Genomic DNA, 57,671 nt, shown 5'->3' on the forward strand with positions numbered 1-57,671 from the left:
GAGCGGATAAATACGAAATCAATGCGGATGTCGTGTATGGTCTGCTTGCGAGAACCTATTTGCAGGTAGGCGAATGGAAGCTAGCCGCGGAATATGCTGAAAAAGCAGCTCAGAAGTATAATTTAATGACTCCGTCAGATTATCAGGCCGGTTTTAATGATCTTGGAAATAGTGAGTGGATTTGGGGACATCAGCAGACTAACGAGCAAAATGTGGCAAGTTATACATTTCATTATTTGGACGTGTCGTCAGCTGGATCTTATTACTATAGTTTTATGGCCGATCCTTATTTTAAAGATTTATTCGATACCAGTGATGTGCGTTACGCTTTATTTGAATGGGATAATTTACCTGGTCGGGAAGGTTTCCTACGGTATAAGAAGTTTAAGTTTAAGTCCAATTTAATTGGAGATATTGTATACATGCGTGCTTCTGAAATGGTTTTGATAGCGGCTGAAGGTTATGCAAGAGCTGGTGAAAACGATAAAGCGGTAGCAGCGCTGAATAAATTACGGACGGCTAGAAACGCTAAGCTGTTTTCAGGAAATGATAATGGACAATTAATTGCTGCCATTCTTGTTGAAAGACGCAAGGAACTTTGGGGTGAAGGATTTGCTTTGTCGGATATTCTTCGGACTCAGGGAAAGGTTGTGCGTAAATCCTATCTTGATGCTGAGGGAAAACCTATTCAAGTAGAAATTGTGGGTGCAGACGGTAAGCCTAAGCTGGTTAATGGTCAAGGGCACCGGGTTATTAAATTTCCTGATGGTTCTAATTTTGTAGAAAACAGTCCTTATTATTTATTTGCTATACCATACGAAGAGACGGTTCGAAATCCGAATCTTTAGTATGTTAGTTGTTGGTTTGTTATTGAAGAAATCCGGTGCACTTCTGTGTATCGGATTTTCTTTTTTTCTTGCGCGACTTTCTTTTTTGGCTGTGTGCTTTGCTTCCTTCTGTTGAAGAATGCTTCCTTTTTTTAGTGTAGCGCTGTTTGCGCTGCTTAGCGTTGGGATCTTCTCGTTTTAAAGATTGTCGTCTTTTTGTCTTGTATGTTGTTTTTTTAGATGGTGTATCGCATTCCTATAAATTGCACAAGAGATGGTGTCGGTAAATAGGGGAAAGGCTAGTTTTCCACATTATGTTAATAACGCTGTTGAAAACCTGTTTAAAAGAAAAATGTAGTTATTAACAGTACTTATTAACATTATGTTGATAACCTTTCTTTTTCTTCTTTTTGCTTTTGTTCATCCAGATGATATATCCTGTGATGGGCAAGGAAGCACAAAAGAGACTAGCTAGGCAAGCGATAATTTTTGTTGTGAGTCCACCGATGCCACCGGTATGAATATCATAGTTAAGTGCACCGAGCTTATCCCCATACTGCAATTCGTTGCTGGATTTGACTGCTGTAAGACTGCTCTCTTCTTTGTTATAATAAAGCCAATCAAATACACCGCTTCGTTTTTCATGATGTCTCACCTGTATATCCATTGCTGTTTCGGTTTCTTTTTTTAGTCGGATCGACATCATTTCAGCATCTGAATAATTTGTCAAGGCATACCGCAGCGCATTGTCCTGAAATTTCTTTTCCACAGCGGGCAAGGGTATAGGGGAGCTGCGTGTGGAAGAAGCTGTTGGCGACTGCAATAAATTGAATGTTGCTATATAGGTCTTTTTGAAATTCGGAAAAGCAAAAGCGAGCCCCGTAATGGCAAAAATCAATCCGATAAATAAACTGTAAAATCCGATGACATTGTGGAGGTCGTGGTTCAGTCGTTTCCATTTTACTTTGGTATCTAACCAAAAACTGCGCTTAAGATTCTTGCCTTTCCATTTTTTTGGCCACCAAAGGACGATGCCACTGAGTAAGATAAGGACAAAAATGGCCGTTGACCAGGCGACGATAGGATGGCCATATTGCTTGCCCAAGAGGAGGTTTAGGTGAAGCTGAAGCACCAGTTGAAAGAATTCTGTTTTTGAATTTTCTACTTGCTGTACTTGACCAGTATATGGATTGATGAAAACGCGTTTGTAATAGCGGTAATAATTCCAATGGCCAAATGCTTTTTCGTCCGTTTTTATGGCACGAAATACCCAGGTACGATTTTTCGAAGGATAGAGATCAACCCGCGTGATTTTTTGATTTTTTTCGAGGCTTTTCTGTGCGCTGTAAAGAAGTGTGCTTAAAGGTAGCGGAGTTTTTGAGTGGTTGGTTGTGTCGGAGATAAAATATTTTTCAGGATAAGCCCAGAGCTTGAGCTCATCCTGAAAGGTGTATATGCTGCCCGTCAAGCTTAGGATGAATACTACAACTCCGGTGATGATTCCGAGCCATTTATGCAACCAAAGAACGACAGTTTTAAACATATTAGAATTTGTAGTTGATGTTAAATGAGGCCAACATACCTTGTCCTTTGACGTATTCTTCATTTAAGGCACGATATTGACTGACAACAGGATAATAGTTTTTATTAAATAAGTTTTCTACCCCCATACCGATAGACCATTGTTTGTTTACTTGGTAATTTCCATTTAAGTTAAATAGATCAACGGTCTTAACGGGGCCTTCGCTGTTTTTGTATACGCCTTTATCGTTTGGAAGAAAGCGATCCCGGGATCCGGTATGCACCCAAAAAAGCTGAAAGGTTAAGGGTTTGATCGGAGTATAGTAGATGTATCCCGTTGCTTTATCTGGCGAGATACGTGAGCCATTGAGGTAGGATTTTGATCCATCGTCTTTTTTTGACTTTCCTTCCACATAGGCATAGGTTCCACCGATGGTCAATTGAGGTGAAATATTAGCGCTCAATGCAATTTCGTAACCATACACATCTTCAGGAAGGCGTTGTGGCATCAGGTAACCACCAATGTCCACCAGTTCAACGCCCATTTTGGAAGTACTGTAGTAATAAGATGCTGATAGCTGGAAAATGCTGTAATTGCTTGAGAATCCGATTTCGTAATTATTAGTGATAATAGGGTCGGTTTTTAGGCTATCTAAATCATTATCTGTTGCACGACGTACAATACGGCCGAGTTCATTGATTGCGAAACCTTGGGAGAAACTCACGAAGGGATTAAAGATCGCGAATTTGTTGTAACGCAAACCTGCATTGAAGGTCGCTCCTTTGTAGGGGATATTACCTCCTTTTACGGCAATACTTCCTTCGTTGTTGGGGCCTGTAGCAATGGTATTGAAATCCTTTATTTTGACTGTTGCATTTTCATAACGTACACCGCCTTTAAAGATTAAGTTTTCTAGGAAATCAATTTTTACCTGGGCGTATGGAGCAACGTTTAACATGTTCATATAGGGAATATAGACCCTGCCGTCGGTCAGATTTTGATCTGTTACATCATTTAGTAAATCTACACCGTAGGTGATATCTGCATTTGAACCCAATACCTGAAAAGGTGTGTTTAGGTTAACGCGTAAGCCTTTTTTCTCCGAATTGATCTGTGTTTGTCCCGGACCATACCATGCAGAAGCTTTCTCAACATAACGGTTCATGGATCGAAATGTATTGTAGTATGCAGAAGCAGTTAAAGATGTCGACGCGAATAGATTACTTTTAGTATAGGTCAACATGGCATTGTGGTTATATGGAGTTCCAGCAGGTTTACCTGGATCTTCGCCTTTCACGCCTATCGTTGGCGTTTGACCATATACACCTGTTTGGCTGATGTATCTGTTGTGTTGGTTACTTCTGTAGAAGTTGTATACTGCCGTAATATTGGAACTGCTATCGATACGGTACCCTGCTTTTAGAAATGCATTGTATTGATAGGTGTTCGAAAGACCGTCTGTCTGACCGAGGGGAACCCCGTCGCCATCGCGTTGCAGGCCAACGTAATCGGCGGATCCACTGACGGTATAATTCCATCTGTTTTTTTGTCCGTATAAGGTTTGTCCAATGCGATAGCCCATAGTACCGGCGCTATGAACTGGATTGAAAGTAGTTCTAACACTTGTGATCCCTTGTATCGGAGCAGCGTCTTTCGATGGATTGCGTGTAATGTAGTTGATAATACCGCCTGCGGAGCCATTTCCATAGATAGATGTAGCACCTTTGATAACCTCAACCCGTTCGATGACACTCGGGTCAATGGTCCGAAGATCACGTTGTCCATTCATCAAAGGCGTTGATTGTGGAATACCGTCGATCAAAACAAGCACAGATCTCCCACGAAGTGTTTGTCCGGAGTTTGTCGCTTTATTGGTCGATGTTCCAAGACCGGGAACAGTATTCCCTAAAATTGTTGAAAGATTGGTGCTGATTTGGCTTTGGGCCTCAATTTCTTTTGTGGTCAAGATCGTTACTGAAGAAGGGACAGTGGAGATGCTTTCGGGCTTACGTCCTGCTGTTACAATAATCTCATCTAACACTTGGGTAGAATTAAGCTGAATTGACAATGGGTGTTGAACGGTATCTAAATTGACCATTTTTTCAACCGTTGAAAAGCCTGTGTATGATACCCGCAATTGAATCGGATTATTCAAAGGTCTTTTGGCAAAAATGAATTGTCCAAGTTGATTAGAATAGCCGACGCTTTTTCCGTCAACTTTGATATTCGCTTGGCTTAATGGTTTATTGTCTCTGTCTTTTACGATAAGGGATAATTCTTGTGCATGTAGCTGAGTACTTAAAAGCAAAAGAATTCCACTGCTGAACATCATATATCGTGTTCTGTTTTTCATGGTAATTTATTTAGATCAAATATAAATTAATGTGCAAATATAGTTTATTTTATAGTTGTGCCAACAGCTATATTATATTTTTTTTTGATTTTTAGAGGTGGTATACCGTGATTTTCAGGAGGATTTGATATTGCAGTAAAAGTTTAATTCCTTAAGCTTATGTTTATACGTGGATTGGTGGTTGATATGGACTGAATGTTTTGTTAACGATTTATTGATCTTGGTTGATTAATTTAGGATGTTATTTTTTGTGGCTCAAGCTTATATATTTGAACGTAATTATAAATTAATGAGTAGAACATTTTTCGCTTTTTTTCTTTTTGTTTCGTCGTATTCAATAGTCGTCGGACAAAAAATCCATTCACTTGAGTTTGCTTCTCCAAAGGCGATGCGTGATTATTTTACCTATGCTAAAGATAAAAAAATTGTAAGTGGTCATCGGGGAACGATTGAGGCTGGACTTCCTGAAAATTCGATTGCGGCATTTGAAGCCGTATTACGAAAAACACCGGCTATTTTTGAAATCGATCCGCGTTACACCAAGGATAGTGTTGCTATTTTGATGCACGATGCGACATTGGATAGAACTACAAATGGAAAAGGAAAAGTATCTGACTATACCTGGGATGAATTGCGTAAGCTGAAATTAAAGGATCAGGCTGGAAATATTACCCGGTTTGGTATTAACACACTTGATGAAGTCATTCAATGGGCAAAGGGTAAAACCATCCTCAACTTAGATAAAAAAGACTTACCATTGGCGGCTACAGCAGCAATACTAAAAAAATACAATGCCTACAGTTGGGTGTGGGTTACGGTACATAATACTGAACAGGCAGCGTTTTATTTGGCGCAGAATCCGGAACAGTATATGTCCATGCATATTAAAGATCAGGCTGCATTGGAAAAATTTAAATCCTCTGGATTACCCTACGACCGTATGATTGTCTATATTGGGCCAGAACTAAAGGATTCCAATCAGGCGATGTATCAATTCTTCAACAACAAAGGTGTGATGTGCATGATTTCAGCGGCGTCTACCTACGATAAGTTGCAGACAAAGACAGAACGCGCCGAAAAGTATAGGGCCATATTTGCGGAAGGAGCCTCCGTTCTTGAGTCGGATCTCCCTATGGAAGTCGGTGAAGTAATCGATTCGTTTTAACGGATTATGATCAATCCAAATCGATATTGTCATCTAAAAATTTAAGATACTTAGGCGATTCATCTTCGAAAATGTCTCTTCCTTCCATCATATAGGCGCGAAGAAGATATTCCTGGGCAGACTCGCTATTGTTGTCTTCCAAATAGCACTGTCCTAAGCGCAGCATGATAAAGGGGTTTTCGTAGGCATTTTCGATAATGTTCTGTTTTGCCTTTTCAAAATGAGAAAGAGCATTGTCAAAATCGTCCAGTAAGAAAAAGGCGTCTCCTATGGAAGCTTCGAGCCAAAGACTTTCCGCATGAACATGTTGTGGACTAGGGACTAGATCAAGTGCTTCGGTCCACACCCGGATCGCCGCCTGATAGTTGCCTTCATCACATTGGATGTTTCCTTCCTCGCTAAGTTGGTCTATTCTGTCTAATGTTTGATCGTCCATGACATTTTATTCTTTAGAGTGCTATACGAAGATAAGAAATATAATAATAAAAAACACCTGAAGCCTAAGCCTCAGGTGTGAGCTGATTGAAATACCTAAGTTTATTTATTCCACCATAATTTGGTGCTTATCACATCATCTCCTTGTCGTGAAAGTGCACTTTGATAATTCGTCTTATTGGTACTTTGTTCTTTTAATGGGTACACCAAACGGCTTGGTATTGTGTTTCCTACTTCAGGAGTGAACGTATATGTAACAGGTTTGCCTTCTACTGTTCCGGTCCATGTAATATCACCTTTTTTGATTAGGAATAACGGATACCCTGTTCTTCTGATTTCGGACCAAGATTCGATACTTTGGTTGAAAAGTGCTAAGTACTTTTGAGAAAGCACATTTTCTTTATTCGCAGCAGGAAGTTTACTCAGATAGGTTGCTACCTCATCAGAAGGCACAGACCATTTTTCAAGAGAAGCCCGAACCCCCTTTTCGTAATTAGATTGATCCCAGTTGTTGTTTTCAGCTAAAATGAAAGCAACTTCCGCATATTCTACAAGTACTTCCCCGTAATCTGCAGCATTGATAATGTCACTCGGTAGTGATATTTTGTCTACAGGAAATAGATTACCCGCTGCTAGGGGGAGACCATAGGGTTGGCCGTAGTAAACATTTCCTGAGCTTGTCGGTTTAGCAAATTTTGATAGACGTGGATCTGCAATTTTAAAGGGGCCACGACTGCCCTGTAAAGTTTCAATAATCACATTAGAAATTGCAAAGTCTTTTCGATTGGCAGTTACCGTTGCTCTAAACAATGGTGCTTCATTTGGTGATGTTTTGGAGTATTTAAATACCGCATTATCATTGTTGGAGGTGAATACACCTTTTTTGATGGCATCGGCGATATGTGTCGTTGCCAAAGTAGCATCTTTGCCTTTGATCCGATTCGCAACACGTAGACGTAACGAATTGGCGAATTTTGCCCAGCTACTATTTGATCCTTTATAGATAATATCAGCTGTTCCGAAAGTCGTGGCTGTTGGATACTTTGCTAATGTATCAGCTGCCTGCTGTAATTCATTGAGAATGTCTTTGTAGATTTTCTCTTGACTTGCATATTTTGGCGTTAGGTTATCCGGATCCTGCTGTAGCGCTTCAAAATCTGCATCTTTATTGCCATAGGATTCATAGGGAATATCACCAAAAACATCTGTTAGCGATTGAAAAGCGTAGGCCTTGAGTATTCTTGCTATCGCAATCTGATTGGTATTTGTACCAGCTGTTCCCGCCGCGGCAATCGCTTTAGTGGATTCATTGGTATTAAGCTTAATAATTTCATTTAAATTATTAAGCGATTTATAGGTCGCAGTCCAATAGTTGTCTGAATAGCTTGTTGGTATTTGATAGCGAGATTGGTCCGTGTAAATGTTCTGACTGAAATACTGTGCAAATAATTGAGCACCTCGTAGGCTTACTTCTTCGCTTCGTAATGCATTGACTAGCTGTTTTTCGGCGGTCACTAGAATCGTTGGCGTTGTAACAGAAGCAGGTCGATTTGGGTCTGTATTGATATCGCTAAATGTGGATTTGGAGCACGAAGTAGCAATAAGCGATAGGCCGATGAATGAAGTATGTAGTATGTTTGATATTTTCATCTGTATATTTATTTATAAGTGCTTGTTCAGATTATCGATGAATCTGTTGCACTTGGGTTATCTTTTAAAGCTGATGAACGATCAGATTTATCCGGTCTAACATTATGGAGTAAATCATGATGAGTTTCATCTTCTAGAATTTAAGATTAACGTTAAAACCATAAGTAACCGGAAGAGGTATATTTCCACCTTCAATACCCTGAACATTTCCACCACTGGATGTGAACTCTGGATCAATATACTTACTCTTGGTATAAATGTTCCAAAGATTACGTCCGTATACATTCACGCCAATGTTTTTGATAATTTTGGGATTAGTCAATTTGAAATTGTAACCCAGAGTAACTTCCCTTAATTTAACATATGTTGCATCGAAGATTGAAAATGTTGTCGGACCATTATATTCATTGCGCGCCCATTGTTGTGCAGTAATATTAGTGGTATTCTGTTGGATGTTACTCACATCGTACGAACCATCACTATGGAATGCAACATCTCCCTTAACTCCATCCAGGACGACACCCGTTTCACGAATATTATTTGCAGCTGTCTTATCCAAAATACCAGAATACATACCAACTTTATAGGTTTGTGAGAAGAATTTTCCACCCACTCGACCCGAGACTAAAAAGCCTAGACTAAAGTTTTTGTAACGGAAGGTATTTTGGATACCGAAGGTAAAATCGGGCAGTACTGACCCTAAAGGAACCAACTGTGATGTTTTCATGTAGGTGCCATCTGCCTGGACAACGCGTTGTCCGTCCGGAGCATAGACAAAGTCGTAACCCAAAAATTGGCCATAGGATTCTCCTTCACGTGCAACGAGCTCGACCAAGGAATTGCTTAAGCTCAATGTGTTGACCTGATCATCCAATTTAATGACTTTGTTTTTATTCTTAGCCCAGTTGATTGCCGCATCCCAAGTGAAATTTTCGTGTTTGATAGGGGTACCATTTAACACGACTTCAATTCCTTTGTTATTGATTTTTCCAGCATTGAATACTTTTCCGGCATACCCGAATGATGAAGAAACAGGGACTGGCAGGATTTGATTCCTCGAATTGTTGTTGTAATAGGTTACATCAAATCCTAGTCGATTTTTGAATAATTGTAGATTTAGGCCTGTCTCCCAAGAGCTGGTAATTTCAGGTTTTAGATTAGCATTTGGTTTAGTGCTTGGAAGCCCATAGGACGCTTGTCCGTCAAAGGATTGCTCGGGTTCGTAGACTTTATACAATTGATAAGGATCTGTATCATTTCCGACTTGAGCCCATCCCAGGCGGATTTTACCGAAACTAAGCCAATCCAATTTTTTAAATGCTTCCAGTTGGCTAAAAACAAAACTACCTGTCAGGGACGGATATATAAATGAATTGTTGTTGGTCGGCAATGTAGATGACCAGTCATTACGTACCGTTCCATCTAAATACAGAAAATCGTTGTATCCCAAAGAGAAGCTACCATAGATTGATGCAATGCGTCTATGGTATCGGAAGTTGTCAATTTTAACTGCATTGGCATTTTTCAGATTATAGTAATTAGGAATAATCAAACCGCCCTGTGTAATCGCATAGTCTTGCTTCCGCTGTTGGTCACGAAGATTGGCGCCTATATTCCCGATAAGGGAGAATTTATCCCAGTTTTTCTTGGCGGTAGCTAAAAACTCATAGTTGTATTCATTTAGTTTATTGTTGGCTTCCTCGTATTGAGAAGTGCTTCGTGAATAAACCGCAATTCGATCTTGAGACTGGAATGAATAAATATCTCCATGTACTTTAGCCCCTAAAGTTAGCCAATTGTTTAAGTCATATTGTAAACCGATATTACCGTAGAAACGATCTCTATTGTCCTCCATGTACGACTCATAGGCGGACCAATAGGGATTATCAATAAAACGGGTCGCCTCGGCGGCAGGCGTATTTTGCCATCCCGTTCGGTTCCAGGCTAACGGAGTTCCGTCTTCACGTTTGTAGTTTTCCAATATTTTGTAATCGACTTGTACAGCTCCCCATTGGAATGCTTCAAGGATAATATTTCTATTGGAAGCACCAGTCCATGGACGGCCTACTGATGCATTACGGATATAGTTAAAATTCGAATTAATCTTCAGTTTACCTAATTGTGTGCCCCCGGAGAAGTTAAAGGTATTACGGCCCAAACTGGAGTTGGGTGTTGTTCCTGTTACATTTTTATTCGTGTAGGAAAAGCGATAATTTGTATTTCCGCTATTGCCAGCTATGGCAAAATTGTTGGTGTTGGATACACCTGTCCGAAAGAAATAACTAACATCATTTTTGGGATAAATCCACTGAGACGGATTTAAATAGTTGGCCTCATCTTCAGGGTTCAGATTGTACCATTGAAGTACTGGTGTGCCGTCGAGTTTTGGTCCCCAGCTTTCATCTGCGGCATAATCGACTATTTTGTAGTCTGTTCCATTGATGTTTTGGGTTTGAAAGCTTGTGGAATACCCTTGACCATAGAGATGTTGTCTTTTGGGTAATCGAACAATATTTTCAAAATCAACCCCGGTATTTAAGGAAATATCTACTTTTTCACCCTTTGATGCACGTTTGGTCGTAATCAGTATAACCCCATTGGCTGCCCTAGAACCATAAAGAGCAGCAGCAGATGGCCCTTTTAATACCGAAATGTTGTCAATATCATCGGGGTTGATATCTTGTATCATGTTACCAACATCTTTACCGGCACTTCCGTTGATAGTAGAAGAAGAGTTTAAATCGGTATTATCAATAGGCGTACCATCAATGACATATAGAGGTTGATTGTTTCCCGCGATTGAGTTAATACCTCTAAGCAAAACATGGGAAGATCCACCCATGTTTCCGCCTGAGGTCGTTACTTGAAGTCCTGCAACTTTTCCAGACAAGGCACTGAGGGCATTGGTAGGCCGCGTTTGAAGTTCAACAGATTTAACCTCCTGTACGGCATAACCCAGTGATTTTTTCTCACGTGAAATACCTAAGGCCGTCACAACAACTTCGTTTAGTTGTGAAGTCGTTGGCAGAAGTTGAACCGTGGTGAAACCTGTGGTATTGGTTTGAACAGTTCGAGTTTCAAAGCCAATATATTGAATGCTGATGTTAAGTGAGCTTCCGGTCGAAGGGAACTCAAATAGTCCATTTGCATCTGTTTGAACCTGTTTTTTACTGCTTGTTTCGGTAACTGTAGCCCCTTGAATAGGATTGTTATTGTTGTCGACTACCTTTCCTTTTATAGTGGTTTGTGCGTATAGTGCGTTAGTACTAAGACAAAGCGCGGCCATTACGACAAAATTTATGTTGTTTTTTGCCATACTAATTATAATAGTGAGTTTATTGTTTGAGTTGGGTTATAGGAGATATTTGAAATTTACCTGTAAAAACATCCCCTTAGGACATTCGTTTTTTAAGGATATTACCTGTATGCTGTTTCATGTGTTAAAAAATGTTAATGCAAATATATAAAATCTACCTGATAACTATACTTTGTTTTTTTGTTTTTTGTAATTTTTGAGTCAGAATGATAAGATGCGGTCTTTATAAGTGAGGAGCAGCTGGGGCATCAAGTTTTTTTTCTTTTCGGCACACCTTCTTGTTTTCTTTGCAATATGTTGCCTATCAGGATATTGATTGGTAGGTACGAATCGTAAACGACAACGCACGGATTGTAAATCCTCGTATTTTCGAATAAAAAAGGGCAATGTTATTGTGTCTCCATGATAGTGAATTAAAACGTTAACACGATGATTATTTTTGGCACAAGAACAAAAGTTTTAGCTAATAAATCGCAATCGGCAATCGGAAACTGCGATTATTGTGGCACAGTTCAATCCCTTTTTGCATACAGGCAAATTAAATATTTTCATATTTTTTGGATCCCCATATTTCCATATGCCTCGGAGGTCATTACCATTTGTACGCATTGCAAAAAGTTGAGTTACCAACGTGAAATCAACCCACAAACATTTCAGGCCATATCTTCGGGAGCTATCCGTAAAACACCTTTTGGATATTTTTCGGGCTTAGTTCTGATTGGACTTTTTGTATCTGCTATTGTTATAGCAGGAATTTATGGTGCAAAAAAGAAGGAAAAATACCTGAAAGATCCAAAGGTTGGTGATGTGTATGAGGTTTCCTATACAAAAGATGGAAAAACGATGCGTACGCTTTACCGTATCGCCAATTTAACGACCGACTCTGTTACCTTTGACCTAAACGATTATGAAGCGGATAGCCAAAAGGGGCTACGCAAATTGCGCGAGCAACATGCGGACAGCTATTCTGAAAAGCAACGTTTATCACGTGCTGAACTTGAAGAAATGAAAAGTAAGATATCGAATATTGAAAGATTGTAATAATCATTTTTATTGTTGTTATAAGCAAGGTTCAGCTCTTTACCCGATCTACTTCTTTGTTTTGATAATATTAAATTTATGGATATAGCCCAACATAAAATATTGTTTCAATGTAAGTGAATTCCCAAAATATGTTACGTTTCCTTGACTGCCCCAATAATTTTGGGTATTCTGATTCAATATATCAAAGCCGGTCAATTTTAGCTGTGAATTATTTTTAAAGTTATAATAGACTGACGCATTTAAGATATGGTAGTTTTTTCTGCCGCTCAATCCGCTGGCCCGGTTATCTAAGGAGTATATTGATTCTAGCGAAAATCCGTGGATTGGATTAATATTCAATCCTGCACCAATTTTACGGGTTGAATAAGTTGATTCAATAAAGTCGGTGTTATCTTTTACCGAATTTATGTTCTTGTTCCAAGAATAGGTATACTGTGGTGATATCGTCACTAGGTTTTTCCATGTCGCGGAAAATTGTTGGCTGGCATTGATCCCTATATTGGTCCCTTTATTATCAACATCATTGATGGAACTATAATTTTCATAGGTATAGAAATTGTTGTTTTGCGATAGATAGAATGACCAATTTTTACTGGCTTTTAGGTTGTATCTAAGGTAAGTATAGGCACTATAGTTATATTTTGAGCCAGCGAGAAACATCTGGGTGGTCATTTGTCCTGTATTGTTGTTTCGCCAGCTACGGGACCCGATGCTGTTATTGACATAATTGATATTTCCATTTACATTAAACTGCAATTTCGAGGTATACTTATAGTATGATATACTGACATTCTGTTTTTCGATATTGTTGAATATAAAGGATGTCTTTCGTGTATATAACGGATTTAAATCCAAGACGAGCTGCTGAATTCCATAGAGCTCGGGGGACTCGAGATCTTTATACCAGCCGAGGTTTAGATCTTTATAACGGATATTAATATTGGGCAACCAGTAGCCTAAAGATGATTTCTCGACAGAGTTGATTTTAAGTAAATCAAAATGATTTACCTTTACTTGATAGGCTGTTCCAAACTTTACGTTAAAATCTTTGGTGGGTCTCCAGTAAAATATAATACCGGTAATATAATCCTGGTATTTGTAACGATAGCTATTTTCATAAGGAGCTGCATGCATTTCTCCAGTGCTGTCGCGGTTGATATATACACTTTCCTGTGGCCCTTGGCGGTTAGTGACATAGGTGAAGTAGTAGTCAAAGTTTAGTTTTTTAATTATTTTATTATAATAGGCTGCACTGAAATATAGGTTGTTGGAATTATTTTGTGTTCGGTTTTTATACCATAAACTAGTCCGCGGCTTAGCTGTGTCATATATATAGGTGTTTTGGAAGGACGTATCGGTCTTTTCATTTGTATTGATGGAAATCGTATTTCTAAAAGATACGATGTGGTTTTTATTGAGTTGTTTTTCGATATAGAATCCATGTGAATAATTCAGGGTATTTTCCTTATTTCCGCCCGTACCTGTTGCGTCATTTAATTTTTTGAGATCCGTATAGGAGCGGTTCATTCCGAAGGTTGAATTATTTTTTGAATTGATACCCAAATTCGGTGTAAATTCAAAATAGGCTGTTGTATCCATGCGATGTCGGAGGAGGGTTTTGAGATTATGCCCTACAGATTTCTCCTGTTGTTGGTAATTGGATGCTGAATATTGTTTTTCCTGATCGTATAATGAGATTTGATTGCCGGTATTTTGATTTTCGGCTTTATTATATTTCAGCATGTACATGATGTTCAACTTGGTCTTCTTTCCCCAGTCATTGTTGAGATTAAAGCCCAAGCCAATATCGTTGGCCTTACCTGAATAGTTCCTACCTCCAAAATTATCAAATCCATAGTTTTCGGCACGTCCAAGTCCAGCTTCTTGGTTCAATTCATTGTAATCAAAACTTTGGCGGTTAATGTTATTTCCAAAACCGAGGAAACTCAGCTGTAGTGTGTCCTTAAATGTATTGAATAAACCACCGGCCTCATACCTGCTCCTTGTACCTGCACTACCATAAAGTTTACCAAAACTGGCCTTGAGAAAATCTTTCTTAAATTTTAGGTTAATCGTAATCGGCAGTTTATCTTCGTCTTCGTTATCTTTTTTTGTTTCGCCCTTATCACGGTACACCTGTACTGTTTTGATAAGAGAAGCATCCAAATTTCGTGTGGCAATACGTACATCACTCGAAAAGAAATCCTTGTCGTTTACTTTTACTTTTGAAACCTCTTTCCCTTGATAGTAAATAGAGCCATCCATATTTACTTGCAGACCAGGTAGTTCTTTGAGTAATTCCTCGACGTTGGCGTTTGGACGAGTTTTGAAGAAGTTGGTGTTATATTCTAACGTATCTTTATTCATCCGTACGGGGGGAACAATATTGACGACTACTTCATCGAGGCTTTTCGAGTCGAGCTTTAAGTGAGCGAAATCATAATTTTCTCCGTTAGGAATAGTAAATTCCTTACGAAAAGGATTTGCATTGACATGTGAAATAAAAAGCGTTAATGTGGTCCCTGTGGGAATTTTAACAAATTCAAATTTACCTTTTGTGTCAGTAAGGAGGTAGGAAACTACGGAAGAGTCTTTTGAATTGAGAATCGTTACAGTTGCTTTTTCTAATGGTTCCGCATTTTGAGAAAATACAGTCCCAAGAACTTTGCCCTTCGATTGACCTAGAACTATATTTGTGGTGAGTAATAAAATTAAAAATAAGTAAATTTTCATAAAATTAAGTACGTATGTCTTGGCTATATTGGTGATTAAAATGATTTTATGTAAATCATTTTAATACTATATTAAAGAAATGAAAATTATACTATAAATGAAAATTTATTTATAAGACAATCGATTGCGGATTCTATTTATTGCAATTTTTTTAAGAGTAATTGTCTGCGAAACAATCTATTTACAATGAGCTATTGGACTTAACTATATAAGCAGCATTTCAATAAACATTTCGAAGAAACGTATAGCAATAAAAAAGGGTATCCAATAGATGGGATACCCTGATGGTATAATTAGTCGATGTTGATTTTGTAAATAGCTTCTGCTTCTTTGTCATCAAATTGGCGCATTTGTGTGATCAGTTTCTTTTTCATCAGTTTGACGACACTTTGATAGGCAGGATCCTTGTAGACATTATGGAGTTCACTGGGGTCCTTTTGAAGGTCAAAGAGCTCCCAATTTTCGATTCGTTTATAATAGCGTATCAATTTATAACGGTCATCACGAACACCAAAATGGGGGCTAACGGCATGTTCTCCATTTTCAAAATAATGATAGAACAGATCTTTTCGATGTTCCTCTTTGTTATTTTTCAGGACATGTACAAAAGATTCTCCTTGCATGTCTTTCGGTTTTTTGATAGCAGCTAACTCCAATAACGTGGGAGCGATATCAGCGTTGACAATTTTGGCGTTTATGGTTGATTTTGCGCGTAATAGGGCTGGGTACCGCATGACCATTGGTGTACGAAAAGATTCCTCATACATCCAACGTTTGTCGAACCAACCATGCTCACCCATATAAAAACCTTGGTCTGAAAGATAGATTACAATTGTATTTTCACTGAGTGATTTTTGATCCAGATAATCTAGTACTTTCCCTATATTGCGGTCCATAGATTGGGCAGTATTGAGATAATCAATCATATAACGTCTGAACTTCCATTCTGCAAGTTGCTTGCCCGTCAAATTACCCTGCTTTAGTTGTTCATAAATGGGCCGGTAATAGGCGATATAGCTATCCTTTTGAGCTTGGTTCATCCGCTTGAAGTTACCGTCAGCCATCATGTCTTCCAATGAATTGAACATTTTGAGATCGTAGCCCATTTTCATGTCCTTGTCAATGGACATTTCCTGCAATGCGGCTGCAGGTCTACTTTGGTAATTGTCGTAGAAAGTAGTGGGTAAGGTGAAATTTACAGTATCGTAGCTGCCGAAGTCCTTTGGATCTGGCATCCATGTACGGTGTGTGGCTTTATGACCGATGACTAGACAAAATGGCTTATCAGCGTCTACCGTATCGAGCCAATCAATAGCTTTTTCGGTTACGATATCGGATACATACCCTTCAGTGCGTTTGCGCCCCTCCTTGCTGATAAAATCTGGATTAAAATAGGTGCCCTGCCCAACAAGAATGTCATAATAGTTGAAACCTTGCAGTTTGTCTCCTAAGTGAATTTTACCCACCCAAGCGGTATTGTAACCTACGTTTTGGAGCTGTTTCACAAAAAGATCCTGACTAAAGTCGAATTCAGAAGTTTCATTGTCTTTGAATCCATTTTTATGGCTGTACTTGCCCGTCAATAATGTCGCTCGGGATGGCCCGCAGATCGAATTGTTGACGAAGGCATTTTTAAATAGGGCACCCTGAGCAGCGATGCGGTCGATCTGTGGTGTTTTCCCGTATTTCGAACCATAGGCACCAATTGCTTGATAGGCATGATCATCGGAAATAATGATGATGATATTAGGCTTTTTTTGTGCAGAAGCATTTTTATAGAGAAGTGTTGCGAGTACGGCAAATAAAAAGATCCTGAGTTTCATTGTGTTTTTGGTTTAAATTGAATGTATCAAGCTTTTTTAAGCTATGCTATTTGAAAATAGTGTAAATTTCACGATGGTGATAACGCTGACTAAGATAATGATTATTATGTATTACATAAAATAATTGAGTGATTGAATTTACTTTTTCATATCATTGTCTCTATGTATTTTTGATGCAGATTAAAATGAAAATAAAGGATAGATCAGATCTTTTTTATACTACAATTATGGGATTTAAGTTATTATTTAAGTATATACTTTTGGGGGCTTTAGTAGGTGCTTGGAATCTAAAAGGGTTGTGTCAAGAGGCAAAACCGCCAATAATGGGTTGGAGCAGCTGGAATAGCTTTCGGATCCATATTGATGAAAAGTTGATTCGAGAACAGGCTGATGCCATGGTTGCGACTGGCTTGCACGATGCGGGATACAGTTATATCAATGTGGATGACGGGTATTTCGGGGGGCGTGACCAAGTGGGAAAACTTTACGAAGACCGTTCAAAATTTCCCAATGGCATGCGGGCGCTAGCTGATTATATTCATTCCAAGGGTTTAAAAGCTGGATTGTATTCGGAAGGTGGAAAAAATACTTGTGGTTCTATCTGGGACAAAGATCCAAAAGGTATTGGGGTAGGAATGTATGGCCATGAAGACCAAGATGCGCAGTTATTTTTTAGAGAGTGGAATTTTGATTTCATCAAAGTGGATTGGTGTGGTGGATTGGAAATGAAGCTCGATGATCGCGAGCAATATACAAAGATTATAACAGCAGTGAGGAAGGTTCGTCCAGATGTAGGCTTTAATCTTTGCCGCTGGCAGTTTCCAGGGGAATGGGCAATTAAACAAGTGGATTCCTGGCGTATTTCACAAGATATACAACCAAATTTTGCTTCAGTGTTGCATATTATTGATCTCAATCGTAATCTTTATCCTTATAGCTCTCCAGGTCATTATAACGATATGGATATGCTTCAAGTGGGCAATGGAATGACTCATGAAGAAGATAAAACACATTTTTCAATGTGGTGTATGTTAAATTCACCTTTGATGGCCGGAAATGATCTGCGTAAAATTTCAAAAGAGACACTCGCTATATTGACGAACAAAGAAATGATCGCGCTTAATCAGGATAAGGCTTTTAAGCAAGCGCAAGCTGTGTTTAAAGCGGGTGAGGTAGAAGTATGGAAAAAAGACCTGGCAGATCCAAAGCGTAAGGCACTTGCAATACTTAATAGATCAGACAACGAAACGATGTTTAAACTGGATACTAAAGCGCTGAATTTGTCTCCAAAAAATCGCGTCAGAGATTTATGGCTTCATCGAGATGAAGGAAACCTTGGTCAGAATACAAAATTCATTCTTCCTCCACACGGAATCATTGTACTGTTGCTGTCTGAATAACAAAGTGTCAAATTGTACGATAACCAAGTAAAAGGATCAAGTGGAGACACTATAAAAAAGCCCAATCATAGATTGGGCTTTTTTATAGTGTTGTTAATCAATTTTTTTAAACAGATTATCCAATAGATTTCTTATATAAAAAGAGTCGCTGATAATGATTGTCAAGATGCTTGCGCATGGCATTTCGAAAAACCTCGGCATTGCCGACCTTCAATATATCAACTAGGCCTCGGTGTGAAATAAAGCTTTTCGATTGACTGGGACTAGTCAGTAAGCCGCTGCTATGAACATATTGAAAAACAGGTAACAGCATATTTTGGAAATCTTTGAGAATCGTATTTCCAGTGATTTCATAAAGCTTACCGTGAAAGGCAATTTCAGTTTCAATGTCGAAAATTGTATTATCTGCATTTATAGGTTCCTTGGCAACGATCGCTTCCAGCTCCTCAATGTCTTTTTCCTGTATATGTTCAAAAAGAATATCCGCCATACCCACTTCCAGCACCATGCGCATTTCAAAAAGATCCTGTAAGGTCTTATTTTCCATAATGGTTGGAAAAAGTGATTTGCGTAGTGGTTTTATAAGATCTGGACTTGTTAGAACGGCCCCACGATGTTTTTTTGATTCGATCAATCCGACCATACGTAACCGCAACATAGCTTCGCGAACTACTGTGCGACTTACACCAAGGGTTTCGGCCAATTCAATTTCCTTAGGTAAAGCATCTCCAACCTTTAAGCCTTGATTGACAAAAAGATTGATGATTTCTTTTTCAGCACGGTCTACTAATGAAGAGGTATCAATTGTATTCAGATGTTCTATCAGCGAAGAATTCGGTTCCATATATATTACATATCGCGCATTAGGCGCATTAAGACAAAGATAATTAATAAAAGTGATTAATATGTTATACATAATTTGATTAAAATTTGTTTTTTACATTTAGTAATTTATATATTTGTATATATGTAATACTTAATACAAACCAATATGTATTCAAACCTAAAATTACGAACCCTTCTCACGCTGTCTGTTTTGATGGGCAATTTGCTTTTAGCACAGGCACAAGACCATGCGGTGCGGGGAAAAATTACCGATGCAAAGACAGGGGAGTTGCTAGGCAACGTGACTGTAAAAGTCAAAGGATCCAACCAATCTTTGCAGACAAATGCTGATGGGACTTTCTCAATCAGTAGCAATCCCAATACTATTTTAATCATCACGTCTACGGGGTATAGACCATATGAAGTAAAAGTTGGACAATTAAATCAATTGGATATCAAACTCGAGTCCAAGGTTGAGCAAATGGATGAAGTTGTGGTGGTTGGATATGGAACACAAAACAGGAGAAGTGTGACTGGTTCCATCGCTAAAGTGGATAAAACTGTTTTGCAAAATACGCCACGTTCTAATGTTGCTACAGCATTACAGGGAACTGTACCTGGATTACAGGTGGTGAATAAATCGGGTACACCCGGGGCGGCGCCTATGTTAAAATTGCGCGGTGGAGCATCAATTAAAAGTTCTAGTCCCCCATTAGTGGTAATAGATGGCGTCATTCGTGAGATGAATGATGTGAGTTCGGATAATATTGAATCCATTGAACTTCTAAAAGATGCTTCTGCAACGGCAATATATGGTGCTCGTGCAAATAATGGCGTAGTTTTGATTACAACGAAAACAGGTAAATCGGGACAGTCAAATATATCTTATAAATTTACAGGAGGGTTCAACCAACGTCGTGAGGGGTATCGTTATTTGAATGCTGGGGATTACATTTATTATACGCGTTTGGGTTATTTAAATGCCGGTAAAACGATTGAGACAGCTAATGGCTCCAGAGGACTGGGATTATTGAGCGATAATGCAAATTTATCTTCGTTCGATATTCGTCGTTACACATCTGACTTGGATCCATTACTAGCTAAAGGGTGGCAACTTGTTGATGATCCGTATGGTGGTCAGATAATTTATAAGGATCATTCGGGCGAAGTTGAGGATATCTTATTTCGAAATACCTATACAAAGGATCATTATGTAAATGTATCGGGCGGTAACGATCGAGGAAAATATTTCGCTGCATTTGATGCATATGATGAGAATGGAATCATTGTAGGCTCCAACTATAAAAGATATACTGCAGATCTAAATGGTTCATATAAGCTGAAACCGAACCTGGAGGTAGCAACCTCGGTCAATTTGTCAACTGCTTCTCAATATGGAGTTGGCGGATCTGAAGTAAGTGCATTATATCGGAATTTGGCTATTTGGCCAACATTTAATCCTTGGGTTGATGAGGCGAAGACGAGACCCAATCCAGGCAACGGCATCAATGATGGGAATCCATTGTATTGGTTGAGCCGTATGGAGAGAAATAATGAAACGAATCGCATTGTAGTAAATGGTTCTCTAAAATGGGATATTATTCCTGGTTTATACCTCAAAGTCTCGGGAAATGCCTATATGAAAGAGTTATTGAATGAGTTCTTCCAAAAATCCACCCAGACCTATGCCAATGTGTTTTCTAACCCCGAAACAATAGGCAGTACTTCAAGAGATGCTTATCGCAATATAAATCGCGATTTCCAAACACAGTTCAATGGTATTTTAAATTATACCAAGACATTTGGTGAAAAGCATAATCTGAATGCTATGCTTGGTGCTGAATATTTTAACACAAAAACAGATTATATGCAGGTGTATGGGAAGAATGCGCCTACTGATGATATACCGACCGTCAATGCTTCGACTGTTTTTGTGGCTGGAAATAACACATCTTCGAAATCTGAATATAGAATTATTTCGTCCATGGGACGTTTGGCTTATGATTATGATGGGAAATATCTGTTGAATGCCGTATATCGTTTGGATGGTGTATCGAGCTTAGCAGATGGTCATCGTTGGGGCTTTTTTCCAGGTCTTTCTGCAGGGTGGAATGTTCATCAAGAAGCATTTTTTAAGAATTCCAAGTTAGCGGAATATATTTCAACTTTAAAGCCTAGACTGAGTTACGGAGAAAATGGAAATATAAACGGATTAGGCAGATATGAAGTTCAGGGAACCTATTCCTTGCAAACCAATTATAATGGAACAGCTGGATACCTTAATACACAGCCTGTAAATGGAAATCTGGTTTGGGAAACGAGTAAAACGACAGGTGTAGGTTTAGATTTAGGTTTATGGAAAGACCGCGTAACTTTACTATTCGATTATTACAATAGAAAAACTAAAAACCTTTTAACAGATCTGACTCTGCCTAGTTATATCGGCTTCTCGTCTATAAATACCAACTTAGGGACTTTACAAAATAAAGGCCTGGAGTTTGGGTTACAAGCTCGCGTGCTTAGAAATCCCGATGGTATTAATTTGAATATTGGCGCAAATGCCGCATTTGTTAAAAATAAAATACTGGAGCTGCCGAATAATGGAAACGAAAATAATCGTCAAGGTGGTCTACAGGTCTATGATCCAACATCGGGTCAAGTTAAATGGGTAGGTGGATATCAGGAGGGGCAATCGCTGGGCGATATCTACGCATATAAACAAGTATCAATATTTAAAGATGATGCTGAGGTAAGTTCAATTGCCGGAAACCGCACGGATAATATTGCAGGAATTACTGGGCCTAATCTCCCTGTTGGAAAAAATGGAAGAATTACTCCTGGAGATGTCAACTGGCTGGATGTCGATGGAAATGATATTATCGATTCACGTGATCAAGTGTATATCGGCAATATTAATCCAAAATGGACGGGAGGATTTACAACGAATTTAAGTTATAAGAATCTGAGCCTTTTTTCAAACTGGGAGTTTGCGCTGGGACATAAGATTTACAATGATCTTGTTGCAAGAACATTGGGTAATTATCAGGGTACATTCAATTATATTGAGTTGCAAAAACAAGCTTGGTCACCCACCAACACTATAACAGACATTCCAAAGGTTTATTTTGCGGATCAGGTTGGTGGTTCCAAACAGAATTATACACGTGGAAACAATGCCAATGCGGTATTGAATAGCAACAATTCGAGGTTTTATGAAAAAGGAGATTATTTGGCACTCCGTGAGTTGACTCTCTCGTACGATATGCCCAAATCATTGCTTGAAAAATCGCGGGTATTTTCGCATGCGCGGATTTATTTTACCGGATCTAATCTTTTTTATATTACAAAATTCTCGGGTCCATCGCCTGAACCGCCCGTAGATGTGAACAATTTGGTTACAGGTATATACTTAGGCACTTATCCCACACCAAGATCTTATGTCTTAGGTGTTCAACTATCCTTTTAATCTTAAAAATTGAAAACGATGAAAATCAATATAAAAACCTTGAGCTTGGCAATGGTATTGGGACTAGGCCTCTTAAGTTCTTGCAATAAAAATCTAGAGTTAAGTCCAGTGAGTACAATTAGCGATGGGAATTACTGGAAGACAGCCGATCAGTTTGATTCATTTGTGAGTGGTCTACACGCAAGATTTCGGAATCATGAGCGCGCATTTGTACTTCTGGGTGAATATCAGGGGGAGGTCTTTGGCAATGATCCCGGAACGACATCGTCTTTTACAGGGGAAGCTCCGCAAGGGTTGGAAAGAATGTGGAATCATAATTTGGATCTTGATAATCCGGGGGTGAGCAATTTCGGGGCTTTTTACGAAAACATCAATCAGATAAATTTGTTGATCAGCAAACTTAATACGACTGATATTGTGACCGCTCAAAATAAAGGTTACTATTTAGGGATTGCTTATGGAATGCGTGCATTCTACTATTTTCAGTTGTATCGTTCCTGGGGAGATGTTGTCCTGCAAACCGAGCCTGTTGGAAATATTGATATCACTAACCTTGCTAAAGCCGCTTCTCCAGCTTCGGATGTTTTAGGACTTGTAACTTCGGATTTAGAAAACTCTTTGACTTCTTTTGGAACAGATTACTCCGTGAAGAATACAAAATCGTATTGGTCAAAATCAGCAACATTAATGCTTAAAGCAGAAGTGAATCTTTGGAATGCACATCGAGGCGGAGGTAAGGATGCTGCTTTAACAGCCAAAAATGCTTTATCGGAAATAAAATCAAATCTTACCTTGTCTCTGCAATCAGATTTTTCTGGTCTATTTTCTTCAACCAATCGCGGTAATAGTGAAATGATTTTTGTAGCGCGTCATCAATTAAATGAAGCGACTTTAGGTTTTATATCCGATTTTGTTCCACAATCTGGCCTTATCGCAAATTATTATGACTCACTTTCCAACAGAAAATTCACTGTAACTGCTGAAAATTATGGTGGAATATTACGTGCACCGACTCGTATCCGTTCGTATCGGGACTACAACGATTTGGATCAACGTAAAAACACATCTATTCAAGCGGCCTATTCAAAAGATGCAACAGGAAAATTCAATATGGCCGGTTGTTTCCTGAAAAAGTATCAAGGTGAACAAAATGCGGGATCTCGGGCATTTACGAATGATTTTCCAATCTATCGTTATGCAGATTTACTCTTGCTGTTAGCTGAAGCTAAAGTGCTACTGGGTGAAAGCCCCAAAGAGGAAATCAATTTGGTTCGAGCAAGAGCTTTTGGAAGTAATTACAACGAAGGTACTTTTGGTTTTCCAAATCAGAAGATAGACAGCGATCCGATGGAAGCAATTTTAAAAGAACGCAAATTAGAATTTATTGGCGAGGGGAAATATTGGTATGATTTGAGAAGAATGGGAGATAGCTTTGTTTATAAGTATACATCATTACCGGTAGCAGAATCATTTCGCCTTTTATGGCCAATAAATAGGGATGCGTTGACAAATAACCGGCTATTGGTTCAAACGAAAGGTTATACATCGTTTTAGTTACATTTAAAAAAAATAATATAATATTAAATACACAGATCATGCTAGACCAAAAAATCTCAGGATTAATTGCAGCGCCATTTACTCCTTTCGATGAAAACGGAGAATTGAATCTTGAGCTGATTCCGCAATACTATGCGATGTTAAAGCGCAATCGGGTAACGGGTGCCTTTATTTGTGGCTCTACCGGAGAAGGGGTTTCGTTAACTTTTGAGGAAAAAGTTGCGGTCATGACAGCTTGGGCCAGATTAACGAAAGAGGATAATGCATTTACACTCATGATGCTTCTGGGCGGAACGAATATCAAAGAATGCCAACAATTGGCTAGGCTGGCTGAGCAAGCAGGGGTAGATGTTGTTTCATTTACTTCACCATCTTATTTCAAACCTGCTAATGTGGATCAATTGGCAAAGTGTTGTGTCGAAATTGCTAGTACAGCCCCGAATACGGCTTTCTATTATTATCATATCCCGGTATTGACCGGTGGAAACTTCCAGATGATCGACCTGTTGAAGAAAATTGATGGCGTAATACCCAATTTTAAGGGAATCAAATATACGCACGAAGATTTTATGGATTTTCTAAGCTGCCTGAATTATGCAGATCGCAAGTACGATATGTTATGGGGAAGAGATGAGAATATGCTGTCCGCCTTGGTATTGGGTAACAAAGGTGCTGTCGGTAGTACCTATAACTACGCTGCACCTTTATATCTTGAGCTTATCGAGGCTTATGATCGGGGAGATCTTGAAAAAGCTAATGCTTTGCAGCAGCAATCTATCGATATGATCACATTGTTAGGAAAGTACGGTGGTATTTCAGTAGGAAAATCGTATATGAAATTGATTGGCCTTGACTGCGGAGCATTTAGACTGCCCGTAAAGAATATTTCGGCGGAGCAATTTGAACTCTTTAAGAGTGATGTGAACAAACTTAATTTTCAGACGTTTTGTGCACAGTAAAATAGATATCCCTCTCGAGATGGGTATCATGAGTGCTTACATCGAGAGGGAAATTACAGGCTGAACTGTAGGTTCAAGAATAAATAGATATGACAAAACAACATTGGATGGGAGTTATTGTGGGAATACTGTTTACAGGTGCTGTTCATGCACAGGTTGGTCGATTGGAATGGCATAAATGCATTACATTGCCAGCTATGCAAGATGGAAAGGGGCATATTGGTATGGCAGGACCAATAGCTGGTGTCACAGGCGATTGTCTCCTGGTTGCTGGTGGGGCGAATTTCCCGCATTTACCCCCTTGGGAAGGTGGGGCGAAAGAGATCCAAAAAGATGTTTTTATTTACGGAAAAAAAGGGGGACGACTGAGCTTAATAGCCCAGGATAGTCTTCCTATAGCGGTTGCTTATGGTGCCAGCCTGAGTCTACCCGATGGATTGCTGGTTATCGGTGGAGAGACTCCGGAAGGAAAAACAGCCGCCTGTAGAATGATTAAATATGATGGCTCTACCAAGAAAATTACAGTGTCTGACTTTCCGAACCTCCCATTTCCATTGGCTAATATGGGAGCGGTAGTTCATGGAAATAAACTTTTTATTGCCGGTGGTGAAAGGCCTGATGCCGTATCGGATCAAGTGTTGCAATTGGATCTAGCACATCTTGAAAAAGGATGGGCCTGTGTGGGAAAATTACCCTATGCGGTCTCCCATTTGCAATTGTTGTCTGATAGTCAAAATGGCCTTTATCTGCTTGGTGGAAGAAAGGCTCATCCAGAGAGCCCTTCAACATTATACCATGAACTGTGGTGCTCAACAGATGGTGGTAGTACTTGGTCCAAACAGACGGATATTCCTTTTCCTGCTGCGGCGGGAACAGCTTGTGTATTGCCCGACCAAGGAATATGGTTGTTGAGTGCAGATCGGGGCAATACCTTTCATCAGGTGGAAGCGCTGATCTTTGATGCTAAAAAGGAAACCAATTCATCGCAGCGACAGAAATTGATTGATGCGAAGAATAAATTGCAGATCAATCATCCCGGTTTCGGCAAGGCGATATGGCGTTATGATCTGAAATCGGCGAAATGGAAGCGGATGGGGGATCTACCCTCGAATGGACCTGTAACCACGACAGCTGTTGTTTGGGGCGACATGATCATCTTGCCCAGTGGCGAAATTAAGGCCGGCGTTCGTACTCCGGAGATTTTAGTAGCCACATTTTCTAAGAAATAGGATTGAAAAAAATAAGATATAAAGAACTCAATATAAACCTGATAAACTTGAAATGATCTCTTCTTTACGACATAAATCTTTTTACCCATGGCTCGTTGTAGCCCTCCTTTGGGGGGTAGCTCTGCTGAATTATATGGATAGGCAGATGCTATCAACTATGCGTGAAGCCATGCAGGTCGATATTCCACAGCTGCAGCGTGCCGAGACTTTTGGTGTATTGATGGCCGTTTTTCTTTACATCTATGGTATCATGAGTCCTATAGCCGGTATCGTTGCCGATCGCAGCAATAGAAAATGGCTGATCGTAGGCAGTCTTTTTGTGTGGTCAGCCGTAACGTATGGCATGGGGATGGCGCACGATTATGCAACGCTATTGGTTTTACGGGCAATTATGGGATTTAGTGAAGCATTGTATATCCCGACAGCTCTTTCGCTGATCGCGGATTACCATACCGGAAAAAATCGATCGTTAGCCATTGGCTTACATATGACCGGACTCTATACAGGTCAGGCCTTGGGCGGTTTTGGTGCAACATTGGCCGCTTCAAAAGGATGGCATACCGCTTTTCATTGGTTTGGAATTATCGGAATATGTTATGCGGTCCTATTAGCGATCTTGCTTGTGGAGAAAAAACATGAGCCATCCCTCGAGGAGCCTGCTTCGGAAGGGCGATTGTCTCTTCCCAAAAGTTTATTGTTGCTATTTTCCAATGTGGCATTCTGGATTCTATTATTTTATTTTGCGGCTCCAAGCTTACCCGGCTGGGCCATCAAAAATTGGTTGCCAACCTTGTTTGCCGATAGCCTGAATATTCCAATGGCCAAAGCAGGCCCATTGTCGACCATCACAATCGCGATCTCATCCTTTATTGGAGTTATCGTCGGAGGAATACTAAGTGACCGATGGGTACAAAAGCATATCCGTGGCCGCATCTATACTAGTGCAATTGGGCTTGGACTAACCATACCAGCTTTATTGTTTTTGGGATTAGGCCAGACTTTACCTGCGGTGGTCGGAGCGGCGGTCTGTTTTGGAATTGGCTTTGGCATATTCGATGCCAACAATATGCCTATCCTTTGTCAGGTTGTTCCTAAAAATTTGCGCGCAACCGCTTACGGTTTTATGAATATGGTGGGCGTGTTTGCTGGAGCCGTTATCACGCAATGGTTAGGGAAATTTAAGGATGAAGGTCATTTTGGGCTAGGCTTTGCACTATTAGGGGCCGCGGTACTGCTAGCGCTACTCTTGCAACTCCTGTTTCTCAAACCCAAAACAACGGAGAAGTAATCGCTTTTATTTCCTGAATGAATAGATGATGAAAATGAAATCCTTAATCAGCACGCTGCATACCTATATTTTAAAAAAAGGAGGTCTACTTTTAGGTTTGATGGTCTCCATCTCCATTTCCGTGGGACAACCCCGGACAAAAGTAGCTTGTATCGGTAACTCTGTAACCTTTGGTTATGGGCTCGGAAATCCTGCAGAGGACTCTTATCCGAGCCAGCTTCAAGCTTTGCTGGGCCAGCGGTTTGAAGTGAGGAATTTTGGTCATTCAGGGGCCACACTTTTACGTAAGGGGCATAGACCTTATTATAAAACGGAAGAATACAGAAAAGCCTTGGATTATAAACCTGATGTTGCCATTATACACCTGGGACTCAATGATACTGATCCGAGAAATTGGCCAAATTATAAGAACTCCTTTGCATCGGATTACGCGATTCTGATTGACTCCATACGATCCGTTAATCCCAAAGTACAAATTTACATCTGTCGATTGACTCCTATTTTTAGTGGTCATCCGCGCTTCTTATCCGGGACACGCGATTGGTATGATCAAATTCAGGCGCTTATACCGCAGATAGCAAAAAATAACCAAGTGGGACTGATCGATCTGAACAGCCCACTGCGGTATCGGATTGATCTTTTTGACGATTACTTGCATCCGAATAAGCAAGGAGCTGCATTGATTGCTGAACAGGTCACGCATGTATTGATACCTGTTCTCCAAGATTTGCAAGTGGCCGAAACCATCGGTTCGGATATGGTACTCCAACGTAATTGGGAAAATAGCATCTATGGTAAAGGTGCTGCCGCCGATGAGATCACTGTTGCATTTAATAAGAAAAACTATAAGACTCAAGTCAATCCCGAAGGCTTCTGGGAAATAAAGTTGCCTAAAATGGAAGCCGGAGGACCATATGAAATAACGGTGAGTTCGGACAGGGAGAAAATAGTGTTGAAAAATATTCTTTTTGGCGATGTGTACCTTGCTTCGGGACAATCAAATATGGCTTTTCAACTTCGTGGAGCCACAAAGGGCGAAGAGCTGATCAACGATGCACCGCACTTAAAGAATGTGCGCCTTTTTAAATGCCGCAGCCTTGTGGAGACCAATGCTGTTGCATGGGATACCGCGACTTTAAGGAAAGTAAACGATTTGTCCTTTTTCAGCGGTGCCTGGCGGCAAGCTACCGGGGCGGAGGCCGCGCAATTCTCAGCTGTTGCTTATTCATTTGCCCAGCAGATCGCCAGCGAACAGCATATTCCCATTGGTATTATTGATCTATCGGTAGGTGGGGCTAATACCGAATCATGGATTGATCGAAAATCATTGGAAAACGACGATCTGCTTGCTTCTTATATTCACAACTGGCAAAAATCAGATTTCCTGCAGGATTTCTGTCGTGAGCGCGCCAGTCAAAATCTAGCAGTTTCAAAGGTGAAAAATCAACGCCATCCGTATCAACCAGCTTACAATTTTGAAGCGGGTGTCAGCAAATGGTTGAGCACAGGATTGAAAGGTATACTGTGGTATCAAGGTGAGAGCAATGCGCATAATATAGAACTTCACGAACGTCTTTTTAAAACATTGATTTCCTCCTGGCGGAAGAGTTTTCACCAAGATCTACCTTTTTTCTTTGTTCAGCTCACAAGTATAGATAGACCTTCATGGGGTGATTTTAGAAACTCACAACGCTTACTGGAGAAAGCCATTGCTGGTACATACATGGCCGTAACGATCGATGTAGGTGATTCTTTGGATGTACATCCCCGTGAAAAGATTGTGGTAGGCCGAAGGTTGGCAAATTTAGTGCGTAAACATGTATATGGTGTTGAATTGAATGCAGATCATCCTGATCTGGTCAGGTATGCGCTTCGCGATGATAAGCTGTTGTTGACATTTGATCATTGTATAAAATTAATAACCCCAGGGAATGCGCCTGTGAAAGGTTTTCAGGTAATGGACAATAAGGGGAAAATTTCTGATGTAAATGCAAATATCCTATCGGGCAATGTCGTCGAAATCGTTAAACCAAGTTTCGGAATCAGCAGAATCCTGTATGGATATGAACCTTTTAGCAGGGCAAATCTTCAAAATGAAATTGGAACGCCAGTGTCCACTTTTGATTTGACGATCAACTAAACATAAGACGATCAACTAAACATAAATAAATTGACTCAAAAACTAGAACAGATGAAACAGACAAGTATAAAAGATACCGCAAATATAATAGACACTGATTACTTGAAGGAGTTGGAAGTTTTTTATCGTGATCAGCTTTTAAAAGACACTGTACCATTTTGGTTTCCACGATCGATTGACCATGAATGTGGCGGCTACCTATTTATGCGTGATCATGATGGGGCTTTGATTGATACAGATAAAGCCGTGTGGATACAGGGAAGGGCATGCTGGTTGCTGGCCACACTTTACAATACGGTTGAGCAAAAAGAGGAATGGCTGGAAGGGGCCCGGATAGGCTATGAATTTTTGAAGAAACATTGTTTTGATGCAAACGGCAAAATGTATTTTCATGTAGACCGCATCGGTAACCCAATTCGTATGCGTCGTTATTTCTTTTCGGAGACTTTTGCGGCAATCGCCTTTGCAGCCTATGCAAAAGCGACGGGAGATACTGATATTGCTGCGGAAGCACGTGAGCTGTTTGGAATTTGTCTAGCTTATGCACAGGGAGAAAGATTGGTGGAACCAAAATACGAACAGACCAGGCCAATGAAAGGGATCGGTGTGCCGATGATTATGATCAATACCGCACAGCAAATTCGCGAAACAATTGGAGATCCACGCTGTGATTTTGTTATCAGTAATTTTATCGCGCAGATTGAACGTGATTTTGTAAAAGATGACATACGCTGTGTGATGGAACAAGTGGGACCTGAAGGTGAAATTGTTGATCATATTGACGGGCGGACACTCAACCCTGGACATGCCATCGAAGGAGCGTGGTTTATCTTGCATGAAGCGAAATATCGGGCGAACGATCCACATCTGATTGACCTGGGCTGTCGTATGCTCGATTATATGTGGGAGCGCGGCTGGGATACAGAATATGGTGGTATACTATACTTTCGGGATGTCTATGGAAAGCCGGTACAAGAATACTGGCAGGATATGAAGTTTTGGTGGCCGCAGAATGAAACGATTATAGCAACATTACTCGCTTACCTAATGACCGGAAATGAGAAATATAAAAGTTGGCATCAGCAGATCAATCAGTATGCCTATGATCATTTTCATGATAAAATCAATGGTGAATGGTATGGTTATCTGCATCGTGATGGGAAGATTGCGCAAACGGCAAAAGGTAATTTATTTAAAGGACCATTCCATCTTCCTCGTCAAGAGTGGTATTGTATGCAAATACTACAGGAATTTAACACGATTAATGGATAACATGAGGCGACAAACTGTAGCGACAACTAAGTTCCTCCAAAGGCTGATGATGATTGTCATGATGATCTCTCCGCTATATGGTATGTCCGAAACTATCAGACCTTTGCTTCCCATGCCGCAGTCTGTTGCCTGGAAAACCGGGTATTACCAGGTCAAACAAGTGGTCTGCGTACGCACCAAAGGAGAAGTGTCAACTACAGATAGACAGACTTTGACAGCACTGTTAAGCGATTGGGATGTAAGGCGGATAGACTTCGATAGCAAAGAAAATATAGCTATAACGATTAGTTGCAATAAAGAAATGAAACTTCCCTCGTCTTCTTTGGAAGGCTATCGCATCGTTATAGATAAAAGGGGAGTAAACATTGAAGCCCGAGCGAGTAAAGGGGTTTTCTATGCCCTGCAAACTTTGCGTCAACTGGGAGGCGGCGATGGTAAGTTGCCGTATTGCGTCATTACAGATTATCCATCTTTTCGTTGGCGTGGCTACTTGGTAGACGTGGGAAGAAATTTTCAGTCTATGCAGGTGTTGAAGGAGCAGATCGATATGATGGCGCGGTATAAGCTGAATATTTTTCACTTTCATTTCACAGAGGATATTGCATGGCGACTGATCAGTAAAAAATATCCCGGTTTGACCGACTCGGCAAATATGGAGCGTTGGAAGGGAAAGTATTATACAGTCGACGATATGCAGCAGCTGATCCGGTATTGTCGTGATCGCCATATTCAGCTCGTACCCGAAATTGATATGCCAGGGCATTCCGCAGCATTTCGCCGTTATTTTAAAACCGATATGCAGAGCGATAGCGGCATAGCGATCATCAAAGAACTGGTGAAGGAATTTGCGACCACCTATCCCGGGCTACCTTATCTGCATATTGGGGGGGATGAGGTGAAAATTCACAACCAAGCATTTTTGCCGATGATGACAAAATGGACGGAGGACTTAGGCCTAAAAACCATCGGCTGGGAGCCTGGTGGTAATTTGCAGGCACACACAATCCGCCAGCTTTGGATGGGTGGGCCACAGGCTATTACCAATGACTCACCTTTTGAAGTGATTGATTCAAAGCATTTGTATATCAATCATATGGATCCTTTGGAAACGGTGACGACCTTGTTCTATAGGGAATTAGGTGGTCAATCGTCAGAAAATGAAAAGTTAATGGGTGCGACGTTATGTTCCTGGCCCGATCGTGCAGTCCATCATGAACGTGATGTATTCCATCAGAATGCAGTTTACCCTGCTTTGCTGACTTTTGCGGAACGAAGCTGGCGAGGAGGAGGAGATTTTGAATGGCGTAGTAATATCAAAACAGATGTAAAGGGATTAAAGCAATTTGCTGAATTTGAAAAGCGTTTGCTCCAACATAAAAGATTGTATTTTAAGGATCTTATTTTTCCGTATTACGCACAAAGTGGGCAAAAATGGATGTTGTATGGGCCTGTGGAAAATAAAGGTGATCTGAGCATGGTCTTAAAAAATGAAGCGACAGGAAAATTTACCGCTTTAAAAAAGATCGGTGAGTTTTATGGTGGGACTATCTTACTACGCCATTGGTGGGCTGATGTGGTAAAAGGGGCTATTGATCGGCCGCTTGAAAATAGTACCGTATATGCTGTGAGCAAAGTATGGAGTGAAAAAGGGGGAAACCAAAGTTTTTGGATCGGTTTTAACGACCTCTCCCGTTCATATGCCAGTGATTCACCAAATTTGGGAACCTGGGACGATAGAATGAGCAAAATTTGGGTGAACGGGCGTGAAGTGCTTCCACCGAATTGGCAACATGCTGGCCAAAAAGGAAATTTGGAGCTCCCATTGGTTGATGAAGGTTACAGCTACCGAAGTCCAAGCATTGTTCTGCTGGAGAAAGGCTGGAATACAGTTGTGGTGAAACTTCCTGTGGGAAAATTAAATGGGAGAGATTGGCAAAATCCACTAAAATGGATGTTTACTTGCCTACCGATTGAAAGGGAGTAATAAATAACCGATCGCATTGTATTAACACAGATGAATTTTTTAAATAGAAGTAACAATAAAACTTATATAGATATGAAGAAATTAGGGACAATGTTGGTATTTGCACTGTTGGCAGGAATTTGCCACGCTCAGGAAGTGAGTGTATTTGTTTCAGGCGAAGATGGCTATAAAAGCTACCGCATACCTGCTATTGTAAAGGATAGAAGCGGACAGTTAATTGCTTTTGCAGAAGGTAGGGTGGATCATGCCGGCGATTTTGGTAATGTAGATATTGTTTATAAAATTAGTCAGGATAATGGAAAAACATGGGGCCCATTGCAAGTTGCTGTTGACAATGATAATTTGCAGGTCGGAAATCCAGCTCCGGTAGTGGATCTATTGGATCCGGCATATCCGAAAGGACGCCTGTTTCTTTTTTATAATACGGGTAATAATCATGAGGGAGAAGTCCGTAAAGGAAATGGTTTGCGAGAATGTTGGTCAATTAGTTCGACCGACGGTGGTAAGACCTGGTCTAATCCAGAAAACATAACGCTTGAGACGCATCGTCCTAATCAACCATCCGTAAATGCACAATATATTTTTAAGGAAGACTGGCGGACTTATGCAAATACGCCCGGCCATGCTTTACAATTTGATTCTGGTAAGTTTAAAGGACGTATTTATATTCCTGCTAACCATTCTGAAGGAAATCCGAAAGAAAATGGCAAGGACTATTTTGCGCATTCGTATTACTCGGACGATCATGGAAAGACATTCAAGATAGGGGCAAGCGTGAAATTTGAGGGATCAAATGAAACAATGGCCGCACAGGTTTCCAACACAGGACTGTATATGAATTCCCGTAATCAGCAAGGTAATGTAAAATCGAGAATTGTATCCTATTCCGGTGATGGTGGCGCTACTTGGGATACAACCTATTATGATAAAAACTTACCCGATCCGGTCAACCAGGGTTCAGTGCTTTCCTGGCAAAAGAAAGGAAAATATATATTGGCTGTGTGTAATGCTGCATCAACCGATAGAAGAGACAATCTAACCGTTCGATTAAGTAATGATCAGGGCAAAACATGGTATTTTAATCAGGTTGTGGCCAAAGCGCAGGAGGGTGTGAAAGGGGATTATGCCGCTTATTCCGATTTAGTACTTTTAAATAAAAATAAACTCGGCGTTTTATTTGAAAAAGAAAATTACAGCAAAATTGTCTTTTTGCCCGTAAATTTTAAGTAATCGGGCACATTGTGTTATCGATATAATATGCATTTTCTTTCATTTCTTCCTTTTGGTTAAAACAGGAAGGAATGAAAGAAAAAAATGAATCTTCGATTATTATGCAGCTTGCTCCACAAGCTGTCAAATAACGATATAAACTTAAATAAAACCAATAATCCAAAACTAAATGAGAAAAACCAAATTTTGGCTGGTGCTGAGCCTAATCGCAACTAGCCTGTCTATTTTTGCCTGCAAAAAAGACTCTACAGCAACAAAAAATCCGATTCAGGAAGTGAGTAAGGCGAAGGCCTCGACTAAGCTATTAAATGCGACTACCGTAGCGACAACAGATTACGAATTGATCTGGTCGGATGAGTTTAATAGTAGTGGGGGATTTGATTCCACAAAATGGTCTTATGCTGACAGGGGCACTGTCGCATGGAATAAGTATATGACCTCCTTGCCAGCTTATGCCTCCCAAGATGGGAGCAATCTCGTATTGCGTATGGATAATGCCGTTGTAGCCGGAGATCCTGTTGCCTATCATGCTGGAGGAGTTAAGTCGATGGGGAAATTTAGTATGACTTATGGAAAAGTTGAAGTGAGGGCTAAATTTACACAAGGAAGAGGTTCATGGCCTGCTATTTGGATGATGCCCGAACCAGCTACAGCGTACGGCGGCTGGCCTAGCTGTGGTGAAATTGACATTATGGAGCATGTCAACAACGAAAGTGTGATGTACCATACGATCCATAATGGCTCAGTTACCAATGCAAATGGTGGGAGCACAGCTTCGAAATCTGCCACCTATAATACCACAGATTACAACCTATATACAATGATCTGGAGTCCAAATGACATTCGATTTTACGTCAACAATGTATTGCAGTATACCTACGCAAGAGTTTCCGGTGGGGGGACACAGCAATGGCCATTTGACGTTCCTTTTTATCTGATTCTAAATCAGGCTGGTGGAGCGGGATGGCCAGGGGCGATCACAAATGCTGACTTGCCCTTTAGTATGCAGGTGGATTACGTACGTGTATATAAGCTACCTTTATTTAGTAATGGCGATTTCGAAAGCGGTGTCATCTATCCATGGACAACATGGGGCGGTGGATCATCGGTTGTTTCCACCGATGCCCGGACAGGAACCAAATGCATCCGCGAAACAGGTGGAGAGACATCCATTGAACAATACCTGACCGGTTTAACGCCAAATACGACTTATCGGTTCGGTGGCTACGCCAAAGTGTCTGCAGCTGGCCAGTCGGTCAGTATTGGTGTCAAAAATTATGGGGGAACTGCGATCGATGCGACTATAGGTACGACCAGCTACTCCAATAATTCGGTAACTTTTACAACTGGAGCCAATAATACTACTGCTACGATCTATTTCTATAAACCCTTGAACGGTACGGTGTATGGTGATGATTTCTATTTGGAAAAACTGTAAAACACCGTAATTGAAAGAGCAGCGGTTTAGTTCAACCGCTGCTCTTTTAGCGATACTGCGTGATGACGCGGGCCTCGGTCCTCATTGAGGATGTCGATATAAACTTCATAACTACCTAATGAAAAATGTAAGATAGTGCCAAATAAAGGCCATGAATCTTTACATTAGTTAACCGCAGTATCTCCTTATTTCTTCAATACAAGAGTATGCCCATTTTGGTAGAGTGTCATTTTGTTTTCGCTACGTTCGAAAACTATTTTTACGCCAAATTGCGGTTGGACCAGCGTATTTCTATCCTTGGGTTTCAGTTGAAATGCCGGCTGACCGACAACTTGACCCAGCACCTTGTTGCCCTCTCTCGTAATATTTATCTGAATAGGAGGCTGTTCGCTTTTGTATTCGCCGACGAGGCTTGAAATTTCTTCCTCTGTCAATTGTATTTCCGCAAGATCAGGAAGTGGAAAAGGTTTTTTATAAAGTTCGCCAAGGCTGAACTTTAATATTTCATTATTATTATAATTGTTGGCATTGCTAATGATAGCGACATTATAATTACCATCATCAAAATGACCAGCTACCGAGGAGTATCCATCTATACCACCTGTGTGGCCAAAGCCTATATGTCCATAGAATGGTAATTGGAATAAACCCAATCCATAGCCCTGATCTATTTTTTTCATCTCTTCCAGGCTTGCAGCATTGATTATTTTATGGCTAAATAAACCATTGAAAAATTTGCCCAGATCTGCCGGAGTTGACCAAACGGCTCCGGCTCCAAGCGGAACAGAATTGTCCGTGTGTAGTTCAAGGGTCCATTCGTGAGTGAATCGATAAGATTCGCTAACATCCCTGCTGTTATTTTGTGGACGGCCAAAGGTTGTCTCTTGCAAGTTTAATGGCTTACAGATGTATTCTTTCAATAAAAAAGCATAGTCTTTTTTCCAAACTTTGTCTAAGATATAGGTAAGTAGAATGTAGTTTGAATTACTATATGCATGTTTACTGCTGGGAGCAAAGTCGGCTCCGCCTTTGACGATGCGTTCAACAAGTTCTTTCTCTGTCTGTGGTTTAGTATTCCATGTCAAATAATCGTTGTCATCCGTGATATTGTGTAATCCGCTGCTATGATTTAACAATTGGCGAACGGTGATTTTTCCAGCGTCTGGAATATCTTTAAAGAATGCAGATATTGGTTCGTCTAACTTCAGTTTTCCGAGCTCAACTGTTTTTAGTACAAGTGTTGCTGTGAAAGTTTTGGAGATTGAACCTATGCCATAACGCGTATTTATGTTCGCTTTCTTTTTCTGCGCTACATCTGCATATCCAATTGCCTTTTGATAGAGTAATTGATCGCCTTTGCTGATTGCAATACTGCCCATCCAGACATTATTTTTATCCATGACGGACATCAGGCTATCCATGCGAACAGCTGTGAATTCCTGGGCTTTGAGAATAGGGCTTGATAGGGTTCCTAAGAGGAACAATAACACTGTGGTTCTTTTCATAATTTATGGGGAATAGATTTTTTGAGTTTCAAAATTAACGTGGAGGAATAGTAAAGTCCACTGATGATAAATAGAAATGCCGGAATGAAATAATTGCCCAATTGTTCGTAACGCAGGGCTTCTTCATGCTGTAAAATAAGTTTGCCGAATATGAAAAACTTGTTGGGCGCATAGAAGAATCCGACTCCCTGAGGATCAATAAATTTGGCCACGACTAGAAATACGGCGATGAGCATAAGGGTATAGATGATATAATAAATCATGTTTACGATCCCTTGTGTGAGCATGATAGGTACCCGTAATAAGGATACGGATTTACGAGGAGATTTTATTGACGGGGCAATCGACGTTGACAAAATCATTTCCTTGATAAAAGTCTCTGGTAACCCGAGTTTATCTAAGATTTCTTGGAGCTGACTAGGCATGGCGTCATGGATTAACTGTGGGGGAAGCTGCTGTTGCAATGCCTCAAATATGTGGCTATTGATTTCACATAATATATCCTGTCTTTGCTCCAAGGCTAATTTTTTTACAAGAGCCGTTGCTGTTGACATGTAGTCTTGATATAGCCGAGCTGAGAATCTATTTGTAAAGGGTATCTGGTTATAATGCATGCGTCAAAGTGGTTAAATGTTGGTTTAAGCTTGTCCAGTACGTTCTCATCTCTAAGAAAGTACTTTGGCCTTCCTTTGTTATTTTGTAATATTTTCTTGGAATCCCAGTTTCCTGAGGTACCCAGTTCGATTCGACCAGGCCTTCGTTTTTTAAACGAATCAATAAGGGGTATAAAGTTCCTTCAGCAATATCAATGGCCGTTTTCTTCTTGACCTCCTGGATAAGATCATAGCCATAGTATTCCTGATCATAGGCAAGAATACCTAATACAACAAAAGAAAGACTTCCTTTTTTTAGCTGTGAAATCCATTTGTCAATAAATTCTTTGTTCATGGAAGTAAATATATAACAAAATACATAGTAATACAATGTATTGTTTTAAATTTTTAATATACCTTTTAATGAAGGAAAGTGTCTTAATTAAAAAAAGATGAAGGAAGTGGATTTGATGTTACTTCGATTGATTTTTTGCTAAAAAAAAACACTTGAAGTGGGGAACTTCAAGTGTTTAACCTAACCAATTATTAACCTAAATTTATGAAAAGTATACTTTCTCAAGTATAATAAACTATGTTCAATATCTGTGCCATTCTATTTGTTAGTTTTATAATATTTTTCTTTGTGTTATTTTTGTTACGTATTATCTCCGGATTTGGTTGATGTTATATCTTATTTGGTAATATTTTTATGTTTTTAAAGATATTCAACAGCCTAAAAAAGTACTGAGTTAATTTTCTATACTATTTTTGACTACTTTATTGCCCAAATTGTCCTTTTGTGTATATAAAAGAAAACAGCGGCTGTCCGAAAATAGGCTAATTGTAGCTATGGAGCGTAATATTTGAAGAGGTCTTTCCACTCATCATCCAAATTACCTTTGTATACGTTTTGTTTGGCACGACGATACCAATATTCTGCATTCCACTGATCGCCTTCTTTGCGATGTAAATAAGCATGAACATGTGCTGCGTCAGTTCCGTCTAATTGATCGATCAGGTCATGCGCGGTTTTCCAATTTCCTTTCAGATCATGCCAAAGTGACTTTTGTACCGCTGTCCAATGCTGAAGCGGAGCTTCAAGAGATTGAAATTCTTCTATTGTCATATTTTATTCTGTTATTTCTTTGCTCCAGATTTCATAAATATCGTCTCCTTTCGAACTTTTTCCTTTATGATGCCATGCGCCATTTAGGATTTCACCACCAAAGGCGAGTTCTTGCCCAACTCTATTATTGTCTCTCGAAAAGAACTGTATTTTTTCGGAGTACCGATTATTATTGTACTGATAGTCACCTCCGCCTGTACCATAGAAACCCTTTTGAGCAGGATTAATCGCTACCCATTGAAAATATCCATCAACCAATATTTTGATTGTTTTACGATCTGCTTTGGGAATATCTTGCATTTTGCCTTCTTGCTGGCGACCTGTGATCCGCCAAAGTGCGTCAAGGTCTTGTGGAACTTTTTTCTGCTTGATATAGAGATGGTAGCTATTGGCAGTTTTGAGGCGAAGGGAGTCTGCTTCAATCCGGTAAGGTAATTGGGTTGTTTTGCCAATGGCAGCCGAATCCTGTGAGTTATACTCGACAGCGATAGTGATCAGATTATGCTGCTTATCAAGTGCGCCGCCCCAGGTATGCTGAAAACGTTTTCTGACGTCATCGTAACTTATAAATGAAATATAATGGTCTTTAACGAGCATTAAATGTTTATTGATGCCATCCTGATACAGGTAGGCCCCGTCGTGAAGTTGCTGCTGTGCCTGGATTTTAGAAAAATAGATTCCAAAAAATAGAAAGAATAGGAGGGTACAATTTTTCATAACGGGTCTAAACTTGTTTCCCCTAAAGATACAAAATAAAACAGCGACACGAATGACGAACATTGGATTTAATCGAATCAAAAAAAAAGCTGACCAGGCGATGCCTTGCCTCCAAAAAGTTAGACACTTTTCTTGGCAGTTCAGCGAACGGTCAGCTTTTTTGATTCGGAGTTAAATGTATCTATTTAAATTTACTTGCCAATGCAGCTAGCTTGCTGGCCATATCCGTTTGTGGTTCGGCCTGCTTTTTAAAATCATTTTTTTTGTTTTTGGGTAGCGCAGGCTTCTCATCTGTTTTCATTGACAATGCAATGCGACTACGTTTTTCGTCTACTTCTGTTACCGTTACCATGACGTGTTGCTGTACTTTGACGACTTCATGGGGATCTGATATATAGCGATTAGATAATTGGCTTAGGTGTACCAGGCCATCTTGATGTACGCCAATATCAACAAAGGCTCCGAAATTCGTAATATTGGTCACGATTCCCGGCAGTTTCATGCCAACCCGTAAGTCGCCAATGCTGTTGACCCCATCCGTGAATGAAAATGCTTCGAATTTTTCCCTTGGATCTAATCCGGGTTTTGCTAATTCATTTAGAATATCGTTTAATGTCGGTAGTCCTACTTCCTCCGAAATGTAATTTTTTAGGGGAATAGATTTCCTGAGGTCAGCATCTGTCAATAGGTCCTCCACTTTTTTTCCCAAGTCTTTGGCCATTTGTTCCACCAATGCATAACGCTCGGGGTGTACTGCAGAGGAATCCAATGGATTTACCGCATGGCGAATGCGAAGGAATCCTGCGGCTTGTTCAAATGCTTTATCACCAAGGCGAGGAACTTTCTTCAGTTCACGTCTCGATGCAAATGGACCATTCTCATTTCTGTATTTGATGATCTGTTGGGCCAAAGATGGACCTAGACCCGAAACATAGGATAAGATTTGTTTGGAGGCAGTATTCAGTTCAACACCGACCGCATTTACACAGCTGATAACGGTGTCGTCCAGAGAAGTTTGGAGTTTATTTTGATCAACGTCATGTTGATATTGTCCGACACCGATCGATTTTGGATCGATCTTAACCAGCTCAGCCAAGGGATCCATCAATCGTCTACCAATAGATACTGCACCACGTACCGTAACATCTTGATCTGGAAATTCTTCACGAGCAGTTTCGGAAGCCGAATAAATAGAGGCTCCACTTTCATTGACCATAACGATGGTAACGTTATTTAATCCGAGTTTCCGTACAAATTCCTCCGTTTCTCGACCCGCTGTTCCATTGCCGATTGCGATGGCTTGGATATCGTATTTCGAGACTAAATACTGAATTGTTTTTTTTGCTTCTGCCAGTCCATTGGCACCCGTATGTGGAAAGATAGCCGTATTTTCTTTGAGCTGTCCCTGCTCATCCAGAACAACCGTTTTACAGCCTGTACGAAATCCTGGGTCGATCGCAAGCAGCCTTTTCTGCCCTAGTGGAGCGGCTAGAAGTAATTGACGAACATTGTCGGCAAAAACTTTGATGGCCTCTTCATCGGCTTTTTGGCGTGTTAATACACGAATTTCAGTCTCCATGGAAGGTTTTAACAGACGCTTATAGCTATCGACCAAGGCGAGTTTTACCTGAGCTGCGGCATCGTTGGCACCCTTAACATAGATGGATTCGATACGGGGTAGAATTTCTTCTTCATTGATCGCTATATCTAAGTAGAGCAGCTCTTCTTTTTCCCCACGGCGCATCGCAAGCACACGATGGGAAGGTGCATCTTTCAAAGATTCAGACCATTCGTAATAATCTTTATATTTTAGGGCGGCGTCTTCTTTTCCAGGAACTACCTTTGAAACAAATGCACTTTTTTCGAGGAATATCGCTCTCGACTTGGCTCTCACTGTCGCATCTTCGGCAATGACCTCTGCAATGATGTCGCGGGCACCTGCTAGTGCCTCCTCTGTATTTTTTACGCCTTTTTCTTCATCTATTAAACTGTCCGCAAGGGCGAGGAAATCGCCCGTTTCTTGCGCCAAAATAAGATCCGCTAAAGGTTGCAGACCTTTTTCACGTGCCACACTGGCGCGGGTTTTACGCTTAGGTTTGTAAGGCAAATAGATATCTTCAAGACTGGCCATGGTTTCGGCATTCAAAAGCTGCTGCTCAAGCTCCGCTGTCAATTTCCCCTGATCGTTGATAGATTTAAGAACAGCTTCTTTACGTTTATCTAAATCGCGCAGCTGCTGGAAACGATCTCTGATATTGGTGATTTGAACTTCGTCCAAACTACCAGTCATTTCCTTACGGTAGCGTGAGATAAACGGAACGGTAGCGCCTTCGTCTAATAGTGCTATAGTCGTGCGAACCTGTTTTTCGCTAATAGAAAGCTCGTTAGCAATAGTAATTTCGTGTGTTGATAAGCTCATTGTCGGTTTAATCTTAAAAAGTAGAGCTGTTGAATCACCATTCAACAGCTCTAAGTATATCTAATTATAAACTAAAGTAGTAAAATTAAGCAGGTTTATTGGTATTGTCCTGCTCAGGAACTTTTTTATCTTCTACCTCGTTGTTTTTAGTTTCAGCAAAATGATCGTTATACCCGTACGTGATGTGGGATGGCTCTTCGCCGTAATCGGGTTGTTTATGTGGATTATGTTCGACGACACCGGCGGGTGTTGTGAATTCATATTTTTTCTTAGGCTGCTCTGTTTCTGAACCTTCTACGGTTTCCTGTGGCTTAGCCTCTTCTTCGTGTGCTGCTTGAGCCTTCTCCTCAGCTAAACGCACATCATTAGGAACAGCTTCTTCTTTTACTTCTGTTTTAACGTCTATGTCTTTCTCGAAATTATTGATTTGATCTGAAATTTCACGTTTGATACCTTCTGACGCATCTTTGAACTCACGTATTCCTCTTCCTAAACCTCTCGCCAATTCAGGAAGTTTTTTGCCTCCAAAAAGTAACAAGATTGCAAACACAATTAAGATCATCTCTTGTGTTCCGATGTTTAGAAATGCTATTACTGGATTGTACATACTCTTTTTCCTCTTCTTTTGATTACTAACTAGATGCTAAGGTACATTTATATTTCTATAGTTCTTAGACCCAAAAGTAAATTTAAGATAATTTTAAGGTATTTGAAACATAAAAATTACTTAACAAAGTGCCGTTATTTGATGGGTGTAAATTGTTATATTTTTGCTAAATATTTTTTAATATGACGATAGGGTAGCAATATCTTCGTATTTTTGTGGCTATTTTTTTAGGGAAATCGATTATGTTGGGAAAATTTAAAACATTTAAACCGTATTACAAAAGTACGATGGTATTGGCGGGGCCAGTGGTGATCTCACAATTGGGACATACACTGGTGCATACCGCAGATAGTGTGATTGTTGGACATTTTGCAGGAACCATTCCATTGGCCGCAGTTTCGTTGGTACATGCTGTTTTTATGGTTGTTATGGTCATCGGGTTGGGAATTGCTTATGGCATCACGCCGTTGATTGCACAGGAGAATGGCCGTGATAATAAAAAAGAGTGTGCCATATTGTTGTCCAATAGCTTTTGGTTAAATATTATCGCAGGACTCTTGTTGTTCGCTTTAGTTTACTTTGGTTCGATGTTGGCTATCGATCACCTCAACCAAGATCCGGCTGTGGTGAAGGAGGCAAAGCCTTATTTACTTATTCTGAGTTTATCGATGCTTCCGTTGATGGTATTTAGTACATTTAAACAATTTGCTGAAGGCCTGGGCTTTACAAAGCAAGCCATGAATGTAACTATTTGGGGAAATGTACTGAACATTATTTTGGCGATCATCTTTGTCAAAGGGATGTTTGGCATTAGCCCTATGGGGGTTAAGGGAGTCGGATACAGTACATTGATCGACCGTGTGTTAATGATGTCTGTGATGATGACCTATGTATTGCGATCGCAGAAATTTAAAGGATATATTCAATATTTTAAGGTGACATTGGTCGATCGGCAACGATTGCTTAAGATCGTGCGCATCGGGGCACCCGTGGCTATGCAATATGTATTTGAAATTGGGGCTTTTGCAGGGGCTTCCCTATTAGCCGGTACGATAAGTGCTACAGCGCAAGCTTCTCATCAAGTAGCCATCCAGCTGGCCGCGATGACGTATATGATGGCGAGTGGTATCGCTGCTGCTGCAACAATCAAGGTGGGGAATAGTTATGGTAATAGAAACCTTTTTCGCCTCGAACGATTTGCCATCACTTCGTATCAATTGGTGTTGATCTTTATGGTGATTACAGCGTCTTTGTTCGCGTTGTTGAATAATTATTTACCTTATATCTTTACCTCAGATCATGCTGTGGTGATTATTGCTTCCCAGCTGTTGATTATTGCGGGACTTTTCCAATTGTTTGACGGTACGCAAGTTGTCGGTCTGGGGGTGTTACGTGGTATGGGGGATGTGAATATTCCAACCCTTATCACATTTATTGCTTATTGGATTATAGGGCTACCAAGTGGCTACCTCATGGGAGTGGTATTTAACTGGGGTATCAAGGGGATTTGGTATGGGCTGACATTAGGCTTGTTAACCTCTTCGCTTTTACTTTATCTGCGGTTTCAATTGGTGATCAAGAAGAAGAAAATACAATTCGAACAAAGTATGTTTAAGTAACAAAATATATATTTTAAATAATAAAAATGCCCCAAATAAGTGTCTAACTTTTTGGGGCATGTCTATTAAGAGCCTTTTTTATTGATCAATTTTGATGGCTAGATTACTCTATTGCTATCCCAATTTTCCAGGTAGTCCGCCACACGTTTTAAGAAGGTACCGCCGAGGGCACCATCGATTGCACGGTGGTCGTAAGAAAGTGAAAGATACATCATATGTCTAATACCAATCATATCACCATACTCTGTTTCTATGACTGCTGGTTTTTTCGTAATTGTACCTACAGCCAAGATTGCAGCTTGCGGTTGGTTAATGATAGGAGTTCCCATAATATTGCCAAAAGCGCCGATATTGGTGAATGTAAATGTGCCATCTTGTGTGTCGTCAGGTTTTAATTTATTTGCCCGTGACCGTTGTGCGAGGTCGTTGACACTTTTACTCAAGCCTACTAAGCTTAATTGATCTGCATTTTTGATAACAGGAACGATGAGATTGCCATTAGGCAATGCTGCCGCCATACCAATATTGATGTTTTTCTTCTTGATGATATTGTAACCGTCGATCGAGATATTGACCAATGGAAAATCTTTGAGCGCCTTGCTAATCGCCTCGATAAACAAAGGGGTGAACGTAATGTTTTCTCCCTCTCGTTTTTTATAGGCATCTTTAACTTTATTGCGCCACAAAACTAAATTGGTTACATCTGCCTCAACAAAAGAACATACATGGGGAGAGGTTTGTACACTTTTGACCATATGGTCTGCAATCAACCTTCGCATGCGGTCCATTTCAATGATTTCATCACTGCCATTGGCAACAGTGTGAACATGCGATGGAGCAGTGGAGGTTATTATCGGAGATTCTGTAGCCGTGTTCGTGTGCTCTGCCGGAATAGACTTTGGTGTTTTTGCCGATGAATCTCGATGTGTTACATACGTTAAAATATCTTCCTTTGTCACTCTTCCCTCTGCTCCAGTACCCTGGATACGGTCAAGTTCATCCTGCGACAATCCTTCGTGACGTGCAATATTCTTTACTAAAGGTGAATAGAAACGAAGGGTATTCTCGTAGGGAGAAGACGAAATTTCAGCCGCTACATTTGGCAGCTGGTCTACACCAGGGATATTCAACGCTATGATCTCTTCGGGAGCTGTCGCTGAAGGAGCTGTATTTTCTTGTGCTTGAATCGCAGGTTCTTCATTTTCGCCCTCAATTTCTATAATTGCAACGACTTCACCAACTTGGACAGTCTGGTCTACGGTATAGCAATGCTCTTTTAAAACACCTTTTACAGGGGAAGGTACCTCTGAATCAACTTTGTCCGTTGCGATTTCCAATAAAGTGTCATCTTCATCAATCAGGTCACCAGGTTGTTTTAACCATTTTGTGATTGTTGCCTCGGATACACTTTCTCCCATTTTTGGGAGCAAGAGTTTATATAAAGCCATATTTTTTAGCAATCTCGTTATAGAAAAACGAAGTTAAATAAATTGTGGTTTACTTTCAACAATTTAAAATATTATTCCTTAAATAACGTATTTTTTGAAATATTATTTTACTTTATTGTGTGTCTTGTTCTTTTTCTTTTACAAGCAACTTCCACAAAAGTAATAAAGCATTCATACGGGTACGTTCGATGTTGATCAGTCTTTCGTTATTAAACTGAAACTTCTTGGTTAAAACTTCTTTTTTTCCCGCAACAGCTACCCAGATAGTGCCAACTGGTTTCTCAACTGTTCCACCACCTGGCCCCGCTATCCCAGTTGTCGCAATAGCATAATCCGACGAAAATGCCTTTTTTGAACCCGAAGCCATTTCGATAGCAGTCTGCTCACTTACTGCGCCATATTGGATCAGTGTTTCTTCTTTGACGTTCAACAATTGTTGTTTTAAAGCGTTGGAGTAGGGGATAGTACCACCAAGGAATATAACGCTGCTTCCTGCTACTGCGGTTATTGAAGCCGCAAGGCTGCCACCTGTACAGCTTTCTGCGGTAGTCAATGTAGCACCTCGGCGGCCAAGCTCTTTAATTAAATAAGGTTCGATGCTGGTATCATAATCTGCAATGACATATTGTTGTAAACGATGGAGTAGCTTTGTTTTAAAAAGGGCAACCTGGAGCATAATGTCAGATTTATTCCTGCTTTTACCAGAGAGTCTCAATCGGATAAAGGCCAAGGTTGGTAGATAGGCCAATTTTATGCTTGAAGGAAGTTCTGATTCGATATCTTTTATTTCTTCTGCCAAATAAGATTCTCCGATTCCGCCGACCAAAATTGTCTCATGACAGATAAATAAGTCAGGATCCTGTTTGGCTAATAAAGGCAGCACATGTTTTTCCATCAGAAATTTCATCTCAAATGGCACTCCAGGCATAAAAATAAACTTCTTTTGGTTCTGGTGTACCAGCATGCCGGGTGCAGTGCCATAGTCGTTAAATAGGACTTCACAATTTGCCAAAACATCGGCCTGCTGCAGATTGATGTCGAGCATTTTTAGATTGCGCGATTCAAATATGTTGGTCACGTGCCGAAGTACATGCTCATCCCGTATCAATGTGGTTCCAAAATAAGCTGCGGCCGTTTTTTTTGTCACATCATCTTTCGTCGGGCCAAGACCTCCGGTGATTAAAATAAGATCTGCCCGAACTGAGGCCTCTTTCAATGTCGTTGAAATAGCCTCTTCAGTATCAGGGATCGATGTCATTTGAACGATATCAACTTCGAATTGGAGCAGTTGCTTGGCAATCCAGCCTGAATTGGTATCAATGATCTGTCCGATGAGGATCTCATCGCCTATGGTAATAATCTCTGCTTTCATCTTTAAAATAATTATGCGATCACCTCCCTACTTTGAAAAATGCATCTGTGGGGATAGTGTTGGATTCAGGATATAAACTTACATAAAATTGCGACTCAACGAAATGTTAAAAATGTATTTGATGGAAGAAGTTTTTTGAAAAGAAGCTGATGGTTCTGCTGACCAATACACGTATAGCATTCAAAAAAAAAGCAGTTATTTTAAAAATAACTGCCTCCTGAACTGGCTCTTTTTGTGAGCTTAAGATCTTGTAAGATTGAGGCCTTGGCCCGGATAGTCACATTATAACTCCGGTACTGCCCAAAGGGCAACCAGCCAAATGACATATCCCAACAATGCAGATCCCGATAAATATTGAAAGAAGTCATGACCACTTGCTTCTGTTTGAAGTCATATCCCGATTGAAAGGTAACTTTCCATTTTGGTGTAACACTGAAATCACCATGTAAGTTTAAAGTACTTGTGATTTGACTTTCCATTCTCCGCGTACTGGAGTTGAACGATTTTGCCATATTGAAACTGAAGGATGCCGCAAGGTTCCATGGGATATTAAAGTCCACAAATGCGTTTGGATCTGAGCTGATTCGAGCCAGGGCCTGTGCTTGCTCAGGAGTCATACCTGCTCCAGACATTTCTTTTCTTAAAGAATCGATATTGTTATTACGTGATTTCGCAGCCTTAGGATTCAGACTATAGTCAAAGGAAAGACCAAAGTTTGTCAGACGAGCAAGGCTACCGTCTTTAATGGCATAGCGATTGACGCGGACACCATTTTCATTGACCGAATAGGGATCAAATGTACCGTTGAAGTTTACATTCATCTTTTGGTCGAAAAAAGCTGTACGGCCAGAGAACGTAATTGGGGACAACTTTAGGGAATCGGCAACAAAGTTGTAATCTCCACTAAATGTCAGACCTTGGAGAATAGGGATTTTCTTAAAACCACCATCTGTGGTGTCGGATTTACTTTTAATCTTTGCCTCAATATTATTGTCGATGGAGTATCCTATCCTTGCCGATCTACCCGATGAAGGTGATCCATAGAGGCCTTGATTAAAGATTGAGTATACATTTCTGTTTCCATATTGATCGTTATAATGTTGATAGAAGCCATATTTGGGGTCCGAAAAATCAGGTCTATAACTCAGATTGATTGAGGGGGTAACAACGTGTCTGATCGCCTGAATTTTACCGATTTTAGGATACATACCATAAATCTTGGTCGAAAGTCCTGTTGAAATCGAATAATCGTATGCCCGCCTGAAGCCCTGAACGGTGTCAAGACGTTGTACATAACCTGCTGCTGTATTGTCTAGACGTTGTCTGGTACTTTGTAAATACCAGCGCTCGGTGTAATTGACACTGGTATTGAACTGAAAATATTTAAAGGCATTGAGTGATAAACTGACTGGAATATTGTGTTGAAAACCATTTTGGAATTTCTTGAACCCCCCTGGTTTAAATAACAATGTATCAATGGTGCTTACCGAGTTTTGTGCTTGGAAACTATAACCGACATTAATGCGTTGATACCATTTTTGTTCACCGACACGGTCTTTGCTGTCAAACGGATTGAAAGAGGATACGTTTAAGCTGATATTTGGTAAACTCATCTGTATACTGCGCGTAGCCATATCCTGATTATGCGTTAAGCTGGCCGTGAGGTTTACCTTGCCATCGGCAAATACTTTTCCATAACTGATGGACGAGCCCATACGGTTACGTGCAAGGTTTTCATAGGTGTTTTGTGTACTTCCGGTTCCGGTATTTTGAAAGAAAGAACTTGTACCAAAGTTAACACTTGCAGAGAAAGATGTTCCTGGATTGGCTTCCTGGCGTTGAGTATGGTTCCAAGTGACATTAAAATCCTTATTGGAGCCATAATTAGATGTTCCTTCAATACCCGTTTTGGTATTGGCATAACGGATATTAAAACCACCGTTAAATTTATAGTTGACGGTATAGCGCGTATTGATGGACGCTTCCCATGAACCTTTAGAATACAAGGAACCTCTAATCTCACTGTCCCAGTAATCGTTGAAGGCCAAATACCAACCGATATCCCGCATCGAGAATCCTCTGGTATAATCTTCCCCAAAAGAAGGGAAGAGAAAACCAGATGCTCTTTTATCTGGTTTTGGGAAAAACGCAAATGGAAATGCCACCGGCATAGGTACACCCATCACCACAAGATAAGCCGGACCGGAAATAATCTGGTTTTTAGTGACAATTCCTTTGGTGATATGAATGCCAAAATGGGTATGCGGATAGGGTAGATTACAGGTACTATATAATCCCTTGTATATCGACATTTCGTCGTAGATATTCTTTCGCACAATATTGGCCTGGATAAATCCACCATCAACTTCGGTCATAATACCGTAGGTGTTTCCCTCTTGTTTTTCGTAATCGTAATAGAGTGAGTCTACTGTTTTCGGTGATTCACCATTTCCCATGATGACGATAGGACGCCCTACATATTTACCGCTTTTGTCATAGATCCCAGAAGCAAAAATCTTTTTCTTGTTTCGGTCAAGACGGATGTAATCGGCAGAAAGTTCAAAATCTTGGTATTTTACCTTTGCTCCGCGATAAAGGTGACTTATATTCTTGGCAACTTCAGATTTCTGCGAGTCAACCGCAATAATACTCACTTCAGCCTGCAAACCACTTCCTTTTTTCTTGGTCGTATCGCTTACAGATTTGGTCGTATCTGCAGTTTTGGATTTACTCGTATCTTGCGATTTATTGGTCGCCGAAATAGGATCTTTACCTTGAAGTCCGTTCTGTTTTAATGGAATATTACTTTGAGCAAAGCTAGAATTGCTCATTGCAAGAATGATAAATAGTGTTAAAATGTTGATTAACGACTTCAAAATTAAAGACAAATGTTATTTTTGTGAAATAATGTTAAACTTCGAGAGACAAAATTAGTCAAAAAAGCAATAGAAAATATGTTAAATATCGTTATCTATTAAAGAAATAATATAGACTCATTTTGATTCGTTTATAGTAGAGCAAATAATTATTCAATGAAATCAGATTTAAGAATTAGAAAATGGTGTAGCGTTGTGTTTGCTACTTTGGGATTTTTTTTATTGAATTCTTTCAAATTAAACAATGGGCAAGTAGAGCCTCCGGACTACCAAATAAGAACGATTGTAATTGATGCTGGCCATGGTGGAAAAGATACAGGGGCGGCCGGACGGCGATCGTTGGAGAAAAATGTAGCCCTTGAAGTTGCGTTAAAATTAGGAAAGCAGATTCAGAAAGATATTCCAGGTATCAAGATTGTCTATACACGTACGACCGACGAATTTGTCGAGCTTTACAAACGTATTCGTTTGGCGAATGCCAATAAAGCAGATTTATTTATTTCAATACACTGCAATTCCAGTGGTGCTAGTGCACATGGTACCGAAACATTGGTCTCTGGTTCGCATCGTTTGGGGCAGCAAGATGCTGCAGTTCGTGAAAATGCTTCCTTATTACTGGAATCAAACTATAAAGAAAATTATCAGGGATTTGACCCAAAAGATCCTGAGAGTGCGATCATTTTCTCCTTGATGAAAAACCGATTCCGTGAAAAAAGTATTCGTCTGGCGCAGATGATCGAAGGTGAGTATGTGAAAGCAGGCCGATATAGCAGAGGGTTCTGGGAGAAAGGATTAGCTGTGCTGGCGGAAGCAGGGATGCCTGCCGTGCTTACAGAAATTGGCTTTATTAGTAATAGAGAAGAAGAGAGCTACCTATTGTCTGATGAAGGACAACAGGAGATTGTTGATAATTTGGTTTCGGCTCTGAAAATTTATAAAAATTCTGTAGAACGTTAAACAGATTTGCTTTTATGCTGTTTTAAACTTAAATTAATGATCATTACTAAATAGATTATTTGTGAAAATTTCAAACGAGACAAAAGTCGGCATATTAGCAACAGTTGCAATAGTTTTATTATTTATTGGATATAGCTTTCTAAAAGGAAATGATGTTTTTAGCAGCGATAATACTTTTTACACGACCTATACGGCTGTAGATGGCCTAACTCCCTCCAAGCCTGTCCTGGTCAATGGTTATCAGATTGGGCGTGTTTCAAAAATGATTTTACAGGCAGATGGGAAGATCAAAACCGAGTTTAAGATCCATTCTCATTACGATATACCAAAAAATACAATAGCGAGAATTTCAAGCACAGATTTGTTGGGAAGTAAGGCTATTGTTTTCGAAATGGGCAACAGTAAGGAATTGGCAAAGGATGGCGATTTTTTAGCTTCAGGTGTTCAACCGAATATTATGGATAAGGTCGAACCCATTCAAAAACGGATCGAAACAATTACCATTAAACTGGATTCAACGCTATCGGTCGTCAATACTGTCTTAGACAAACAGTTTCAGGACGACTTTAAAAGAAGCATTCATAGTATTTCCACTTCTTTAAAAAATGTGGAAGGCATCACCAAAGATGTCGAAGGTCTAGTGGGGGATGAAAAGGGAAGACTGAATAGAATCATGGCCAATCTCGAGTCAATTACATCTAATTTCTCGCAAAACGGTGAGAAAATCAATGCGATTATGTCTAATCTGAATAATATTACCGATAAGGCCGCCCGATTGGATTTTGAACACACCATGAACAAAGTAAATGCTGCAGTGAATGATTTTCAGGAGATCACTGGAAAAATTAATAGTGGTAAGGGATCTATCGGTTTATTGCTCAATGATGAAGCTTTATACAATAATCTTAATAATGCTTCAAAGGAAATGGATAATTTGATGAAGGACGTTAAAGAGAAACCTGGGAAATATATCAAACTTTCCATCTTTGGAAAAAAAGGTGAAAAGTAGATTTCAGCAATCAAATCGGATAATATACATAAAAGGCCTGCATATAGCAGGCTTTTCTGTTTTCATAAGATTGCCTTTGGACGTTGGAATTTGTCGACGGTCCTATACCCTAAATTTGCTCCCTTGGTTTATGTTTTACCGAACAGTACTTTCCTGTAACCAAGCTTATACGATGCTCTAAATTAGCACCGTTTTAACTACCTTTTTACAGGGTATTAACACCGGGTTAATAGGGGTAGACCCCTGTTGACCCCCTGCTATACCCCTGTTAACCCCCTGTAAAACCCCAGTAAAACTATAACTTGATATTAATCGTTGGTTAATAGGAGTATGATACGGTCAATTATGAGGTGAAATAGAAACGCCACTCATCGAGTGGCGTTTCTAATCTGCTAAATTCAGCACTTTATGAGCGACTTTATTAGTCGCGAAAGTAGATGATCATCCGACCCGATTTCACCGTACTTTCTATAAGGTTTCTTTAAGCCAGGTAAAGAATTCTCTTTGCCAAACTTGTGCGTTTTGTCCGGACAGCACCCAGTGATTTTCATCCGGTAGGTAGACCAGACGGCTCTTAATTTTTTTGAGCTGAGCCAATTGGAATGCTGCCAGTCCTTGTCCGATTGGAACACGATAATCTCTTCCACCCTGAAAGATCAAAATTGGTGTGTGCCAATTATTTGCTTTTTCAATCGGGTTGAATGCGGTATAGGATTTCTCATTTTTGCTATCCCAGTACGCTCCGCCCAGTTCGTGGTTGGCGAAAAAGAGTTCTTCTGTGGTACCATACCAGCTTCTCATGTCGAATAAACCATTGTGCGCAATGAACGTTTTGAAACGGTTTTGATGCACGCCAGCTAGTTGATAAACAGAGTATCCACCATAACTAGCCCCAATCGCTGCGCGGCGTGTTGTATCTACATAAGACTCTTTGGAGATATCGTCTATGGCTGCCAAGTAATCCCGGATTGGCTGACCGCCCCAGTCTTGGGAAATAGCTTCATTCCATTTTACCCCCCAGCCAGGCATACCCCTACGGTTGGGAGCGATGACAATATAACCTTGTGATGCAATCAATTGTAAATTCCAACGGAACGAATAAAATTGCGTCAGTGCGGATTGAGGGCCGCCTTCACAGTAAAGTATGGTTGGATATTTTTTTGCAGGGTCAAAGTTTGGCGGATAGATTACCCATGAAAACAGATCTGCTCCATCGGAGGCCTTTGTAATACGCTTCTCAATTTTGTTTTCGCTGATACTTGCATATTTTGCATCATTAACTTTGGTGACCGGAGTTAATGATTTGGTTTTTAGATCAAAGCTGAAGATTTCTGTAGCACGGGTAAACTTTGTCGAGCTAACGATTAATTTGTCCGCTACTTGGCCTACAATACCGGTGATGTCAAAGTCTCCTTCTGAAATTTGATGTATTTTTGGTAAACTTTTAGCTTTGATATTGGTCGGTACTTCAAGTTCAAATAATTGAACGGTACCTTTCGTAGCAGCTGTAAAATAGATTTTTCGATTGTCACTGCTCCAGATAAAACTATTGACGGTACCATCCCAATGTGCTGTTAGATTTAAACGAATTGAGCTGTTTTTGTCAAATAGCATGATGTCATTTTTGTCCGATTCATAACCATCGGTTTTCATGCTGAGCCAAGTTAGGCTTTTCCCATCGGGAGAATAGGTTGGGGCTGTGTCATACCCATTCATTCCTTCTGTCAGGTTGGAAGTCGTTCCGCTGGCGATATCATAGCGATAAATATCGGTATTGGTACTGACGGCATAGTCTGTTCCGAATTTCTTTTTACAGACATACAGCACTGCTTTGCTATCTGGAGACCAGGCAAAATCTTCGGCGCCACCAAATGGTGCCTGAGGGCTATAGAAGGCTTGGTCCTTCAATAAGTCTATCGGCTCACCAACTTTACCATCAATAAAACTCGCCACAAATGGATGACTAAACTTACCATCATTGAAGGTATCCCAGTGCCTATAATCTAAGTTGTCATAGATATAAGCGTCTGATTTTGGCAATTCGGGATATTTATCTGTGCTGTGGTATTTTTTTACAAGAACAGACTGACTGAAGAGTATTTGCTTACCATCGGGCGAAAATTTGACATTTTCTAAGGCGATATCGCCATTTGTCAATTGAAGTGCTTCACCCTTAGATAGGTTCTTCTTCCATAACTGCCCTTTTAGTAAATAAATTACGTCGCCATTTGGCGTGATCTGAACGACTGTTTCACCGCCTTTTTGATCGGTGAACTGATGGTTGGTGCCATTGGCCAGTGAAATCGTATATAGATTTTTTTCACTTGAATTGCTTTCCAAATTATAATTGGAAACACCATATACCAATGTTTTGCCATCTGCAGAAAGTCCTTCGGCCGAAACACGACCAAGATCCCAAAGTGTACTTGGGTTGATCGGTTGTGGCGATTCCGACACTAATTTAAAATTGCTTTTTCCACCTTTGCTTTCTTGCGCATTGCTTAGGTTGCACGCCATAATCGCTAATGTAAGTATTGTAAGTTTTTTCATCTGTTTAAACATATCTATGCCGCTGAAAAATTTCTTCGCAAGTTACAGAATTTGGTCATAAATGCTAAGTCAAGTAAAAAAATAGCCATCTCTTTTAGTTAGAAATGGCTTATGAGAATTGTAAATCCCTATTTTTTAAGTAATATCTGAATCAAGACCCAATAAAGTCTCAGATGTTGTCTATTGATCCACATGGCTATTGTCAAATTGATACCAGTTTATTTTTGTTGAAACGCGCATCAAAATCGCCAAAATGATAAAGATGCCAATTGTTCCAGCGATCAGGGAATAATCCCGAAGTTGCATAAGGATATAGATGAAGAGATAAAATAAAGCCAAAATTGAACTCAGCAGCAGCGCCGATTTCTGATCTTTGGTAATTGATTTAATGAAACTGCCAATCAGCATAACTGTCGCCATGGAAGCGGTTAAGTAAGCTAGATTAAATCCAATATGCTCGGATAGTGCGAGTAGTAATGTGTAAAAAAGAACCATCGCTGCTCCAATTAGGATATATTGGATGATATGGATCCGTTTTTTCTTGATCACCTCGGTGAATAGGAGCGAAGTAAAGGTCAGAATGATGACTAAAATACCATATTTGGCAACTCGTGTTGTTTTTTGATAGTTATTGATATCTGGTAAGAAGTTAATTGTAATCATGTCCGTGTTATCCAATAGGTTATTTGCAGAGGCAACTGTAGTGGTGGCGGTTTGTGCTGTTTTTTGTTCATTGTCCTCATTTCCATTTGCGACCTTGTTATCGAACTGATAGATTGGACGGGCATCGCCAGTCCATTGTTGTGGCAGCTTTCTATTGAAAGAAGGGATTTCCCATGAAGCCGAAAAATGGGATGTTTCGGTATTACGTTTGCTCGGTAAAAATGCACCAGTGAAACTTGGATTAACCCAGTTGCCCTTTGCCTGGATGTTTGTCTGATCACTAAGAGGGAGGAAATTCAATGATTTGGATCCTTTTAGATTTAGTTTTATCTTGAAACGACTGTCCGTTTTCTGCGGATCCAAAGATACCGGACAGACTAAATTCTGAGTGAATAATTTGAGATTATTAAAGTCTGGATCGAAAGTTAACTCGTTACCATCCCAATTCAAGGATGGGCGCTTGCCTAGGCCTTTAAAATCCTGGATACCGAAAATAAGCTTGCTGCCTTTCCAGTCAATTTGCTCATGAGGGACCTCGAGTTTTTCTAGGGATATTTTGTCAAAGGAACCTTCTAATGTGATGTTGCTGTTGTAAACTACGGCATTATAAATACCTCTAGAGAGATGTTGTGGCGTTATATCTGTTGCGATATTGGAAGTTTTGGGTAAGACAAATATCCATTTCAGCTCCTCTCTAAGGTTAGATTTTTCGGCTTTTTCGGCAGAAAGTGGGATAGTCTCACGATAAGGGATGGCAAGAACAGGGCTTGAGATAACCTGATCCTTTCCCCAATTTAATGTAATTCCATCGGATACTTCCTGTTCGCGGTTTTTCCGCTCTTCAATCAAATCGCTGATTAAGGCTAGCGGAATAAGTAGTATGAGAGAAAGAAAGAAAATGACAAATAGTTTTAGGACAGTAGAATTACTGATTTTCTCAAAAATTGAGGATTGCGCTGTCGGAGATGAATTGTTGTAGTCCATGATTTTAACGGTTTAAGTTTAGTTGAATGTTTTTGCTGTATAAGGCAATTTGAAGCTCCGTTAATTGCCAATGAAGGATTTCTTTAAATTCTAAATGATGAAAGCTCTGGAGCGATCGCCCCTTTTGAAAATGTTTTTTGTAATAACCGAAGTATTCAGGAAATAAGGTGCCGCCAATAAAAATCATTGCCATGAGATACAGACTCATCTTTCCATTACCAAGCAGAAGGAATTGCATGGCAATTTCATCTTGTATCTCTGTTCCGGTTTCAGTCAGGATATGAAAGACGTCGTGATTTTCCAGTTTGGGCATGACATCGAAACCTTTACTTTCATAAAAGAGCCCCAAATTATGGCCGATGCTTCCAATGGGGTAGTTCATGAAATCTGCTTTAGAGATCCCCCAGGCTTTTTTGTTCCATTTAAAGATGTTTGCATATACTTTGGAGGACCAATTGTAGAGGTGCAGCATCAGTTTCAGTCTAATTCCTTTCATTTAATTATGTTTTAAAAGTACTTTGGTTTTCAAAGTAAATAGATAAAAAAATTATTTGTATTGCTGTTTTATTAAATTTTCAAGTGCAATGAGGTGATTTTCAAAGGCTTTAAATCCTTTTGTCGTTCTTTTGTATCTGGTGTTCGGCTTCCGGTCGACAAAGCTTTTTTCGACAATAATGTATTCCTCTTTTTCCAATGTTTTTAGGTTGGAAGCAAGGTTACCATCGGTTACATCCAACAATTCTTTCAATGAATTAAAATCGTATTCTTCATTGGCAGCGAGAACACTCATAATTTGGAGGCGAACTCTGTTTTCAAATATTTTGTCATATAAGGAAAGATCTAATTTCACGATTCGTACTTTTTGTAAACGATAAAACCATAGATGATGTGTAGCACACCAAATCCTAATCCCCATAATAATAACCCGTTGTCCGGGAAACATATACCAATCAAACCCAGGCAGATTTCGAGTATACCCAGGCCTTTTGCTTCGGCAAAGGTATAGATGCTACCCGCAGTCAGTGCCAGTCCATAAAAGATCAGCAGCATAGCAGCAATCAGCTGGTAGTAGCCTTGGACAAAAAACAACAAGGATATCACGCCACCCGTTAGTAAGGGGATTGAAACTGCAAATAAAAGAGATTTGCTTGTAATGTTCCAAATCGACTGCTTATTTTTTCTCGCCTTTTTACGTGCCATTAGCCAGCCGGTCACCAGGGATGATAAGAGGACGATGAGCGCAATTATTAAAAACAGTAGGGGCCTATTCAGATTTTGGCCCAATAGTAGAGCGGTACTTTCGGGTTGCTGTATAATATAGTATCCCAATAGCGTTCCCAGCAAAGCATAACAGCCCATGAGTACACCTGATAATCCGCTTATTGAAACAAATTTGGACGATTTTTCCATTAATGATCTGATCTGCCCAAGTTCTCTAAATAAATCTTTCTGTTCCATAAAAGTACTTTGATATTCAAAGTAAATGAATAATAATGAATTATGCAAGGGGTTGGGAGAATATTGAAAAAAAATAAAAAAAAGAGTAGAAAATACTTGCAGGATATAGGTT

Annotated in this window: 40 protein-coding genes (1 of these 40 only partly in view); 17 read left to right on the forward strand and 23 right to left on the reverse strand. The window is 40.0% G+C overall.

The window, feature by feature from the left end; genetic code table 11:
• Positions 1 to 848, forward strand: the 3' portion of a protein-coding gene (locus tag ACHWSC_RS14165; protein ID WP_394677197.1) for a RagB/SusD family nutrient uptake outer membrane protein. It extends 637 nt beyond the left edge of the window; only the last 848 of its 1,485 coding nucleotides appear in the window; its start codon lies off the left edge, out of view; it ends in the stop codon at positions 846 to 848.
• A gap of 340 nt (positions 849 to 1,188) precedes the next feature.
• Here the strand turns inward: ACHWSC_RS14165 and ACHWSC_RS14170 are convergent, their stop codons facing one another.
• Positions 1,189 to 2,370: a PepSY-associated TM helix domain-containing protein gene (locus ACHWSC_RS14170; RefSeq protein ID WP_394677198.1), complete on the reverse strand. Its 1,182-nt coding sequence runs from the start codon at positions 2,368 to 2,370 to the stop codon at positions 1,189 to 1,191.
• Between the two features lies 1 nt (position 2,371).
• Positions 2,372 to 4,702, reverse strand: a complete 2,331-nt coding sequence (locus ACHWSC_RS14175; protein ID WP_394677199.1) for a TonB-dependent receptor — start codon at positions 4,700 to 4,702, stop codon at positions 2,372 to 2,374.
• A gap of 289 nt (positions 4,703 to 4,991) precedes the next feature.
• On the opposite strand from ACHWSC_RS14175, the gene ACHWSC_RS14180 reads away from it, so the two are divergent.
• Entirely contained in the window at positions 4,992 to 5,867 is an 876-nt protein-coding gene (locus ACHWSC_RS14180; protein WP_394677200.1) for a glycerophosphodiester phosphodiesterase family protein, read from the forward strand.
• A gap of 10 nt (positions 5,868 to 5,877) precedes the next feature.
• On the opposite strand, the gene ACHWSC_RS14185 is transcribed toward ACHWSC_RS14180, so the two are convergent.
• From ACHWSC_RS14185 to ACHWSC_RS14195, 3 genes are all read right to left on the reverse strand, one after another.
• Entirely contained in the window at positions 5,878 to 6,303 is a 426-nt protein-coding gene (locus ACHWSC_RS14185; RefSeq protein WP_120335308.1) for a tol-pal system YbgF family protein, read from the reverse strand.
• Between the two features lie 101 nt (positions 6,304 to 6,404).
• Positions 6,405 to 7,952: a SusD/RagB family nutrient-binding outer membrane lipoprotein gene (locus tag ACHWSC_RS14190; protein WP_394677201.1), complete on the reverse strand. Its 1,548-nt coding sequence runs from the start codon at positions 7,950 to 7,952 to the stop codon at positions 6,405 to 6,407.
• A 133-nt stretch (positions 7,953 to 8,085) separates the two neighbouring features.
• Positions 8,086 to 11,268 (reverse strand): SusC/RagA family TonB-linked outer membrane protein, encoded by a 3,183-nt coding sequence (locus tag ACHWSC_RS14195; protein WP_394677202.1) that lies wholly within the window; start codon positions 11,266 to 11,268, stop codon positions 8,086 to 8,088.
• Between the two features lie 618 nt (positions 11,269 to 11,886).
• Here ACHWSC_RS14195 and ACHWSC_RS14200 point away from each other — a divergent pair.
• Positions 11,887 to 12,309: a hypothetical protein gene (locus tag ACHWSC_RS14200; RefSeq protein ID WP_394677203.1), complete on the forward strand. Its 423-nt coding sequence runs from the start codon at positions 11,887 to 11,889 to the stop codon at positions 12,307 to 12,309.
• 48 nt (positions 12,310 to 12,357) lie between these two features.
• Here ACHWSC_RS14200 and ACHWSC_RS14205 read toward each other — a convergent pair whose 3' ends face one another.
• Positions 12,358 to 15,045, reverse strand: coding sequence for a carboxypeptidase-like regulatory domain-containing protein (locus tag ACHWSC_RS14205; protein WP_394677204.1), 2,688 nt, complete (start codon positions 15,043 to 15,045; stop codon positions 12,358 to 12,360).
• 293 nt (positions 15,046 to 15,338) lie between these two features.
• Complete coding sequence (locus tag ACHWSC_RS14210; RefSeq protein WP_394677205.1) at positions 15,339 to 16,868, reverse strand: sulfatase; 1,530 nt, start codon at positions 16,866 to 16,868, stop codon at positions 15,339 to 15,341.
• A gap of 227 nt (positions 16,869 to 17,095) precedes the next feature.
• Between ACHWSC_RS14210 and ACHWSC_RS14215 the strand changes: the two genes are divergently transcribed.
• Complete coding sequence (locus ACHWSC_RS14215) at positions 17,096 to 18,268, forward strand: glycoside hydrolase family 27 protein (protein WP_394677206.1); 1,173 nt, start codon at positions 17,096 to 17,098, stop codon at positions 18,266 to 18,268.
• Between the two features lie 115 nt (positions 18,269 to 18,383).
• On the opposite strand, the gene ACHWSC_RS14220 is transcribed toward ACHWSC_RS14215, so the two are convergent.
• Positions 18,384 to 19,112 (reverse strand): FadR/GntR family transcriptional regulator, encoded by a 729-nt coding sequence (locus tag ACHWSC_RS14220; protein ID WP_394677207.1) that lies wholly within the window; start codon positions 19,110 to 19,112, stop codon positions 18,384 to 18,386.
• A 147-nt stretch (positions 19,113 to 19,259) separates the two neighbouring features.
• Between ACHWSC_RS14220 and ACHWSC_RS14225 the strand changes: the two genes are divergently transcribed.
• The 10 genes from ACHWSC_RS14225 to ACHWSC_RS14270 all read left to right on the forward strand — a co-directional run bounded on the left by ACHWSC_RS14225 (position 19,260) and on the right by ACHWSC_RS14270 (position 35,656).
• Positions 19,260 to 22,559 (forward strand): SusC/RagA family TonB-linked outer membrane protein, encoded by a 3,300-nt coding sequence (locus ACHWSC_RS14225; protein ID WP_394677208.1) that lies wholly within the window; start codon positions 19,260 to 19,262, stop codon positions 22,557 to 22,559.
• A gap of 18 nt (positions 22,560 to 22,577) precedes the next feature.
• Complete coding sequence (gene nanU / locus ACHWSC_RS14230; protein ID WP_394677209.1) at positions 22,578 to 24,113, forward strand: SusD family outer membrane lipoprotein NanU; 1,536 nt, start codon at positions 22,578 to 22,580, stop codon at positions 24,111 to 24,113.
• Positions 24,114 to 24,154: 41 nt separating this feature from the next.
• The gene (locus tag ACHWSC_RS14235) at positions 24,155 to 25,075 is read left to right on the forward strand and encodes a dihydrodipicolinate synthase family protein (RefSeq protein ID WP_394677210.1); all 921 of its coding nucleotides are present in this window, start codon (positions 24,155 to 24,157) and stop codon (positions 25,073 to 25,075) included.
• Positions 25,076 to 25,164: 89 nt separating this feature from the next.
• Complete coding sequence (locus ACHWSC_RS14240; protein ID WP_394677211.1) at positions 25,165 to 26,304, forward strand: hypothetical protein; 1,140 nt, start codon at positions 25,165 to 25,167, stop codon at positions 26,302 to 26,304.
• Positions 26,305 to 26,356: 52 nt separating this feature from the next.
• Entirely contained in the window at positions 26,357 to 27,592 is a 1,236-nt protein-coding gene (locus tag ACHWSC_RS14245; RefSeq protein WP_394677212.1) for an MFS transporter, read from the forward strand.
• Positions 27,593 to 27,626: 34 nt separating this feature from the next.
• A complete protein-coding gene (locus ACHWSC_RS14250) occupies positions 27,627 to 29,732 on the forward strand; it encodes a GDSL-type esterase/lipase family protein (protein ID WP_394677213.1) in 2,106 nt (701 codons plus the stop codon).
• Positions 29,733 to 29,783: 51 nt separating this feature from the next.
• Entirely contained in the window at positions 29,784 to 31,004 is a 1,221-nt protein-coding gene (locus ACHWSC_RS14255; RefSeq protein WP_394677214.1) for an AGE family epimerase/isomerase, read from the forward strand.
• A gap of 1 nt (position 31,005) precedes the next feature.
• Positions 31,006 to 32,988, forward strand: coding sequence for a family 20 glycosylhydrolase (locus tag ACHWSC_RS14260; RefSeq protein ID WP_394677215.1), 1,983 nt, complete (start codon positions 31,006 to 31,008; stop codon positions 32,986 to 32,988).
• 72 nt (positions 32,989 to 33,060) lie between these two features.
• Positions 33,061 to 34,218: an exo-alpha-sialidase gene (locus ACHWSC_RS14265; protein ID WP_394677216.1), complete on the forward strand. Its 1,158-nt coding sequence runs from the start codon at positions 33,061 to 33,063 to the stop codon at positions 34,216 to 34,218.
• 169 nt (positions 34,219 to 34,387) lie between these two features.
• Positions 34,388 to 35,656, forward strand: coding sequence for a family 16 glycosylhydrolase (locus ACHWSC_RS14270; RefSeq protein ID WP_394677217.1), 1,269 nt, complete (start codon positions 34,388 to 34,390; stop codon positions 35,654 to 35,656).
• Between the two features lie 185 nt (positions 35,657 to 35,841).
• On the opposite strand, the gene ACHWSC_RS14275 is transcribed toward ACHWSC_RS14270, so the two are convergent.
• The 7 genes from ACHWSC_RS14275 to ACHWSC_RS14305 form a co-directional block, all read right to left on the reverse strand.
• Positions 35,842 to 37,161, reverse strand: coding sequence for a serine hydrolase domain-containing protein (locus ACHWSC_RS14275; protein ID WP_394677218.1), 1,320 nt, complete (start codon positions 37,159 to 37,161; stop codon positions 35,842 to 35,844).
• Entirely contained in the window at positions 37,158 to 37,715 is a 558-nt protein-coding gene (locus ACHWSC_RS14280; RefSeq protein WP_286852115.1) for a hypothetical protein, read from the reverse strand. Before ACHWSC_RS14280 ends, ACHWSC_RS14275 begins: the two co-directional genes overlap by 4 nt.
• A 49-nt stretch (positions 37,716 to 37,764) precedes the next feature.
• Positions 37,765 to 38,109: a PadR family transcriptional regulator gene (locus ACHWSC_RS14285; RefSeq protein WP_070564875.1), complete on the reverse strand. Its 345-nt coding sequence runs from the start codon at positions 38,107 to 38,109 to the stop codon at positions 37,765 to 37,767.
• A 492-nt stretch (positions 38,110 to 38,601) separates the two neighbouring features.
• The gene (locus ACHWSC_RS14290; protein WP_088160395.1) at positions 38,602 to 38,880 is read right to left on the reverse strand and encodes a hypothetical protein; all 279 of its coding nucleotides are present in this window, start codon (positions 38,878 to 38,880) and stop codon (positions 38,602 to 38,604) included.
• Between the two features lie 3 nt (positions 38,881 to 38,883).
• Positions 38,884 to 39,597 carry a hypothetical protein gene (locus ACHWSC_RS14295; RefSeq protein ID WP_394677219.1) on the reverse strand — a complete coding sequence of 238 codons (714 nt, stop codon included), beginning with the start codon at positions 39,595 to 39,597 and terminating at the stop codon, positions 38,884 to 38,886.
• 181 nt (positions 39,598 to 39,778) lie between these two features.
• Positions 39,779 to 42,016, reverse strand: coding sequence for a Tex family protein (locus ACHWSC_RS14300; RefSeq protein ID WP_088160397.1), 2,238 nt, complete (start codon positions 42,014 to 42,016; stop codon positions 39,779 to 39,781).
• 85 nt (positions 42,017 to 42,101) lie between these two features.
• The gene (locus ACHWSC_RS14305) at positions 42,102 to 42,623 is read right to left on the reverse strand and encodes a twin-arginine translocase TatA/TatE family subunit (protein WP_083663500.1); all 522 of its coding nucleotides are present in this window, start codon (positions 42,621 to 42,623) and stop codon (positions 42,102 to 42,104) included.
• Positions 42,624 to 42,865: 242 nt separating this feature from the next.
• On the opposite strand from ACHWSC_RS14305, the gene ACHWSC_RS14310 reads away from it, so the two are divergent.
• On the forward strand, positions 42,866 to 44,242 hold the full coding sequence (locus tag ACHWSC_RS14310) for an MATE family efflux transporter (RefSeq protein WP_341832936.1): 1,377 nt from the start codon (positions 42,866 to 42,868) through the stop codon (positions 44,240 to 44,242).
• A 98-nt stretch (positions 44,243 to 44,340) separates the two neighbouring features.
• Here ACHWSC_RS14310 and ACHWSC_RS14315 read toward each other — a convergent pair whose 3' ends face one another.
• The 3 genes from ACHWSC_RS14315 to ACHWSC_RS14325 form a co-directional block, all read right to left on the reverse strand.
• Positions 44,341 to 45,690, reverse strand: coding sequence for a dihydrolipoamide acetyltransferase family protein (locus tag ACHWSC_RS14315; RefSeq protein ID WP_394677220.1), 1,350 nt, complete (start codon positions 45,688 to 45,690; stop codon positions 44,341 to 44,343).
• A gap of 112 nt (positions 45,691 to 45,802) precedes the next feature.
• Positions 45,803 to 47,062: a competence/damage-inducible protein A gene (locus ACHWSC_RS14320; RefSeq protein WP_394677221.1), complete on the reverse strand. Its 1,260-nt coding sequence runs from the start codon at positions 47,060 to 47,062 to the stop codon at positions 45,803 to 45,805.
• Positions 47,063 to 47,262: 200 nt separating this feature from the next.
• Positions 47,263 to 49,893 carry a putative LPS assembly protein LptD gene (locus ACHWSC_RS14325; protein ID WP_394677222.1) on the reverse strand — a complete coding sequence of 877 codons (2,631 nt, stop codon included), beginning with the start codon at positions 49,891 to 49,893 and terminating at the stop codon, positions 47,263 to 47,265.
• Positions 49,894 to 50,094: 201 nt separating this feature from the next.
• Here ACHWSC_RS14325 and ACHWSC_RS14330 point away from each other — a divergent pair, with 201 nt between their 5' ends.
• Together ACHWSC_RS14330 and ACHWSC_RS14335 are read left to right on the forward strand one after the other, a co-directional pair.
• The gene (locus tag ACHWSC_RS14330; protein WP_120335330.1) at positions 50,095 to 50,895 is read left to right on the forward strand and encodes an N-acetylmuramoyl-L-alanine amidase; all 801 of its coding nucleotides are present in this window, start codon (positions 50,095 to 50,097) and stop codon (positions 50,893 to 50,895) included.
• 61 nt (positions 50,896 to 50,956) lie between these two features.
• The gene (locus ACHWSC_RS14335) at positions 50,957 to 51,904 is read left to right on the forward strand and encodes an MlaD family protein (protein ID WP_120335331.1); all 948 of its coding nucleotides are present in this window, start codon (positions 50,957 to 50,959) and stop codon (positions 51,902 to 51,904) included.
• Positions 51,905 to 52,372: 468 nt separating this feature from the next.
• Here ACHWSC_RS14335 and ACHWSC_RS14340 read toward each other — a convergent pair whose 3' ends face one another.
• The 5 genes from ACHWSC_RS14340 to ACHWSC_RS14360 all read right to left on the reverse strand — a co-directional run bounded on the left by ACHWSC_RS14340 (position 52,373) and on the right by ACHWSC_RS14360 (position 57,559).
• Complete coding sequence (locus ACHWSC_RS14340; protein ID WP_394677223.1) at positions 52,373 to 54,454, reverse strand: S9 family peptidase; 2,082 nt, start codon at positions 54,452 to 54,454, stop codon at positions 52,373 to 52,375.
• A gap of 180 nt (positions 54,455 to 54,634) precedes the next feature.
• Complete coding sequence (creD, locus tag ACHWSC_RS14345; protein WP_394677224.1) at positions 54,635 to 56,101, reverse strand: cell envelope integrity protein CreD; 1,467 nt, start codon at positions 56,099 to 56,101, stop codon at positions 54,635 to 54,637.
• Between the two features lie 4 nt (positions 56,102 to 56,105).
• The gene (locus tag ACHWSC_RS14350) at positions 56,106 to 56,597 is read right to left on the reverse strand and encodes a hypothetical protein (protein ID WP_394677225.1); all 492 of its coding nucleotides are present in this window, start codon (positions 56,595 to 56,597) and stop codon (positions 56,106 to 56,108) included.
• A gap of 51 nt (positions 56,598 to 56,648) precedes the next feature.
• Positions 56,649 to 56,951 (reverse strand): winged helix-turn-helix domain-containing protein, encoded by a 303-nt coding sequence (locus ACHWSC_RS14355; protein ID WP_394677226.1) that lies wholly within the window; start codon positions 56,949 to 56,951, stop codon positions 56,649 to 56,651.
• On the reverse strand, positions 56,948 to 57,559 hold the full coding sequence (locus ACHWSC_RS14360; RefSeq protein ID WP_120335334.1) for a hypothetical protein: 612 nt from the start codon (positions 57,557 to 57,559) through the stop codon (positions 56,948 to 56,950). Before ACHWSC_RS14360 ends, ACHWSC_RS14355 begins: the two co-directional genes overlap by 4 nt.
• Positions 57,560 to 57,671 lie beyond the last annotated feature (112 nt).

Origin of the sequence: uncultured Sphingobacterium sp. (assembly GCF_964277905.1) — a bacterium.
GTDB lineage: Bacteria > Bacteroidota > Bacteroidia > Sphingobacteriales > Sphingobacteriaceae > Sphingobacterium > Sphingobacterium siyangense.

What these genes read in the sequence shown, in the direction of transcription:
- ACHWSC_RS14170 (WP_394677198.1), bottom strand. Translation starts at nt 2,370, where the DNA reads ATGTTTAAAACTGTCGTTCTTTGGTTGCATAAATGGCTCGGAATCATC.
- ACHWSC_RS14175 (WP_394677199.1), bottom strand. Translation starts at nt 4,702, where the DNA reads ATGAAAAACAGAACACGATATATGATGTTCAGCAGTGGAATTCTTTTG.
- ACHWSC_RS14180 (WP_394677200.1), top strand. Translation starts at nt 4,992, where the DNA reads ATGAGTAGAACATTTTTCGCTTTTTTTCTTTTTGTTTCGTCGTATTCA.
- ACHWSC_RS14185 (WP_120335308.1), bottom strand. Translation starts at nt 6,303, where the DNA reads ATGGACGATCAAACATTAGACAGAATAGACCAACTTAGCGAGGAAGGA.
- ACHWSC_RS14190 (WP_394677201.1), bottom strand. Translation starts at nt 7,952, where the DNA reads ATGAAAATATCAAACATACTACATACTTCATTCATCGGCCTATCGCTT.
- ACHWSC_RS14195 (WP_394677202.1), bottom strand. Translation starts at nt 11,268, where the DNA reads ATGGCAAAAAACAACATAAATTTTGTCGTAATGGCCGCGCTTTGTCTT.
- ACHWSC_RS14205 (WP_394677204.1), bottom strand. Translation starts at nt 15,045, where the DNA reads ATGAAAATTTACTTATTTTTAATTTTATTACTCACCACAAATATAGTT.
- ACHWSC_RS14210 (WP_394677205.1), bottom strand. Translation starts at nt 16,868, where the DNA reads ATGAAACTCAGGATCTTTTTATTTGCCGTACTCGCAACACTTCTCTAT.
- ACHWSC_RS14215 (WP_394677206.1), top strand. Translation starts at nt 17,096, where the DNA reads ATGGGATTTAAGTTATTATTTAAGTATATACTTTTGGGGGCTTTAGTA.
- ACHWSC_RS14220 (WP_394677207.1), bottom strand. Translation starts at nt 19,112, where the DNA reads ATGGAACCGAATTCTTCGCTGATAGAACATCTGAATACAATTGATACC.
- ACHWSC_RS14225 (WP_394677208.1), top strand. Translation starts at nt 19,260, where the DNA reads ATGTATTCAAACCTAAAATTACGAACCCTTCTCACGCTGTCTGTTTTG.
- nanU (WP_394677209.1), top strand. Translation starts at nt 22,578, where the DNA reads ATGAAAATCAATATAAAAACCTTGAGCTTGGCAATGGTATTGGGACTA.
- ACHWSC_RS14235 (WP_394677210.1), top strand. Translation starts at nt 24,155, where the DNA reads ATGCTAGACCAAAAAATCTCAGGATTAATTGCAGCGCCATTTACTCCT.
- ACHWSC_RS14240 (WP_394677211.1), top strand. Translation starts at nt 25,165, where the DNA reads ATGACAAAACAACATTGGATGGGAGTTATTGTGGGAATACTGTTTACA.
- ACHWSC_RS14245 (WP_394677212.1), top strand. Translation starts at nt 26,357, where the DNA reads ATGATCTCTTCTTTACGACATAAATCTTTTTACCCATGGCTCGTTGTA.
- ACHWSC_RS14250 (WP_394677213.1), top strand. Translation starts at nt 27,627, where the DNA reads ATGAAATCCTTAATCAGCACGCTGCATACCTATATTTTAAAAAAAGGA.
- ACHWSC_RS14255 (WP_394677214.1), top strand. Translation starts at nt 29,784, where the DNA reads ATGAAACAGACAAGTATAAAAGATACCGCAAATATAATAGACACTGAT.
- ACHWSC_RS14260 (WP_394677215.1), top strand. Translation starts at nt 31,006, where the DNA reads ATGAGGCGACAAACTGTAGCGACAACTAAGTTCCTCCAAAGGCTGATG.
- ACHWSC_RS14265 (WP_394677216.1), top strand. Translation starts at nt 33,061, where the DNA reads ATGAAGAAATTAGGGACAATGTTGGTATTTGCACTGTTGGCAGGAATT.
- ACHWSC_RS14270 (WP_394677217.1), top strand. Translation starts at nt 34,388, where the DNA reads ATGAGAAAAACCAAATTTTGGCTGGTGCTGAGCCTAATCGCAACTAGC.
- ACHWSC_RS14275 (WP_394677218.1), bottom strand. Translation starts at nt 37,161, where the DNA reads ATGAAAAGAACCACAGTGTTATTGTTCCTCTTAGGAACCCTATCAAGC.
- ACHWSC_RS14280 (WP_286852115.1), bottom strand. Translation starts at nt 37,715, where the DNA reads ATGTCAACAGCAACGGCTCTTGTAAAAAAATTAGCCTTGGAGCAAAGA.
- ACHWSC_RS14285 (WP_070564875.1), bottom strand. Translation starts at nt 38,109, where the DNA reads ATGAACAAAGAATTTATTGACAAATGGATTTCACAGCTAAAAAAAGGA.
- ACHWSC_RS14290 (WP_088160395.1), bottom strand. Translation starts at nt 38,880, where the DNA reads ATGACAATAGAAGAATTTCAATCTCTTGAAGCTCCGCTTCAGCATTGG.
- ACHWSC_RS14295 (WP_394677219.1), bottom strand. Translation starts at nt 39,597, where the DNA reads ATGAAAAATTGTACCCTCCTATTCTTTCTATTTTTTGGAATCTATTTT.
- ACHWSC_RS14300 (WP_088160397.1), bottom strand. Translation starts at nt 42,016, where the DNA reads ATGAGCTTATCAACACACGAAATTACTATTGCTAACGAGCTTTCTATT.
- ACHWSC_RS14305 (WP_083663500.1), bottom strand. Translation starts at nt 42,623, where the DNA reads ATGTACAATCCAGTAATAGCATTTCTAAACATCGGAACACAAGAGATG.
- ACHWSC_RS14310 (WP_341832936.1), top strand. Translation starts at nt 42,866, where the DNA reads ATGTTGGGAAAATTTAAAACATTTAAACCGTATTACAAAAGTACGATG.
- ACHWSC_RS14315 (WP_394677220.1), bottom strand. Translation starts at nt 45,690, where the DNA reads ATGGCTTTATATAAACTCTTGCTCCCAAAAATGGGAGAAAGTGTATCC.
- ACHWSC_RS14320 (WP_394677221.1), bottom strand. Translation starts at nt 47,062, where the DNA reads ATGAAAGCAGAGATTATTACCATAGGCGATGAGATCCTCATCGGACAG.
- ACHWSC_RS14325 (WP_394677222.1), bottom strand. Translation starts at nt 49,893, where the DNA reads ATGAGCAATTCTAGCTTTGCTCAAAGTAATATTCCATTAAAACAGAAC.
- ACHWSC_RS14330 (WP_120335330.1), top strand. Translation starts at nt 50,095, where the DNA reads ATGAAATCAGATTTAAGAATTAGAAAATGGTGTAGCGTTGTGTTTGCT.
- ACHWSC_RS14340 (WP_394677223.1), bottom strand. Translation starts at nt 54,454, where the DNA reads ATGAAAAAACTTACAATACTTACATTAGCGATTATGGCGTGCAACCTA.
- creD (WP_394677224.1), bottom strand. Translation starts at nt 56,101, where the DNA reads ATGGACTACAACAATTCATCTCCGACAGCGCAATCCTCAATTTTTGAG.
- ACHWSC_RS14350 (WP_394677225.1), bottom strand. Translation starts at nt 56,597, where the DNA reads ATGAAAGGAATTAGACTGAAACTGATGCTGCACCTCTACAATTGGTCC.
- ACHWSC_RS14360 (WP_120335334.1), bottom strand. Translation starts at nt 57,559, where the DNA reads ATGGAACAGAAAGATTTATTTAGAGAACTTGGGCAGATCAGATCATTA.